Origin of the sequence: Pseudomonas sp. 22526, assembly GCF_052044735.1 — a bacterium.
Lineage (GTDB): Bacteria > Pseudomonadota > Gammaproteobacteria > Pseudomonadales > Pseudomonadaceae > Aquipseudomonas > Aquipseudomonas piscium.
The window spans coordinates 449,346-505,670 of sequence record NZ_JBQENK010000002.1 but is presented as its reverse complement, the minus strand read 5'-3'; the positions used below and the strand labels follow the sequence as shown (position 1 = coordinate 505,670).

At 59.9% G+C, this 56,325-nt stretch carries 48 protein-coding genes, 2 tRNA genes and 1 other RNA gene (2 of these 51 running past the window's edge); 33 read left to right on the top strand and 18 right to left on the bottom strand.

The features are described 5' to 3' along the window. A protein-coding gene (locus ACTJKT_RS04680) for a hypothetical protein (RefSeq protein WP_053277373.1) crosses the window boundary here: on the top strand, nucleotides 1–278 show its 3' portion. The gene continues 67 nt to the left of window position 1, outside the view; the window shows 278 of its 345 coding nt (coding positions 68–345); the start codon falls outside the window, past its left edge; its stop codon occupies nucleotides 276–278. A 333-nt stretch (nucleotides 279–611) separates the two neighbouring features. Further along, the gene (locus ACTJKT_RS04675) at nucleotides 612–929 is read left to right on the top strand and encodes a hypothetical protein (RefSeq protein ID WP_009046893.1); all 318 of its coding nucleotides are present in this window, start codon (nucleotides 612–614) and stop codon (nucleotides 927–929) included. A gap of 81 nt (nucleotides 930–1,010) precedes the next feature. On the opposite strand, the gene ACTJKT_RS04670 is transcribed toward ACTJKT_RS04675, so the two are convergent. Further along, a complete protein-coding gene (locus ACTJKT_RS04670; protein ID WP_440786335.1) occupies nucleotides 1,011–1,616 on the bottom strand; it encodes a TetR/AcrR family transcriptional regulator in 606 nt (201 codons plus the stop codon). A 130-nt stretch (nucleotides 1,617–1,746) separates the two neighbouring features. Between ACTJKT_RS04670 and ACTJKT_RS04665 the strand changes: the two genes are divergently transcribed. The 3 genes from ACTJKT_RS04665 (at nucleotide 1,747) to ACTJKT_RS04655 (ending at nucleotide 5,704) form a co-directional block, all read left to right on the top strand. Next, the gene (locus ACTJKT_RS04665) at nucleotides 1,747–2,823 is read left to right on the top strand and encodes a sugar phosphate isomerase/epimerase family protein (RefSeq protein ID WP_440786334.1); all 1,077 of its coding nucleotides are present in this window, start codon (nucleotides 1,747–1,749) and stop codon (nucleotides 2,821–2,823) included. A gap of 2 nt (nucleotides 2,824–2,825) precedes the next feature. Continuing rightward, a complete protein-coding gene (locus ACTJKT_RS04660) occupies nucleotides 2,826–3,707 on the top strand; it encodes an alpha/beta fold hydrolase (RefSeq protein ID WP_440786333.1) in 882 nt (293 codons plus the stop codon). A gap of 359 nt (nucleotides 3,708–4,066) precedes the next feature. Further along, complete coding sequence (locus ACTJKT_RS04655) at nucleotides 4,067–5,704, top strand: hypothetical protein (protein WP_440786332.1); 1,638 nt, start codon at nucleotides 4,067–4,069, stop codon at nucleotides 5,702–5,704. Nucleotides 5,705–5,745: 41 nt separating this feature from the next. Here the strand turns inward: ACTJKT_RS04655 and ACTJKT_RS04650 are convergent, their stop codons facing one another. Beyond that, a complete protein-coding gene (locus ACTJKT_RS04650) occupies nucleotides 5,746–6,846 on the bottom strand; it encodes a polyamine ABC transporter substrate-binding protein (protein WP_440786331.1) in 1,101 nt (366 codons plus the stop codon). Nucleotides 6,847–7,091: 245 nt separating this feature from the next. Then, entirely contained in the window at nucleotides 7,092–7,997 is a 906-nt protein-coding gene (locus tag ACTJKT_RS04645; protein ID WP_440786330.1) for a LysR family transcriptional regulator, read from the bottom strand. A 109-nt stretch (nucleotides 7,998–8,106) separates the two neighbouring features. On the opposite strand from ACTJKT_RS04645, the gene ACTJKT_RS04640 reads away from it, so the two are divergent. Then, the gene (locus tag ACTJKT_RS04640; protein ID WP_440786329.1) at nucleotides 8,107–9,309 is read left to right on the top strand and encodes an SGNH/GDSL hydrolase family protein; all 1,203 of its coding nucleotides are present in this window, start codon (nucleotides 8,107–8,109) and stop codon (nucleotides 9,307–9,309) included. A gap of 68 nt (nucleotides 9,310–9,377) precedes the next feature. Here ACTJKT_RS04640 and ACTJKT_RS04635 read toward each other — a convergent pair whose 3' ends face one another. The 11 genes from ACTJKT_RS04635 to ACTJKT_RS04585 form a co-directional block, all read right to left on the bottom strand. Beyond that, the gene (locus ACTJKT_RS04635; protein WP_440786328.1) at nucleotides 9,378–9,764 is read right to left on the bottom strand and encodes a DUF6124 family protein; all 387 of its coding nucleotides are present in this window, start codon (nucleotides 9,762–9,764) and stop codon (nucleotides 9,378–9,380) included. A gap of 458 nt (nucleotides 9,765–10,222) precedes the next feature. Further along, nucleotides 10,223–12,595: a restriction endonuclease subunit S gene (locus ACTJKT_RS04630; RefSeq protein WP_440786327.1), complete on the bottom strand. Its 2,373-nt coding sequence runs from the start codon at nucleotides 12,593–12,595 to the stop codon at nucleotides 10,223–10,225. Further along, nucleotides 12,592–14,061, bottom strand: a complete 1,470-nt coding sequence (locus tag ACTJKT_RS04625) for an N-6 DNA methylase (protein WP_440786326.1) — start codon at nucleotides 14,059–14,061, stop codon at nucleotides 12,592–12,594. The genes ACTJKT_RS04630 and ACTJKT_RS04625 overlap by 4 nt, the downstream gene beginning before the upstream one ends. 88 nt (nucleotides 14,062–14,149) lie before the next feature. Beyond that, entirely contained in the window at nucleotides 14,150–16,516 is a 2,367-nt protein-coding gene (gene hsdR / locus ACTJKT_RS04620; protein ID WP_440786325.1) for an EcoAI/FtnUII family type I restriction enzme subunit R, read from the bottom strand. A 417-nt stretch (nucleotides 16,517–16,933) separates the two neighbouring features. After that, nucleotides 16,934–17,325, bottom strand: a transfer-messenger RNA (tmRNA) gene (ssrA, locus tag ACTJKT_RS04615). Nucleotides 17,326–17,410: 85 nt separating this feature from the next. Then, nucleotides 17,411–17,692, bottom strand: coding sequence for a hypothetical protein (locus ACTJKT_RS04610; RefSeq protein ID WP_440786324.1), 282 nt, complete (start codon nucleotides 17,690–17,692; stop codon nucleotides 17,411–17,413). Between the two features lie 306 nt (nucleotides 17,693–17,998). Continuing rightward, on the bottom strand, nucleotides 17,999–20,809 hold the full coding sequence (locus ACTJKT_RS04605) for an FAD-binding and (Fe-S)-binding domain-containing protein (RefSeq protein WP_440786323.1): 2,811 nt from the start codon (nucleotides 20,807–20,809) through the stop codon (nucleotides 17,999–18,001). Next, entirely contained in the window at nucleotides 20,806–21,477 is a 672-nt protein-coding gene (locus ACTJKT_RS04600; protein WP_440786322.1) for a LutC/YkgG family protein, read from the bottom strand. The genes ACTJKT_RS04605 and ACTJKT_RS04600 overlap by 4 nt, the downstream gene beginning before the upstream one ends. Continuing rightward, nucleotides 21,474–22,931 (bottom strand): LutB/LldF family L-lactate oxidation iron-sulfur protein, encoded by a 1,458-nt coding sequence (locus ACTJKT_RS04595; protein WP_440786321.1) that lies wholly within the window; start codon nucleotides 22,929–22,931, stop codon nucleotides 21,474–21,476. The genes ACTJKT_RS04600 and ACTJKT_RS04595 overlap by 4 nt, the downstream gene beginning before the upstream one ends. Continuing rightward, nucleotides 22,928–23,752: a (Fe-S)-binding protein gene (locus tag ACTJKT_RS04590; RefSeq protein WP_440786320.1), complete on the bottom strand. Its 825-nt coding sequence runs from the start codon at nucleotides 23,750–23,752 to the stop codon at nucleotides 22,928–22,930. The genes ACTJKT_RS04595 and ACTJKT_RS04590 overlap by 4 nt, the downstream gene beginning before the upstream one ends. Nucleotides 23,753–23,896: 144 nt before the next feature. After that, nucleotides 23,897–25,582 (bottom strand): lactate permease LctP family transporter, encoded by a 1,686-nt coding sequence (locus tag ACTJKT_RS04585; RefSeq protein ID WP_440786319.1) that lies wholly within the window; start codon nucleotides 25,580–25,582, stop codon nucleotides 23,897–23,899. 260 nt (nucleotides 25,583–25,842) lie between these two features. Between ACTJKT_RS04585 and ACTJKT_RS04580 the strand changes: the two genes are divergently transcribed. Further along, nucleotides 25,843–26,610 (top strand): FCD domain-containing protein, encoded by a 768-nt coding sequence (locus ACTJKT_RS04580; RefSeq protein ID WP_097305659.1) that lies wholly within the window; start codon nucleotides 25,843–25,845, stop codon nucleotides 26,608–26,610. Nucleotides 26,611–26,681: 71 nt separating this feature from the next. On the opposite strand, the gene smpB is transcribed toward ACTJKT_RS04580, so the two are convergent. Then, the gene (gene smpB / locus ACTJKT_RS04575; protein WP_009046919.1) at nucleotides 26,682–27,164 is read right to left on the bottom strand and encodes an SsrA-binding protein SmpB; all 483 of its coding nucleotides are present in this window, start codon (nucleotides 27,162–27,164) and stop codon (nucleotides 26,682–26,684) included. A 117-nt stretch (nucleotides 27,165–27,281) separates the two neighbouring features. Here smpB and ACTJKT_RS04570 point away from each other — a divergent pair, with 117 nt between their 5' ends. From ACTJKT_RS04570 to ACTJKT_RS04560, 3 genes are read left to right on the top strand one after another with little or no spacing between them, the layout of a single operon-like run. Beyond that, entirely contained in the window at nucleotides 27,282–28,685 is a 1,404-nt protein-coding gene (locus ACTJKT_RS04570; protein ID WP_440786350.1) for a sodium-dependent transporter, read from the top strand. A gap of 7 nt (nucleotides 28,686–28,692) precedes the next feature. Continuing rightward, complete coding sequence (locus ACTJKT_RS04565; protein ID WP_007920838.1) at nucleotides 28,693–29,127, top strand: type II toxin-antitoxin system RatA family toxin; 435 nt, start codon at nucleotides 28,693–28,695, stop codon at nucleotides 29,125–29,127. Next, a complete protein-coding gene (locus ACTJKT_RS04560; protein ID WP_440786318.1) occupies nucleotides 29,120–29,440 on the top strand; it encodes an RnfH family protein in 321 nt (106 codons plus the stop codon). The genes ACTJKT_RS04565 and ACTJKT_RS04560 overlap by 8 nt, the downstream gene beginning before the upstream one ends. A gap of 58 nt (nucleotides 29,441–29,498) precedes the next feature. Here ACTJKT_RS04560 and ACTJKT_RS04555 read toward each other — a convergent pair whose 3' ends face one another. Continuing rightward, nucleotides 29,499–30,026 carry an outer membrane protein assembly factor BamE gene (locus ACTJKT_RS04555; RefSeq protein ID WP_440786317.1) on the bottom strand — a complete coding sequence of 176 codons (528 nt, stop codon included), beginning with the start codon at nucleotides 30,024–30,026 and terminating at the stop codon, nucleotides 29,499–29,501. Nucleotides 30,027–30,124: 98 nt separating this feature from the next. On the opposite strand from ACTJKT_RS04555, the gene fur reads away from it, so the two are divergent. Beyond that, nucleotides 30,125–30,529 (top strand): ferric iron uptake transcriptional regulator, encoded by a 405-nt coding sequence (gene fur / locus ACTJKT_RS04550; RefSeq protein WP_007920840.1) that lies wholly within the window; start codon nucleotides 30,125–30,127, stop codon nucleotides 30,527–30,529. A 90-nt stretch (nucleotides 30,530–30,619) separates the two neighbouring features. On the opposite strand, the gene recN is transcribed toward fur, so the two are convergent. Beyond that, complete coding sequence (gene recN / locus ACTJKT_RS04545) at nucleotides 30,620–32,293, bottom strand: DNA repair protein RecN (protein WP_440786316.1); 1,674 nt, start codon at nucleotides 32,291–32,293, stop codon at nucleotides 30,620–30,622. A 252-nt stretch (nucleotides 32,294–32,545) separates the two neighbouring features. On the opposite strand from recN, the gene grpE reads away from it, so the two are divergent. The 8 genes from grpE (at nucleotide 32,546) to ACTJKT_RS04505 (ending at nucleotide 43,024) form a co-directional block, all read left to right on the top strand. After that, on the top strand, nucleotides 32,546–33,112 hold the full coding sequence (gene grpE / locus ACTJKT_RS04540; RefSeq protein ID WP_025810033.1) for a nucleotide exchange factor GrpE: 567 nt from the start codon (nucleotides 32,546–32,548) through the stop codon (nucleotides 33,110–33,112). Between the two features lie 102 nt (nucleotides 33,113–33,214). Beyond that, nucleotides 33,215–35,131 (top strand): molecular chaperone DnaK, encoded by a 1,917-nt coding sequence (gene dnaK / locus ACTJKT_RS04535; protein ID WP_025810034.1) that lies wholly within the window; start codon nucleotides 33,215–33,217, stop codon nucleotides 35,129–35,131. Between the two features lie 324 nt (nucleotides 35,132–35,455). Continuing rightward, nucleotides 35,456–36,580 carry a molecular chaperone DnaJ gene (gene dnaJ / locus ACTJKT_RS04530; RefSeq protein ID WP_007920853.1) on the top strand — a complete coding sequence of 375 codons (1,125 nt, stop codon included), beginning with the start codon at nucleotides 35,456–35,458 and terminating at the stop codon, nucleotides 36,578–36,580. Between the two features lie 10 nt (nucleotides 36,581–36,590). Next, entirely contained in the window at nucleotides 36,591–37,397 is an 807-nt protein-coding gene (gene dapB / locus ACTJKT_RS04525; protein ID WP_440786315.1) for a 4-hydroxy-tetrahydrodipicolinate reductase, read from the top strand. 258 nt (nucleotides 37,398–37,655) lie between these two features. After that, nucleotides 37,656–38,792, top strand: a complete 1,137-nt coding sequence (gene carA / locus ACTJKT_RS04520; protein WP_440786314.1) for a glutamine-hydrolyzing carbamoyl-phosphate synthase small subunit — start codon at nucleotides 37,656–37,658, stop codon at nucleotides 38,790–38,792. Nucleotides 38,793–38,896: 104 nt separating this feature from the next. Beyond that, on the top strand, nucleotides 38,897–42,118 hold the full coding sequence (gene carB, locus ACTJKT_RS04515) for a carbamoyl-phosphate synthase large subunit (RefSeq protein WP_007920860.1): 3,222 nt from the start codon (nucleotides 38,897–38,899) through the stop codon (nucleotides 42,116–42,118). Further along, the gene (gene greA, locus ACTJKT_RS04510; protein ID WP_440786313.1) at nucleotides 42,115–42,591 is read left to right on the top strand and encodes a transcription elongation factor GreA; all 477 of its coding nucleotides are present in this window, start codon (nucleotides 42,115–42,117) and stop codon (nucleotides 42,589–42,591) included. The genes carB and greA overlap by 4 nt, the downstream gene beginning before the upstream one ends. 28 nt (nucleotides 42,592–42,619) lie before the next feature. Further along, a complete protein-coding gene (locus ACTJKT_RS04505; protein WP_440786312.1) occupies nucleotides 42,620–43,024 on the top strand; it encodes an MFS transporter in 405 nt (134 codons plus the stop codon). 12 nt (nucleotides 43,025–43,036) lie between these two features. Here ACTJKT_RS04505 and ACTJKT_RS04500 read toward each other — a convergent pair whose 3' ends face one another. After that, a complete protein-coding gene (locus ACTJKT_RS04500) occupies nucleotides 43,037–43,345 on the bottom strand; it encodes a YhbY family RNA-binding protein (RefSeq protein ID WP_007920867.1) in 309 nt (102 codons plus the stop codon). Between the two features lie 106 nt (nucleotides 43,346–43,451). On the opposite strand from ACTJKT_RS04500, the gene rlmE reads away from it, so the two are divergent. The 14 genes from rlmE to rpsO form a co-directional block, all read left to right on the top strand. Next, on the top strand, nucleotides 43,452–44,081 hold the full coding sequence (rlmE, locus tag ACTJKT_RS04495; protein WP_007920869.1) for a 23S rRNA (uridine(2552)-2'-O)-methyltransferase RlmE: 630 nt from the start codon (nucleotides 43,452–43,454) through the stop codon (nucleotides 44,079–44,081). A 201-nt stretch (nucleotides 44,082–44,282) separates the two neighbouring features. Next, on the top strand, nucleotides 44,283–46,187 hold the full coding sequence (gene ftsH / locus ACTJKT_RS04490) for an ATP-dependent zinc metalloprotease FtsH (RefSeq protein WP_009046930.1): 1,905 nt from the start codon (nucleotides 44,283–44,285) through the stop codon (nucleotides 46,185–46,187). 8 nt (nucleotides 46,188–46,195) lie between these two features. After that, nucleotides 46,196–47,047, top strand: coding sequence for a dihydropteroate synthase (folP, locus tag ACTJKT_RS04485; RefSeq protein ID WP_440786311.1), 852 nt, complete (start codon nucleotides 46,196–46,198; stop codon nucleotides 47,045–47,047). A 16-nt stretch (nucleotides 47,048–47,063) separates the two neighbouring features. After that, on the top strand, nucleotides 47,064–48,401 hold the full coding sequence (gene glmM, locus ACTJKT_RS04480; RefSeq protein WP_440786310.1) for a phosphoglucosamine mutase: 1,338 nt from the start codon (nucleotides 47,064–47,066) through the stop codon (nucleotides 48,399–48,401). 66 nt (nucleotides 48,402–48,467) lie between these two features. Next, on the top strand, nucleotides 48,468–49,223 hold the full coding sequence (gene tpiA / locus ACTJKT_RS04475; RefSeq protein ID WP_016701663.1) for a triose-phosphate isomerase: 756 nt from the start codon (nucleotides 48,468–48,470) through the stop codon (nucleotides 49,221–49,223). Nucleotides 49,224–49,227: 4 nt separating this feature from the next. Next, the gene (gene secG / locus ACTJKT_RS04470; protein ID WP_009042126.1) at nucleotides 49,228–49,611 is read left to right on the top strand and encodes a preprotein translocase subunit SecG; all 384 of its coding nucleotides are present in this window, start codon (nucleotides 49,228–49,230) and stop codon (nucleotides 49,609–49,611) included. A gap of 29 nt (nucleotides 49,612–49,640) precedes the next feature. Then, nucleotides 49,641–49,726: transfer RNA gene (locus ACTJKT_RS04465), tRNA-Leu, on the top strand. Nucleotides 49,727–49,822: 96 nt separating this feature from the next. Beyond that, nucleotides 49,823–49,899 (top strand) — tRNA-Met (locus ACTJKT_RS04460). A gap of 130 nt (nucleotides 49,900–50,029) precedes the next feature. Beyond that, nucleotides 50,030–50,488, top strand: coding sequence for a ribosome maturation factor RimP (gene rimP / locus ACTJKT_RS04455; protein ID WP_007920877.1), 459 nt, complete (start codon nucleotides 50,030–50,032; stop codon nucleotides 50,486–50,488). Nucleotides 50,489–50,535: 47 nt separating this feature from the next. After that, nucleotides 50,536–52,017, top strand: a complete 1,482-nt coding sequence (gene nusA / locus ACTJKT_RS04450; protein WP_009046934.1) for a transcription termination factor NusA — start codon at nucleotides 50,536–50,538, stop codon at nucleotides 52,015–52,017. 26 nt (nucleotides 52,018–52,043) lie between these two features. Then, a complete protein-coding gene (infB, locus tag ACTJKT_RS04445) occupies nucleotides 52,044–54,557 on the top strand; it encodes a translation initiation factor IF-2 (protein ID WP_009046935.1) in 2,514 nt (837 codons plus the stop codon). Between the two features lie 159 nt (nucleotides 54,558–54,716). Next, nucleotides 54,717–55,112: a 30S ribosome-binding factor RbfA gene (rbfA, locus tag ACTJKT_RS04440; protein ID WP_009046936.1), complete on the top strand. Its 396-nt coding sequence runs from the start codon at nucleotides 54,717–54,719 to the stop codon at nucleotides 55,110–55,112. A gap of 3 nt (nucleotides 55,113–55,115) precedes the next feature. Continuing rightward, nucleotides 55,116–56,033, top strand: a complete 918-nt coding sequence (gene truB, locus ACTJKT_RS04435) for a tRNA pseudouridine(55) synthase TruB (protein WP_007920884.1) — start codon at nucleotides 55,116–55,118, stop codon at nucleotides 56,031–56,033. Nucleotides 56,034–56,173: 140 nt separating this feature from the next. Further along, nucleotides 56,174–56,325: the 5' portion of a 30S ribosomal protein S15 gene (gene rpsO, locus ACTJKT_RS04430; protein ID WP_009042128.1), read on the top strand. The gene runs 118 nt beyond the window's last position; only the first 152 of its 270 coding nucleotides appear in the window; the start codon lies at nucleotides 56,174–56,176; its stop codon lies beyond the right edge, outside the window.

Genomic DNA, 56,325 nt, shown 5'->3' with positions numbered 1-56,325 from the left:
ACTTCAAGAACCTGCTGGTCTGCGCCTTGCTGTTCGCCGCCGGGACCAATGCGCTGCACAGCGAGCAACATGTGTTCATGGGCCTGTTCGGCTCCCGCCTGACCGGCTGGGGGCTGATCGCGGTGTCGGCGCTGCTGATGCTGCTCAATGTCAGCGACGGTCTGCGCCGGCTGGCCAAGCTGCCTTACCACCGGGTGCTGCAGGTCGCGCTGTTCCTGCTGTACCTGATCCTGGCGGTGCGGCTGGTGGAGATCGTCTGGAACTTCCGGGCCGAGTAGCCGAAGGCTTTCAGGCGGAGACATTGGCCCCTGTGGCGGCGAACACACAAATGCCCTACAAAAAAACACCTGTCGGCGGCCGCACAAATCCCCTATACAGATAGCGGCCCGCAACTGCCCATGGCGCCAGCGGGCGCCCGTACCACCCACCACTCAGGAGATGGACATGTTCAGGTTCCTTACGGTCACTGAATTAGAGCAAACCCCTCGGCATCGTCATGGCGGCTCCGTCAGCGGAGCCATTGCTGCCTGGGAGCTGAAAAATCTGGCTCTCAATACCAAGGGGTTTGTCATATGTCCAAAGAATTACTCGGAGTTTCTGCTGTAGGGCTGATGGTGCTGGGCGAGTTTTGCGCGATCTACAGCGAAGTGGTCGCCGCCCGCCTGGCGCATACGGGCAACACGTCATGGCCGGACCTGGCGTTGCCCGTGCTGATCATGTGTTTCGCCGGTATCTGCCTGATCGGCGCCTATTGGCTGGGGTACCTGGCGGTGGGCGATATCTGGATGATCACGGTGGTGTCGGTGACCTCGCTGTTGCTGCTCGAACCGCTGGTGATCTGGTCGGTGTTCCGTGAGTTGCCGGGACGCGGCACCTTGATCGGCTGTTGCCTGGGCGCGCTGGGCATGCTCTCGGCGGTCTTTCTGTAACTCGCGCAATGACTCGAATGCGGCCTGGCGGTGATCCCGCCGGGCCGTTTTTTTGTCTGCTGTTTGGCGGTTCGGCGAGGGCTAGGTGGCCGCTTCGCTTTGTGCATCGAAGGCCGCCATGGCCATGGGAATCATCGCCAGCAGTCGCGACTTGCCGATGCCGTCCCGGGCCTGCACCGACAGCCCATGCAGCACCGTGGCATAGCAGTCCCCGAGGGACATCACGTCGGTGCGCTTGGGCAGCTCGCCGGAGCGCACGGCCTGCTCCAGGCGCTCGATGATGGAGCGGGTTCTGTCGCGGCGGTGTTCGGCCAGCCATTCCCTGATGCCGTCGTTGTCCGCCGAGCAATTGGTGGCGGCGGACACCACCATGCAGCCCTGGGGACGGTCGGGCTGGGTATAGAGCTCGACGGCTTCCCTGAGCATGCGCTCGATGGCATTGCGGGCACTGATGTCGTCGCCCAGGGCGGCGTCGGCAAAGGCGCCGTCGCCCGACTCGTAGGCTTCGATGGCTTCGCGAAACAGCGCTTCCTTGGAACCGAAGGCCGCATAGATGCGCGCCGAGGCAATGCCCAGCGCGTCCACCAGATCGGACATGGACGTGGCCTCGAAGCCGCGCTGCCAGAACACATCGCGCGCCTTGTACAGGGCCTGCTTTCGGTCGAATTCGCGGGGTCTGCCAGCCATGTCCAGTTCTCGATGCAAAGGGAGTGCTGCCAATTATTGGTCGATCGACAAAAAAATCAAGCCGTCGTATTGACGGCGTGTCGAGGCTCGCCCTATTTTTTGTTGATCGACAAATAATAGGAGGTTGACGATGAAAACCCTCAAGGGACCGAGCCTGCACCTGGCTCAATTCAGTGATGCGGCAGCGCCATTCAACAGCCTGCCGGCGATTGCCACCTGGGCGGCGGGGCTGGGGTTCAAGGCGCTGCAGGTACCGGCCTGGGATGAGCGGCTGTTCGATGTGCGCCTGGCGGCCAGCAGCCAGGATTATTGCGATGAAGTCAGCGGCACCCTGGCCGAACATGGCCTGGTGATCAGCGAATTGACCACCCACCTGTTCGGCCAGTTGGTGGCCGTGCATCCCGCCTACGACGCCTTGTGTGACGGCTTCGCCCCACCGGCCCTGCGGGGCGACAGTGGCGCCAAGACCCAGTGGGCCCTCGAACAGCTGAAGCTGTCCGCCAAGGCGTCGCGCCGGCTGGGCCTCAGCGACATGGGGACCTTTTCCGGCTCGTTCGCCTGGCCCTATTTCTTTCCCTTTCCACAGCGCCCGGAAGGCCTGGTCGATTCGGCGTTCAATGAGCTGGCCAAGCGCTGGCTGCCGATTCTCGACGCCTGCGACGAGCAGGGGGTGAACCTGTGCTACGAGATCCACCCGGGCGAGGATTTGCATGACGGTGTGACCTTCGAGATGTTCCTGGAGCGGGTCGGCAACCATCCGCGCTGCAAGATGCTCTTCGACCCCAGCCATTTTGTCCTGCAGCAGCTCAATTACCTGGACTACCTGGATATCTACCACGAGTTCATTCGCATGTTTCATGTGAAGGACGCCGAGTTCAATCCCACCGGCCGCCAGGGCATTTACGGCGGTTATCAGCCCTGGGCCGACCGGGCCGGGCGGTTCCGTTCGCTGGGCGACGGGCAGGTGGATTTCAAGGGGATCTTTTCCAAGCTGGCGCTCTATGACTATGCCGGCTGGGCGACCCTGGAGTGGGAGTGCTGCCTGAAAGACCAGGAGCAGGGCGCGCGCGAGGGCGTGGCCTTTATCAACCAGCACATCATCCAGGTGACGGACAAAGTCTTCGACGATTTCGCCGGCGCCCCGGTGGAGCAGGCGCAGATCAACCGACTGCTGGGCATTGCCCAGCCCTCACATCAAGGACGCTGACCATGGATCTTTTCGAGCAGCAGGCGTTTGCCGGGCGTGACTACCGCCACGGCTACGTACAGGTGGACGGTGGGCGCATTCACTATGTCAGTGAGGGCCAGGGCCGGCCTGTGCTGTTGATCCCCGGGTGGCCGCAGACCTGGTTCACCTGGCGCCATGTCATGCAGGCGCTGGCCGGGCAGGGTTACCGGGCGATCGCGGTCGACCTGCCCGGCATGGGCCTGTCCGACCGCCCCGAGCAGGGCTACGACACCGGCACCACGGCGTCGCGCCTGCATGCCCTGATGCTGGAGCTGGGGTACGGCCAGTACTCGGTGGTGGGGCATGACGTCGGCATGTGGGTGGCTTACGCCCTGGCCAGCGACTACCCGCAGGCGGTAGAGAAACTGGCCCTGACGGAGGCGGTGATTCCCGGCCTGGCGGAGGCGCCGGCGATCTTCGCGCCGCCAGGGCAGAACATCTTTCTCTGGCACTTCATGTTCAACCAGTTGCAGGACCTGCCGGAGATGCTGATCGCCGGGCGGGAGGCGCAATACCTGGCCTACATGTTCGAAAAATGGTCGGTGCATCAGCAGCGGGTGGCGGTCGAGACTTATGTCAAAGCCTACTCGGTACCCGGCGGGCTGCGGGGCGGGTTTGCTTATTATCGGGCCATCCCCGAGAGCATCCGGCAGAACCGTGAGCGCGCCAGCCGTGCGTTGGAAATGCCGGTCCTGGCCATTGGCGCCGAACATGCCACCGGCGATGCGCCGCTGCTGACGATGCAGGGCAACGCGCTGAATCTTCAGGGGGCGATAGTGCCGGGGTGTGGTCACTTCATTACCGAGGAGGCGCCCGAGGCCTTTATTGCTCATCTGCTGCCGTTTCTTCGGCAGGAGGGTTGAGCACGGCAAACTGAGCGATCAGGGGGCGTGAGGCGCCAGCCTGTCTTCACGGGTGGGGGCTGATGGAAGGGCAGGTGCCTGGGCCTAGTGCCGATGAGTTAAGTGAACACAGCCCCTTGTAGGAGCGAGCTTGCTCGCGATGGATCTAAGAACGCCGCATTCGCCCAGCAAACGCTGCGTTATCGTTGACGTTCATCGCGAGCAAGCTCGCTCCTACAAAACCTCTTTAGCTGATCGGCATTGGGTGTTTGGGCCGGCATTTTTTGCAGGCTGTTCAGGGATGGTTCAGGGCTTGGCGCTGCAACATGGCAGCCGGCATGCCCAAGCCTTCGGGCAACGCACCCTCTGACGGATCAACCATGGACCACCACCGCATTCGCATCGAGATGTTGGGCGTCTTTCTGCTCGCTTTGTTCCTGTTCACTTTCGGCATCTGGGACCAGCCAGCGCAAGGCTTCGACGGGCGCTGGTGGTTGTTCCTGCAGGAGATGTTCCGCCACGGCGCAAGCCTGTTTCCCACCACCTACGGCGAGCCTTACCCGGACTATCCGGGCACCGCCACTTTGTTCAGCTATGGCTTTGCCCGGCTGTTCGGCGCACCCAACCAATTGGCCAATATCCTGCCCACGGCGCTGGCCTCGGCCGGGGTGCTGGCGCTGCTGTACCGCCTGCTGGCGCCGCTCGACCGCAGCTGGGCACTGCTGGCGGTGCTGCTCACGGCGCTGACCACCCAGTTGCTGGAGAAGTCGCGCTCGGTGTGCCTGGACCAGATGGTCTCGCTGCTGTGCCTGGGCTGTTTTTACCTGCTGCACAGCGGCGAGCAGATGGGCTCTAAATGGCGGCAGTACGCGATTTTCCCGTTGTTCGTTATTGCCTTCGCCATCCGTGGCCCCCTGGGGCTGATAGAGGTCTGTGGCGTGGCCTGCACCTACTGGGCGCTAGGGCGTTGCCGGTCCCGGGACGACGCCTGGCGGCTGGCGAGGAAGGTGATCGTCCATGGCCTGATCGGCCTGCTCCTGCTGGCCGCCTGCTGGTGGTCGCTGATGCAACTGGCGCAGTTCAGCGGCGGCGAGGCTTTCGCCCGGCAGGTCTACCAGATGCAGGTGAGCGGGCGTCTGGATGAAAGCGGCGAGCCGTTCTACTTCTACTTCCAGCTCAGCCTCTACCGTTACTTCCCCGTGGTGCCGCTGGCGCTGGCGACCCTGTTCGTCCTGCGCCGGCAATGGTCCGCGCGGCACACGGACGATCAGGTGCAGCTGCTGGTGCGCCTGGGTGCCTGCGGGCTGATGATCCTGCTTGGCCTGTCGGTGCCGCACTTCAAGCGTGCCTATTACATTCTGCCCATGGTGCCGATGTTCGCGGCGGTGGCGGCTTACGGCCTGCTCAAGCCGCAGCGTTGGCTGGTTGGGGCGCGGCGGCTTTATCTCGGCCTGGTCGCGCTGTTGCCGGGGTTGTGTGTCGTGGTGCTGCTGGTCTGTCGGCACAGCTGGCAGAAGCACGGTTATTGGCCGGCGCTGTCATTGCCGCTGACGATTGCGGTCTTTATCGGTTTGCAGGGGCTGGCGCTGTACTGCTGGCGAACTACTCGCAACGCACCGGCGCGACGCCTGGTGTTGCTCAGCCTGCTGGCCCTGGCGGCGCAGTGGTGGCTGCTGGTGAAGGTGATCGAGCCGGCCAAGGATCTGCAATTCGACACCCGGGGTTTTGTCGGGCAGGTGGAGCAACTGCGTGGGGAGGACCGTGGAACCCTGGTGTTTCTCAACCTGGGCAAAGACACCTGGGCGGTGCGCTACATGATGAACCTGGACCACGACGAGCAACCGCGGTTTATCAGCAAGGACGATCTGTCGCCGCTGGCCTCCTTGCCGCGTCCGGCCTGGGTGATCCTGGCGCGCAAGGATCGGGCGTTATTGGCGGGGACGGCGTTGGAGCAGGCGACCCCGATCTTCGAGGGGCGCTTGAATGGCAATCCCTGTCTGGTGTTCGAATTGAAGTGAAGACCAGGCAGCCCCAGGGCGGGGCTGCCTGAGGGGGCGGATCATTTATCCGACTTGATGCTGGTCCAGACCCGGGTCCGCACACGCTCCAGCTTTTGCGGCAGCGGTTGCACCACATAGAGCTTCTTCAGGGCTTCGGGGGTTGGCGTCAGGTCGGTATTGCCGGTGATCTCCTTGTTGATCAACGGAATTGAGTCCTTGTTGGCATTGGGGTAGCCGAGGAAGTCACTGATGGGCGCTATGACTTTCGGGTCCAGCAGGGTGTTGAGGAACTCATGGGCCTCGGCGACATTCTTCGCGCTCTTGGGAATGGCGAAGGTGTCGAACCAGATCGGCGCACCTTCCTTGGGCAGGCGCCAGTCCACCACCACGCCGTTGCCAGCCTCTTTGGCGCGGTTGCCGAACTGGTAGAAGCTGCCGGAGTAACCGATGGCCACGCAGATGTCGCCGTTGGCGATATCGGTCATGTACTTGGCCGAGTTGAAGTAGGTGACGTAGGGGCGGATTTTCAGCATCAGCTCCTTGGCCTTTTCATAGTCCTGCGGGTTCTGGCTGTTGGGGTCCAGCCCCAGGTAATGCAGGGCCAGCGGCAGGATTTCCGAGGGCGAGTCGAGCATGGCCACGCCGCAGGACTTGAGCTTCTCCATGTTCTCGGGCTTGAACACTAGGTCCCAGCTGTCCACCGGCGCGTTGTCGCCCAGCGCCGCCTTGACCTTGGCCGGGTTGAAGCCGATCAGCACCGTGCCGTACATGTAGGGCACGCCGTACTGGTTGCCCGGGTCGTTGCTGTCCAGCAGCTTGAGCAACTCGGGGTCCTGGTGCTTCCAGTTGGGCAGCTTGGACTTGTCGAGCTTCTGGAACACCCCGGCCTTGATCTGGGTGTCGAGGAACTGGTTCGACGGCACCACCAGGTCATAGCCCGAGTTGCCGGTCAGCAGCTTGGCTTCGAGGGATTCGTTGGTGTCGAAGGTGTCCCAGGTGACCTTGATCCCGCTGTTCTTGGCGAAGTCCTTGGGCACCGACGGCAGGATGTAGTCGGCCCAGTTGTACACCCGCAGCTCGCGCGGCTCGGCCTGCGCCGCGGCGGCCAGCAGCGACAGCCCACAAATGGTGGCACTCAGTATGGTTTTCATAGTGGCCATGAATTTTTTCCCCAGCGTGGCGATGGTTTTTATGTTCTGTACGCGGCAGGCGGTCCTTTAAAAGGGCAAAGGACAAAGAGGGTCAAGGTTCACAAGGGCGGTTCTGGTGACAGCCTGGGTCACTGAGTCAGCGGTCCGGGTTCGATTCTTGCCGACGGCCCCTGGGATTCACAGCACGGGGTTGGCCAAAAGGGGATCGTAATGGCCATTGATCGTGTCCGGGGCGGGTATCGATGTTTATCGGGTCAGGCAATGAAGCCGGGTAGCTGCGGTACCCGTTCGGCCAGGTATTCCATGAGCAAACGCACGCGCAGGGGGCGGTAGCGGCGCTCGGGGTAGATCAGGAAAGCCTCGTTCGCCGGACCGCTCCAGTCGGGCAGGACCCGCACCAGCTGCCCGCTGTCCAGCAGGTCGCTGACCAGCCAGGCCGGGGTGATGCACAGCCCGGCGCCTTGCAGCACGCCGTCGCGAATGGTCAATGAGCTGTTGCTCCGGTAGCGCCCTTGTGCGGTGACGTTGACCTTTTCGCCGCTCGGGCCGCTCAGCTCCAGCTTGTCGCCCGAACTCAACCAGGCGAAGCGCAGGAAGTTGTGTTCGCTCAGGTCGGCCGGGCTGTTCAAGGGCGCATGCTGGCGCAGGTACTCCGGTGCCGCCACCAGGTAGCGCGGCGAAGTGGCGATGCGCCGGGCGATCGCGTTGGGCGGCAAGTCACCGCCGAGGCGCAGGGCCAGGTCGACGTTTTCCTCGGTGAGGTCGACGAAGCGATCGTTGAGGACCAGCTCCACCTCGATGTCCGGGTACTGCGCCATAAACGCCAGCAGCAACGCATTCAGGTGCAACACCCCCAGGCTCACAGGCACATTGATCCGCAGCACGCCCTCGGGGCGCTCGGTCAGGCCGCGTACTTCGGCCACCGCTTCGCTATATTCCTCCAGCACGGCTTTCGCCCGCTCGTAGAAACGCTTGCCTTGTTCGGTGGGGGTCAGCCCACTGGTGCCGCGGGTGAGCAGGCGGGTACCCAACTGCTGTTCCAGGGCCGCCACCAGCTTACTGACGGTGGGTTGCGTGCTGCCCAGCTCCCGGGCGGCCGATGACAGGCTGCCCAGCTCGACAGCGCGGACGAAGCAGTGCATCGCTTTGAGGCTGTCCATGGGTATTCGATATCAGAATGGGCTGTATAAGGTTATGCCTTCTATCACGGTTATTTCGAATGGAGCAATCTGGCTCGCCTCAGCCTTACTGCCTCAAGGAGCTACCCGGATGAAAGCCCTGCACACGCGATTTTCCCTGCCGTTGATCGTCACGGCCCTGCTGGCCGGAGGTCCTGCCCTGGCTCAGGACAACTGGCTCACCACGTGGATGGCCAGCCCGCAACCGACCTGGGGCAACGAGTTGCCGCTGCCCACGCGGATTCCCGAGGCCCTGGCCGACAGCACTATTCACCAGAAGCTGCGTGTCAGTGTCGGTGGTAGCCAGGTACGGGTGGTGGTTTCCAACGAATACGGCAAGCAGCCTCTGCTGATTGGCGCGGCGCGGGTCGCTGGGCAGGTCCTGAAATTCGGCGGCGAGGAGCAGGTCAGCCTCGCGCCGGGCGAAACCCGGACCAGTGATCCTGTGGCGCTGGCGGTGCCGGACCTCGGTGAACTGGTGGTCTCGCTGTACCTGCCGCAGCGCACGCCCTTGACCACCTTCCATTGGGACGGCAAGCAGACCGCCTTTATCGCCCCGGGCAACCAGGTCGATGCGTCGCGGCTGGAGGGTAGCGAGCAGGTGGAGGCGCGGCTGTTCCTCAGTGACATCCTAGTGGACGCCCCAGTCGAAGCTCGTGCCTTGGTGGTACTCGGCGACTCCATTACCGACGGCAACGGCTCGACCCTGGACAGCAACCGACGCTGGCCCGACTTCCTCGCCCAGCGCCTGGCCAGCGAGAACGTCGCCGTGCTCAACGGCGGCATATCCGGCGCGCGCCTGCTCGAAGACGGCATGGGCGCCAGCGCGCTGGCACGTTTCGAGCGCGACGTGCTGAGCAAACCCGGAGTGAAAAGCGTAGTGCTGCTGCTGGGCATCAACGACATCAGTTGGCCCGGCACCGCCTTCGCGCCGAACGCACCCTTGCCGTCGCTGGACAAGCTGATCGCTGGCTACCGGCAACTGATCGACCAGGCACATCGCCACAACCTCCGCATCATCGGCACCACGCTGCTGCCCTTCGAAGGCGCCCTGCAGGGCAGCATCATCGAGCACTATCACAGCGCCCCGAAGGAACAACTGCGCCAGGCGCTCAACCAGTGGATACGCACCAGCCAGGCATCCGATGCGGTGATCGACTTCGACCAGATGACCCGCGATCCGCAGCATTCAACCCGGTTGTTGCCAAAGATCGATTCGGGCGATCACCTGCATCCGGGGGATGCGGGGAATAAGGCGATGGCGGAGGGGGTGAGGTTGGAGGGGCTTTTTTGAGTGTTTAGTAGATGTGTTAAGGAACAGCGCGACAGGTCATGCTGCCGCGCCGTGCTTTTGCGGGCGTTCTACTTCAGCGTTGGCGTGTGGCGATTGCCATCGAGCAAGGCATCCACCACGGCCCGCGCCATCTCCACCGAGTGCACCATGGACCAGATCAAACCGCGCTCGATGCCACTGCCGCGCTCGGTGATTTCATCGGAAACTTCTTCGGCGCTTTTCAGCAGCAGGGAGACATGGAGCAGGGCTTCTTCAGCGTTGATGCCTTCCCGAACTGAGAACAAAGAATCGCGGCTCACCGGGATACTGACGGTTTTTTTGAGCGACTGAATCAGAGACGCATCAGCAGGCTGAAGTGACAGCTTCTGCCGGATCTGCTGATTGGCCAGATCGTGTTCGAGGTTTCTGACACGGTGGGTAGCAGTGCGGGGCGGATCGGGGACGAGCTTTTTCATGGTGTAACTCCTAATCGATGGTAGGAGCCTTCACCGTCGCTGCTAAACGATAGGGTGGCGGCCGTTCGCAGGTTAGCAGTACCGGTCGATTAGGAACCCGGCGCACCCGAAGATGCCCTGCGCACGGCCGCCATAAAACGGAGCCCAAAAAACGCCACCTAGATGGCGGCGTTGTGCGCCTAATCGATTGCGAGCTGCTAAACCCGATCACTGAATTTGCAGTGACAGAGCGAGGCTAGCCAGCGGGTACATCAGGCGCAAGCGGCTAGGAGTTTCTAGGAAAGTTCGCACAATAGAAAGAGACTTAACGCTGCTCCAGGGGAACGAACGCTTGGTCTGCTATTGCGAGGATGGGGGCATGGCAATGGCGACGGTGATGTTGGAGTGCTGGGGCCAGAAACAACAAAACCCGCACAAGGCGAGCTTTGTTGGTGCTCCGTTTGGTGGGCCGGGGGTGTCTACTCAAAGCCGGGCAGGCTGAGCATGCCGCCCGTGGTGCGTTTGCCAAAGCCGCTGGGCGTGAGGATTTTGTGCTTCTTCATCTCTGCGAGTACCGCCAACCATTCGGTTTTGCCAAAGCGTAGCTTGGTGTCGTTCCAGCTATGCATGACTTCGTTCACGATGGCTTCATCGGAAACCGTGCGACCTTCGAGGATAAAGTCGTTCCAGGCGGCATAGAGCGTCACGGTCATTTCGCAACGATCCGTATCCCAGTCCCGCATTAGCTCGATCACCTGTTCAATGGTGGCGCGCTCAGTGACCGACCAGGCACTGCTATACGCCTGTCGATGTTGTCCTGCTTGGGAAAGTGGGCGGTAAGCATGACCAACAGCCTCACGCTCGATGCGTTCATACCACTTACTGTTTTGCATCTCGCCTTCGATCTGATTCATTAAGTGGCGATCGTGGGGGCCGGCGGCATCGCGCAGGTAAGCGCCCTGGATAGCGGCAAGTTTGGCTACATGCTCGGCTAGGTAAATCACTTTCTGTAGCTTGCGTTGGCCGAAGGTTCGCTGGCTATGTAGCTGATGAGTGATTTCTGCGGCGAGTAGGGTACGGGCTACTTGCCTGTCCATGGCAATAGGCGTCTGCTGGTGATCATCGGCAAGGGTACGTTCGACCAGGGTGTTGGCCAACTGTTCGTTTAATTGGCGTGCCTGGGTTAGGAGGGGCTTTAGTTGGTCGCATAACGCCATTATTTGATCGATTTTGGCCGCGATGCGGTGTTGTTCCGCGAGAGGGGGGAGGGGGAACAAGATGCGACCAATTTTTTCAGGGGATGTGTGCTTCACTTTCATTCCAGTCGAGCTATCGGCAATGCACGCCCTCAGAAATGGTCCGTTGAAGTAGTGGAAGAGATACTCAGGCGAAAGAAGCTCGCGATTAAAAACTAGTTTCCCCAACCGCTGATTATGCAAATAGCTTTTGCCATCCCTAGGGACAAAGGCGGCACTTCCCAAAAGTCCTGCAGCCTGCTCGGTCATTGCAACGATCAGATCACTTGAATCAAGAATGAATTCTTGCGAAACGGGGCCGCAATAGTATTTTGTTCGGCTGCCACGTTCTCTGAAACCACCCGTCTCTAAGAAGTTTCCTGGCGTGGTTAAAATGAACGAGCAGACTGACTCACTGAAATATGAACTCGAAAAAGCATAGCCATGTTTGATAGAAACTAAGTCATTGACCCGGCACCATTCCCACCCCTTCGATAACGCAAATGGCTTTTCCTCTTCTTCAATGTTCGCCAGTGGCTTCTGCTTCTTGATCTTCCCCTCATACACCAATCGCGCTCTTTCCTCGGCAACGTGCTTGAGTAGTTCATTTGCCGGTTCATCGCTGGGGTTTTGCGGTACCAGCTTGCCCTTCACGGCTAAGTGCAGCAGGGCTTGTTTGAGGGCATCGATGCTGGGCTCGGTGATGAACAGGGTGTGGAAGTGTTCGGCCAGACGCTGCCAGTTGGTGGCGAAGTCGATGGTGTCGCTGGCTTGGGTCAAGCTGTCGAGTAGCGCCTGCACGAGTTGGGTGTGGGCGATTTTGGAGTCGGCCTGCTGGGCTTCCAGACGGTCGCACAGGGCCATCAGCTCATCGACTTTGGCAACGATGCGTTGCTGTTCGATCTCTGGTGGGAAAGGTATTAGGAATTGAGCCAACTTCCCAATGCTGAGTCCTTCACGCGAAACCCCTACCTGTACATCCATTACGGTCTGCTGAACCAGTTGTGAGATCAGCACCACATGAAGAAACGGCTGGGATTCACCTAAGACTGGCCGAATGATAGTTACGTGCTGACTTACGTTACCCGTATCAAAGTCATTTGGAACTGCGGCACACCGGCCAATAGACGCACCAGTTATGTTGAAAAGTAAATCACCTGCTTCAATGTGCGTTCCCGACATTTTTTGGTGGGTTTCTTCAGGTATGAAAGCAACTTCATTGAGGCGAAGCCCTTCATTCCAAACGTTCTGAGATCGAAGAAATTTGACCCCATCTGCGACGTAAGCCTGTTTTCCACCTAATGGAGTACTTCCGGCCCCAATTTTCTTAAGCAGGGCGTCAAGTCGTACCCACTCCCAATTGGTGGGCATAGCAAATGGCTTTTCCTCTTTCGCTATCTCCCCAGGCGTCTTCTGCTTCTTGATCTTACCCTTCGCCACCAACCGCGCTTTTTCCTCAGCAATGCGCTTGAGCAGTTCACTGGCTGGTTCATCGTTGGGATCTTGCGGCACTAATTTGCCGCGTACTGCCAGATCTAAAATCAGCTCACGCAGCTTCTTGATGCCGTTGGGTGCCCCGGCCAGAAGCGGCAGATTGTCGGTCAGCAACGCAGTCATACCTGACGCTCCAGGGCTTCGACCAGCACCGCCTTGAGTTGGTCGCGCAGTTCGCTGATTTCTCCTTGCAGCGTGGCGTAGTTACGCAGCAGTTCATCCGGATCGTGGCTGATTTGCTCTCCGATATGCGGGTTTTTGCAGTCCAGGTTCCAGTTGCGTGCTTGCAGTTCTTCGATGCTGACCTTCCAGGCAAATTCATTCTCCATCCGTGCGGCAAAGCCATCGGCCTCGTTGCCCCACCAGGCTTCCTCGACAGCGAACTCTTCGATACGCATAGGGCGAGTCTTGGAGTAGTTCTTTACCCCTGTTGGGTACTGGTGTTCGTAGAACCACACCTGCTTGGTCTGCGTGCCTTTGGTGAAGAACAGCAGGTTGGTTTTGATGCCGGTGTAGGGATTAAACACGCCGTTGGGCAGGCGAACGATGGTGTGCAGGTTGCACTCGGTGAGCAGCTTCTCCTTGATGCGGCTTTTGATGCCTTCGCCAAACAGAAAGCCATCGGGCAGCACCACAGCAGCGCGGCCACCGTCTTTGAGCAACTGCATGATCAGTACTAAAAACAGGTCGGCGGTTTCGCGGGTGCGAAAGGCAGCAGGGAAGTTGGTTTCGATGCCATCTTCCTCCATGCCGCCAAACGGTGGATTGGCAACAATACAGTGTACGCGCTCGCTCGGGCCCCAACTGATCAACGGCTTGCTCAGGGTGTTGTCATGGCGGATCTGGCTGGGCACCTCGATGCCGTGCAGGATCATGTTGGTGGTGGCCAGCAGGTGCGGCAGCGGCTTTTTCTCCACACCGAAGATACTGGCTTGCAGGGTGCGTTCGTCTTCGGTGGTTTTTACATAGTGGCTGCGTTTGTGTTCGATGGCACAGGTGAGGAAGCCGCCAGTGCCGCAGGCCGGGTCCATGACTTTTTCGTCCAGCTTGGGGTCGACCATGCGCACCATAAATTCGGTGACCGGGCGCGGGGTGTAGAACTCGCCGGCGTTACCCGCGTTTTGCAGGTCGCGCAGCAGTTGCTCGTAGAGGTTGCCGAACTCGTGGCGCTCCTGGGCCTTGTTGAAGTCCACGCCTTCCTGAATTTTGTTGATCACCTGGCGCAGCAGCTGGCCGGATTTCATGTAGTTGTAGGCATCTTCAAACACGCTGCGCACCACGAAGGCCGATGGCGTGTTGCTGTACTCGTGCAGGTTTTGCAGCTGGGGGAACAGGTTGTTGTCGATAAAGTCCTTCAGCGCCTCACCGGTCATGCCTTCCGGATTGGCGGCCCAGGTGCGCCAGCGGCAACTGTCGGGAATGGGCGAGCGGTAGTTGTCGTCCATCAGCTCCCATTCCAGCTCGCGGTCATCGAAGATTTTCAGGAACAGCAGCCAAACCAACTGTCCGATGCGCTGGGCGTCGCCGTCTACGCCAACGTCTTTGCGCATGATGTCCTGGATGGACTTGATGGTGGAGCTAATGGACATGAAGTTCTCTCAACGCGTACCGCAAGGGGGGCGAAATTCTACCGGATAGTGTGGATGGCTGCTTTAGCATGCTGTCGGTGCTTAGCCTTTAACTTGCGTAAAGCTCGTCTTCCAACTCATGGATAGCCTTGTTGTAGCCAGCCTTGCCGCCAAAGGCCTTGACCAGCTCTATGGGCGCACCGATTTGGCTGAAGGGGTCGAGCTGAAGGATTTTGATGTCCTCGATATGCTCGATGCCGGTATCGGCGTATTTATCCAACAGCGCCTCCAGCACCTGGCGGGCTGCGCCGGAATACTTGGCAAAGTAGTTGCGCTTTTTCACCTGCTCGGCGCGCTCTCGGCGTGACAGGGCCGGTTGGTCAAAGGCGACGTGGCAGATCAAGTCAAACGGATCGAGGGGCTTGCCCTGTTTCTTTTCCACTTCTTCGGCCAGGGCTTCCCACATCACGCCCTGGACGGCCATCTCCTCGATGATCACTTTCTTTTGCTCGGAATCACTCCAGCGTCGGAGGAAGTCATCCAGCGAGGCGAACTGCTTTTGCACGCAGGCTCGGGTGTAGTCGTGGAGCGATTCGGTGATCAGTCGGCCGTCCGGGCCGTAGTACTGTACACGCTCGGCGATGACATAAAACGGGACGCTGTCGATGACGTATTTGATGCGTTTTTTGCCTTCATCCTCGCCAGTGAATTCCAGGTCATCGCTATCGGTGGCGTCGCCTGCACTGATGCCGTCTTCATCGGCAAGCGGATCGTCGGGTGGCACGGGGGAGTCGTCACCGTCGGGGGCGTAGATCACCACCGGGTCTCCATCGAAGGCCGGGTCGGCAAACAGCTCGGTGGCCTTTTTGAAGTCCATGATGGTGAACCAGTACTTGCCGTAGTCCTCATTAATGCGAGTGCCACGACCGATGATTTGCTTGAATTCAGTCATCGACTTGATGTGCTGGTCGAGCACGATCAGCTTGCAGGTCTGAGCATCGACGCCGGTGGTCATCAGCTTGCTGGTGGTGGCAATCACTGGGTAGCGCTCTTCCGGATTGATGAAGTTATCCAGCTCAGCTTTGCCTTCCTGATCATCGCCAGTGATACGCATGACGTATTTGCGATTTTCGGCGATGCGCTCAGGGTTGAGGTTGACCAGCGCCTGGCGCATACGCTCGGCGTGGTTGATGTCGTCGCAGAAGACGATGGTTTTCTGAAACGGATCGGTGGCTTTGAGAAGTTCGGTGACCTTCTGTGCCACCAGTTGGGTGCGCGCCTCGATGATCAGGGTGCGGTCCATATCCTTGAGGTTGTAGATGCGGTCTTCGATCAGCTCGCCATTCTTATCGAGCATGCCTTTGGGCGGACGCCAGCCTTGAAGGTCTTTGTCGAAGTCGATGCGCACCACTTTGTAGGGGGCGAGAAAGCCGTCTTCGATGCCTTGCTTCAGGGTGTAGCTGTAAATCGGCTCACCAAAGTAGGTGATGCTGGACACCTCTTTGGTTTCCTTCGGTGTGGCGGTAAGACCTACATGGGTGGCGCTGGAGAAATAGTCGAGGATTTCACGCCAGGCGGAATCCTCGGCGGCACTCCCGCGATGGCATTCATCGATCACGATCAGGTCGAAGAAGTCGCGGGAGAACTGCTTGTAGATGTTCATCTCTTCATCAGTGCCAGTGACGGCCTGATAGAGCGACAGGTAGATCTCGTAGGAGGTATCGATCTGGCGTTTGGCGATTTTGGTCATCGCCTGGCCGAAGGGCTTGAAGTCGTTGTTCTTGGTCTGGTCGACCAGGATGTTGCGGTCTGCCAGAAACAGGATGCGTTGCTTCTGTTTCGATTTCCACAGCCGCCAGATGATTTGGAAGGCGGTATAGGTCTTGCCGGTGCCCGTGGCCATTACCAGCAGGATACGGTCTTGGCCACGCGCTACAGCCTCGACGGTGCGGTTGATTGCATTCATTTGGTAATAGCGGGGCATGCGCCCGGAGCCGTCGTCGTAGTAGGGCGCTTCTATCTTGTGTTGGGCGGTATTATCCAGCCCCTTCCACTGGCAGTAGCGCTGCCAGAGTTCGGTGGGGCTGGGGAATTGATCCAGGGTGAGTTCGGTTTCTACTTGGCTGCCAGTGCCGCTGCGGTCATGAAACAGGAAGCCATCGCCATTGCTGGAGAACACGAACGGTACGTCCAGCGCCTCTCCATAGCCGAGAGCTTGCTGCATACCAGAGCCAACGGAGTGCTTGTTGTCCTTCGCCTCGATCACAGCGATAGGCAGGTTGGCTTGGTGGTAGAGGATGAAGTCTGCGCGGCGTGCTTCACCACGGCTGTGAAGTTTGCCCCGGACGATAATGCGGCCTTTGGTAAAGCTGACTTCCTCGCGCACCTGCTTATGCATGTCCCATCCAGCTTGCTGAACGGCTGGAGCGATGTACTTGCTACAGATGTCCCGCTCGGAAAGCGACTTTTTGTCCATAACCCCCAATTCCCTTTCAAGCCGGCCTGGTCGCTCCATTCCGGCACAGATGATCGTGCTCGATGGGCGCAAATGTACCTTGTTTGATGGTGGCACGGGGGAAGATCAGATTTTGGTGGTTGAAGCTGTAGGAAAAGTTGAGGTCATACAGCGAGAGTATTTCGTGTCGTTCCGACGGTTCTTTTATCTTGGATCGTTGCCTGGGGCGTGCTGACGCATCGACTTCCGGTGCGTTCGATCCTGCTAGTAATCAAAGCGATTGAATAAGCGAGATTTTAAGAACGTGATGGGAGCCTGGAATACCCAAACGACCAGCGCTCAAAACTCTTCGCAAGGAAGCCAATGGTGCTAAACCCTTGATTTCACTGAATCTCAGGCATAAAAAAAGACGTCCTTGGACGTCTTTTTTTGTTCTGTTGGTGGAGCCGGGGGGATTTGAACCCCCGTCCGCCAGTACTCCGCTGTCGGTACTACATGCGTAGCCGTGTCTATTGAGTTAACCCTCAGCGACCCGACGGGCAGGGTGCTTTGGGCGAGTTGTGTAAGTTTTAGCCGCTTCGTCCACAACGTACTGCACGGCGATTCTGTTCTGTATGACAATCATTTCGGGTTTACAGACATCCCCTGATGATTGCTGGACCCGAAGGTACCAGAAGGAAGGCTAGCGCCGCTTACGCAGCGAGAGCGTATTCCCCGTAGGTTTCGTCATTGGCAACTATAGGAAGTTGCAACAGTGGATTTACGAGTTCTGTTACCAACTCGGCATGCACCTAAAGTTTCGCAACCGGCGTCGAATCCTAAACGGCCCCGAACCTGCTGTGCATTACCAGCAGGTTTGTAGAGTCTACGCCAAAATGGCCCGCAAGGCCATCCCGAAGGCTGGCCTTGCGTGTATCAGTGTTCGCCCTTGGCACTGTTCTGGATGCTCTGGATCGCGCGGGTGGTCAGGGCGATGCATTCCTTGGTGCCTTCCTCGGTGTTTTTCGCTTGGGCTGCCTGGGCTTGTTGCACGGTGGCGTCGATGTTGGCCTGCAGGTCCGCGGCCTGGATGCTGGTCCGGGCGTCACGAATGGTTTGCAGGTTCATCTGGCACAGGTCTTCCTGGTTCCCGGCGAAGCTGGGGGAGGCCAGGATCGAAGCGGTGACGAACAGGCCTAAGAGTACAGAACGTTTCATATGCGTCTCCTTGAACTGAAGGGCCAGGCGCTGCTGGCCATCAGCACGGACTGCCGGGTTCCCGGGAAACTCCCGTTTTTGGAAGCTCGATCTGTGGACTGCGGTGGTGGGGCAGGGTTCTATTTTTCTGATCGGCGTCACGACCGCTGAACATCCGGGCGTAAAAAGGGGCGAAACACCTAATGCCTGTGTAGGAGCGAAGCTTGCTCGCGATGGCCATTAACGGTAACGCGTATTTACTGGGTAAATGCAGCGCTCTCAAGTCTATCGCGAGCAAGCTTCGCTCCTACAGTTGGTACATGCCGATCAAGCCGTTCTAGCCCGGGTCACCCGGTCCACCAGGTACACCAGCCCGTGGTAGTCGATCCCACCATGCTGGCTCAGGCCGATTTCACAGGTGCGGCTGGTGGAGATGCCTTCGCTGCAATGCTGCACCGCGTCCTTGAGGCTGCGCAGGGCGTGGGCGTTGAGTTGCGGCGTGGTGAAGCCCTTGTCGCCGGCGAAACCGCAACAATGGATGCCTTCCGGGATCACCACGTTATTGCTGCAACGCCGCGCCAGATCGATCAGCGCCTGGCTCTCGCCCAGGTGCTGGGTGCTGCAGGTGACGTGCACGGCGACCGGCGCTTCCTGCGGGGTGAACTCGAGCTTGTCCATCAGGTGGGTGCGGATGAAACGCACCGGGTCGTACAGGTCCAGGCGCACGTCGCCCAGGTCCTGCACCAGGCGCAGGGTGCAGGGGCTGGTGTCGCAGTAGATCGGGTCGAGGCCGCCGCGGCTGGCGTGGAGCAGGGCGCCGATCAGTTCCTGGCGCTTGTGCTCGGCCTGTTCTGCGTAGCCCTTGGAGGCGAACGGCTGCCCGCAACAGAGGTTCTCGACATTCTCAGGAATCACCACCTGGTAGCCGGCTTTTTCCAGCAGGCCGCGGGTCTTGTCGTAGAGCGAACTCTGCTCCTTGTCCCCGGCCGCCGGGCCCATGACCCGCGACACACAGGCCGCCAGATAGACCACCCGCGGCCGCTGGTCGCTGACCGCCGGGCTGAAACGAATGGCCCGTTCCGGCTGTGGCATGGCACTGGTCCATTGCGGCACCTGGCCCTTGGACAGCCTGGTCAGCGCCGCCGAAACCCTGGCCAGGCGTGGCGCCCCCAGCAGCATCCGCGCACCGTTGGCCACATGCAGGGTGAACCGCGCGCCCTGCAACGTGGTGGCGAAGTGCGAACCGAGCCAGTCAGCTGCCTTGGCGTGGCTGGCGTGCTGGCCACGCAGTTTCTTCACCAGCTCGCCGGTGTTGATGCCCACCGGGCAGCGCTGGGCGCACAGGCCGGTGGCGGCGCAGGTGTCGAGGCCCTGGTATTGATAGGTCGCTTCCAGTTCGGTGGTATCGACGCCGGCGCGTTTGCGCGCCTGGATATCGCGCCAGATCACGATGCGCTGGCGTGGGCTCAGGGTCAGCCCCTTGGATGGGCATACCGGTTCGCAGAAACCGCACTCGATGCACTTATCCACAATCTCGTCGGCCGCCGGCAGCGGCTTGAGGTGCTTGAGGTGGATCTGCGGGTCTTCGCTGAGCACCACGTCCGGGTTGAGGATGCCGTTGGGGTCGAGCAGGCGCTTGAGTTGCCACATCAACTGGTAGGCGTCGCTGCCCCATTCCAGCTCGACGAAGGGCGCCATATTGCGCCCAGTGCCGTGCTCGGCCTTGAGCGAGCCGCCGAACTCCACCGCCACCAGTTGCGCCACGTCATCCATGAAGGCCTGGTAGCGCGCCACTTCCTCGGCGCTGTTGAAGCCCTGGGTGAAGACGAAGTGCAGGTTACCCTCCAGCGCGTGGCCGAACAGGATCGCCTCGTCGTAGTGATGTTTATCGAACAGTGCGATCAGGCGATTGACGCCGATAGCCAGCTGTTCCACCGGGAAGGTCACGTCTTCGATGATCACCGTGGTGCCGGTTTTGCGTACCGCGCCAACGGCGGGGAAGGTGTCCTTGCGGATCGCCCAGAGCTTGGCGTTTTCCTTCGGGTCTTCGGTGAAGTCGACCTGCTTCTCCACCGGGAACGAGGCGAGGGACGCCATGATCTGCACCAGCTGTTCCTGCAGTAGCGCGGAAGATGCGGCGCGGGATTCGATCAGCAGCGCGCAGGCATTGGCCGACAGTTGCTGGACGAAGGCCGGCATCCCCGGCTTGTCCTGTACCGAGCGCAGGCTGCGGCGGTCCAGCAGTTCCACGGCGGACACCGGCTGGTTTTTCAGCACGCTCACCGCGTTGCAGCAGGTTTCCACATCCGGGAAGACGATCAGTGCCGAGGCCTTGTTCGGGTGGTCGACCACCGTGTCGTAGGTCACCGCGCTGATAAAACCCAGGGTGCCCTCGGAGCCCACCAGCAGATGGCTGAGGATATCCAGAGGCTCATCGAAATCCACCAGGGCATTGAGGGACAGGCCGGTGGTGTTTTTCAGGCGGTATTTGTGGCGGATCTTCGCCGCCAGTTCGCCGTTGGCGCGGGTCTCGCGGCCCAGGCTGGCCAGGCGTTCCAGCAGCGCGCCGTGGCTGGCGCGAAAGGCCGCGATGCTGGCGGCGTCTTCGGTGTCCAGGCGGGTGCCATCGGCCAGCACCAGGCGCAGGCCGGCCAGGGTGTGATAGGTGTTTTGCGCGGTGCCGCAGCACATGCCGCTGGCATTGTTGGCGACTATGCCGCCGATCTTGCAGGCATTGATCGAGGCCGGGTCCGGGCCAATCTTGCGCCCGAACGGCGCCAGCCAGGCGTTGGCCTGGGCACCGATCACCCCCGGTTGCAGGCGGATCTGCTGGCCCTGGTCGCGGATCTCGCGGGCATTCCAGTTGTCGCCGAGTACCAGCAGCACCGAATCGCTGATGGCCTGCCCCGACAGGCTGGTGCCGGCGGCGCGGAAGGTCACTGGCACGCGGTCGCGCTGGGCCAGCTTGAGCAGGGCCACCACTTCGTCTTCGGACTCGACGCGGATCACCAGTTGCGGAATCAGCCGATAAAAACTCGCGTCGGTGCCGAAGGCCAGGGTGGAGAGCGGATCGTCGAACCGCCGCTCCCGGGGAATCAGTTGCTGTGCATCACGCAGAAAAGCCGCCGGTAGACTCATTGGTCCTCCAGGATCAGCACCACCAGGTCTTTCGGGCCGTGGGCGCCGTAGGCCAGGACCTGCTCGATATCGGCGGTTTTCGATGGGCCGGATACCAGCAAGGCGTTGGTCGGCATGCCCTGGGCCCAGGCGTACTCCTGCTGGACCTGATAGAAGTTGTCACGGATTTCGCTGGCCTTGAGCAGGGCGAAATGCACTGGCGGCACCAGGCTCATCAGCCGCGGTTCTTCGCGGGTCGGCCAGAGGATCAGGCTGCCGGTGGCGGCGATGGCGCCGAGGGTGGTGGTGAGACTGGCTGGGGTGTCGTTGAACAGCTCGGCTTTCCAGTCCTCGACGGGCCGGTCGTAGGCCTTCAACGTCGGCAACCCGGGATGCTCGGCCCAGTATTGGCTGACGCGCTGGCCGTGGGGCGTGGTCGGGGCGATCAGCAGGCTCGGCAACTGGCGCTCGCCCAGCAGGCGGGCGAGCAGTGCCGGCCAGTCCTGGCCGGTGGTCTGGTGAATCTCGGTGTGCACCGCTTCCATCTGCTTGCGCAGTTGCGGGATGCGTTGTTCCGGGGTGTAGGTGTAAGGCTCGGTGACCAGCGCCTCATCGAAGTTATCCACAATCGGCGTGGTACCGGTCAGGCTGCTGCGCAGCTTGCCGAGGATGTTCTGTTTGGCGCTCATCGACGTTCTCCCTGTTTGGCCAGATGCTCGCGGGCCAGGTCGTGCAAGGACCGGGCGGCGGGTTTCGGTGCGCTGTGGTTTTGCGTCCAGGGGCCGACGTTGCTCGGGGTCAACGCGCGCAGGCGGGTGGCCGCCAGGCTGAACAGGCGATACAGGGTCGGCGAGCTGTTGAGCCGGGCCCAGGCGTTCCAGATAAAGCGCTCCTTGCGCGAGTACTTGCTGCCCTGGCCGCGCATCACCTGATGGGGGCTGTCCGGGGCCTTGACGTTCTCTTCGCGCAGGCGGCGCAGCAGGCTCGGGATCGGGATCTTCACCGGGCACACTTCGCCGCAGGCACCACACAGCGAAGACGCGCTCGGATGGTCCGGCACCTTGGCCAGGCCGACCATGTGCGGGGTGATGATCTTGCCGATCGGGCCGGGGTAGACCTCGCCGTAGGCGTGACCGCCGATGCGGGTGTAGACCGGGCAATGGTTCATGCAGGCGCCGCAGCGGATGCAGTTCAGGGTCTGGCGCAATTCGCTGTCGGCGAAGGCCTGGCTGCGGCCGTTGTCGAGCAGCACCAGGTGCACTTGCTGCGGACCGTCCAGCTCATGCTCCTGGCGCGGGCCGGAGATCATGTTGACGTAGGTGGTGATCGGCTGGCCCAGCGCCGAGCGGGTCAGCAGCGACAGCAGCGGCACCACGTCGCGCAGGTTCTCGACGACCTTCTCGATGCCGGTGACGGCGATGTGCACGGGCGGCACCGTGGTGGACATGCGGCCGTTGCCTTCGTTTTCCACCAGCAGCAGGGTGCCGGTTTCGGCCACGGCGAAGTTGACGCCGGAGACGCCGATGTCCGCTTCGAAGAATTTCTGCCGCAGGACCCTGCGACCGATCTGAATGAGTTGGTCAACGTCCTTGGTGTACTCCACGCCAAGTTTGTCGTGGAACAAGGACGCGACCTGACCGGCGTTCTTGTGGATCGCCGGCATGATTATGTGTGAAGGCTTCTCGTGATCGAGCTGGACGATGAACTCGCCCATGTCCGACTCAAGGCATTCAATGCCTTGTTCAGCGAGGACATGGTTCATCTCCATCTCTTCGCTGACCATCGATTTGCCCTTGATCACTTGCCGCGCCTCGTGAGCCCGGATGATCGAGAGGACGATGCCATTGGCCTCGTCCACCGTCTCCGCCCAGTGCACTGTCACACCGTTGCGGGTCAGGTTCTGTTCAAGCTGCTCGAGCAGGTCGGGCAGCTTGGATAACGCACGGGCCTTGATCGCATTGCCCAGGGCCCGCAGGTGTTCGCGTTCGTGGGCATCGCTGAACGACGCCGCACGTTTGGCCATGAGGGAATCCATGGCACTGCGAAAGTTGTTCCGCAGTTGTCGGTCACCCAGGGCCTGGTGGGCCCGGGTGCGAAAATCGTCCGACAGGGTAGTAGTCGGAATCAGCTCCGGGGCGCTCATGCGGCACCTCCGGTACGCTGCCAGAGGAAGCTGGCCAGGTGTTGGCCGCGCAGCGCTTCCCGTTGTTTCTCCAGCGAGCCGTTGATGTTCATCAAGCAGCCGCAGTCGGCGCTCAGCACCTGGTGGGCGCCGGACTCCTTCAGCGCGCGGGTCTTGTCCGCGACCATCGCGCCGGAGATGTCCGGCATTCGGACGCTGAAAGTCCCGCCAAAGCCACAGCATTCGCTTTCGTGGTCGTGCTCTACCCGCTCCACGTTGCCCAGTTGTGCCAGCAGCTCACGACCGTGCAGGTGGGTGTTCATCTCGCGCCGTGCCGAGCAGGAGGTGTGCAGCGCCACCTTGACCGGCTCGCCATGGTCCGTGAGCCGCACCTTGCATACATGCAGCAGGAACTCGGCCAGCTCGTAGGTACGGGCCGCCAGGGCCTGCACCTGCTTCAAGGTCTGCGGCTCATCCTTGAACAAGTCCGCGTAGTGCTCGCGAATCATCCCCGCGCAGGAACCCGACGGCACCACCACCGGATAGTCGCCGGCGAACAGCGCCAGTTGCGAGCGAGCCACGGTGCGCGCCTGCTCGGTGTAACCCGAGGTGTAGGCCGGTTGTCCGCAGCAGCTTTGCCCTTGCGGGTACTCCACGCGAATGCCTTCGCGTTCGAGCAGGTGAATCGCATCCATCCCGGCTTCGGGGTAGAACAGGTCGACCACACAGGTGCCGAACAGGTAGACCCGCGACGGTTTCTCGCTGGGGTACTGACGCGGTTCGGCCAAGGGCGGTGCGACACGGGTCGCGTTAGGCACGGCGTTGTAAAAAAGCTCGCTCATCAGGCGTGTCTCCGGGTGGTCCCGGTTATCCGTCTGCCGCGGCTGCTGAATATAGAGAGACAAGCTTTCAGCAGCCTTGCAGACCGGGTTGTGAGTTGCAGGCGCCGGATGGGTAGTCCGGCGTCGGTTCTTTCGGTGTCGCGATCAGTGCACCAGCATGCCGGTGAACCAGTAGGCCTGGGCCAGGGTGATCAGGCCGACGATGGTGGCAAAGAATAGGCTGTGCTTGAGGGTAAAGCGGAACAGGTCCGATTCCTTGCCCACCAGGCCGGTGGCGGCGCAGGCCACAGCGATCGATTGTGGCGAGATCATCTTGCCGGTCACGCCGCCGCTGGTGTTGGCCGCCACCAGCAGGGTGTCGTTGACGCCGATCTGGTGCGCGGTGGTGGCTTGCAGCGAGCTGAACAGGGCGTTGGACGAGGTGTCCGAACCGGTCAGGAACACCCCCAGCCAGCCGAGGAACGGCGAGAAGAACGGGAACGCCGCGCCCGTACCGGCCAGCACCAGGGCCATGGTCGAAGACATGCCGGAATAGTTGGTGACGAAGGCGAAGGCCAGCACCATGCCGATGGACAGGATCGGCCAGCGCAGTTCGTAGAAGGTCTCTTTCAAAGTGGTCAGACCAGTTTTGAAATTGATCTTCAGCACCAGCATCGAGATCAGCGCGGAGAAGAAAATCGCCGTGCCGGTCGCGGAAATCGGGTCGAGCTTGAACACCGCCGGAATTGCGGTCGGAGTGGCGACGATCGGCGCGCTCTTGATCACCAGTTGATCCAGGTGCGGAATCGCGAAGTTGAATACCCAGCTGTACATCGAGCCGCCGGCGGCGAACATCGCCTTGAACGGCTTGAGGGTCCAGAGGGTGACCAGCACGGTGAGGATCAGGAACGGCGACCAGGCCTTGAAGATCTCGCCGAAGCTGTAGGGCGAAGGCTGGGTGGTGCGTGGCTGGCCGAAGCCGCCAGCCTGCACGACGGCGGCACCGACGCTGGCGGTGGCTGCGGCGAACGAACGCTTGGGCTGCCAGACCTTGAGGAACAGGGTCAGGGCAATCAGGCTGGCCAGGGCCGAGGTGATATCCGGCAGCTCCGGGCCGATGAAGTTCGAGGTGAAGTACTGGGTCACGGCAAAGCTCAGGCCGGCCACCAGCGCCGCGGGCCAGGTCTCTTTGACGCCGCGCAGGCCGTCCATCATGAACACCAGCCAGAACGGCACGAACAGCGACAGCAGCGGCAGCTGGCGGCCGGTCATGGCGCCGATCTTGAACGCGTCGATGCCGGTCACCTGGCCAGCCACGATGATCGGAATACCCAGGGCGCCAAAGGCCACCGGCGCGGTGTTGGCGATCAGGCACAGGCCGGCGGCGTACAGCGGGTTGAACCCCAGGCCCACCAGCAGCGCGGCGGTAATGGCGACCGGCGCGCCGAAACCGGCGGCGCCTTCGAGGAAGGCGCCGAAGCAGAAACCGATCAGCAGCACCTGCAGGCGCTGGTCGTCGGTGATCGACAGCACGGAGCTGCGGATGACCTCGAACTGGCCGCTCTTGACCGTCAGTTTGTAGAGGAAGACAGCGGCGACGATGATCCAGGCGATGGGCCACAGACCGTAGGCAAATCCATAGCCAGCGGCGGCGAGGGCCATATCGGCAGGCATCTGGAAGGCGAAGATCGCCACCAGAATCGACAACGCCAGGGTGATGCTGCCGGCGACGTGTCCTTTGAGACGGAACACGGCCAGAGCCAGGAAGAAGAAGACGATCGGGATGACGGCGGCGAGGGCGGACAGGCCGAGGCTGCCGAGCGGGCTGTAGAGCTGTTGCCAGGTTTGCATATGGGTGGCCCCTAATTGTTTTTGGTCAGGCACTGGTCAGCGTATTTGGTTAATTGGTAAGACCAATTTACAATCGCTGTTGGCTAGGGTAAAAGCCTGGTGAGCGGCGTGTCAATTTGTCGCCCTAAAACTTTTGTCGAAAGTGCGGTGCAGATGACTTCTGATCCGCTTGCCGATGTGCGTTCTGATAGGTGCTGGCGCAGCCCCGATAGGCCAGAATAGAGAGCCCGGCGCGCGGTCGGGATCGTGGAGAGTGAGTTATGGGGTTTGATCAGATTCGTCAGCGCCGTTTGTCTGACGACATTGTCGAGCGGCTCGAGGGGATGATCCTCGAGGGCACGCTGAAGTCCGGTGAGCGCCTGCCGGCAGAGCGTGCGTTGGCGGAGCAGTTCGGTGTCTCGCGGCCTTCGTTGCGCGAGGCGATCCAGAAGCTCACGGCCAAGGGCTTGCTGGTCAGTCGCCAGGGGGGCGGCAACTATGTGGTGGAGTCGCTGGGCTCGACCTTCAGCGATCCGCTGCTGCAGTTGTTGGAAAGCAACCCGGAAGCCCAGCGTGACTTGCTGGAGTTTCGCCACACTCTGGAAGCTTCATGCGCCTATTACGCGGCGTTGCGTGCCACCGATGTGGATCGCGAACGGCTCACGGCGGCCTTCGAGGAATTGCAGGACTGCTATTCCCGGGCGGGCGATGCGAGTCGGGCGGAGGAGGGGGCGGCGGATGCGCAATTTCACCTGGCGATTGCCGAGGCCAGCCACAACGCCGTATTGCTGCACACCATTCGGGGGTTGTTCGATCTGCTCAAGCGCAACGTGGTGACCAACATTGGCGGCATGTACAAGCAGCGCAGCGAAACCCGCGACATGCTGATCAGCCAGCATCGCGATCTGTACCAGGCGATCATCGAAGGGCGTGCCGAACAGGCGCGCGAAGTCTCCAGCCGGCACATTCTGTATGTGCAGGAAGTGTTGGAGGAGGTGCGTCAGGAAGTGCAGCGCGTGGCCCGGGCGGAGCGGCGCAAGGGGATTTAGTCGTCGAGTTCAAGCTCGCCCCCCTGTAGGAGCGAGCTTGCTCGCGATCATGGCATCAAGGCAGAAGGGCGTTACTCTTCCTTGCCCTTGTTGCGCACCGCGCGATGCAACTCGCGATCGGAGTCGCGCTCGCGTTCGGTATGACGCTTGTCGTATTCCTTCTTGCCCTTGCCGAGTGCGATCTCGCACTTGACCATGTGCTTGCTCCAGTAGAGCGACAGGCACACGCAGGCATAACCCTTCTGCTGCACGGAGGCGAACAGCTTTTCCAGCTCGCGCTTGTTGAGCAGCAGTTTGCGCGAGCGCACGGGGTCGGCGATCACATGGGTGCTGGCAGTGGTCAGCGGCGTGAAGTGGCTGCCCAGCAGCCAGGCTTCGCCGTCCTTGAGCAGCACGTAACTGTCGACCAGCTGTGCCTTGCCTGCACGCAGACTCTTTACTTCCCAGCCGGCCAGGACCATGCCAGCCTCGAACCGATGTTCGATGAAGTAATCGTGACGCGCCTTTTTATTTTGCGCGATGGTCCCTGTTGGGTGTTTCTTCTGTTTAGCCATAGGGGCGGCATTATAGGCAGTTGCACGCGTGTCGGCTACGGTGAAGCTGCGTGCTTGAGCAGGTTGAGTGAATCCCGGACAATGCGCGCTCTTTTTTCTCGGTTGGGCGCGTTTTTGATGTCGACGGACAAGGTTTCTGTCCACGGCGGCTGGGCCAGTCGCTGGGTTTTCATACTCGCTGCGACTGGTTCTGCCGTGGGCCTGGGCAGTATCTGGAAATTCCCCTACATGGTCGGCGTCTACGGTGGTGGCGCCTTTGTCCTGGTATTTTTGGCCTGCATCGCGCTGATCGGCGTGCCGGTGATGCTGGCGGAAACCCTGATCGGACGTCGCGCTCGGCAAAGCCCGGCCAATGCCTTGAAGGCGCTGGCCCTGGAAGCCGGGCATTCGGCCAAGTGGTCCTGGGGCGCGTTCGCCGGGATGATCACCGCCTTATTGATTCTTTCCTTTTACAGCGTGGTTGGTGGTTGGTCGCTGGACTACATCATCGATATGGGCCGTGGCGATTTCCAGGGCGTGACGGCGGATCAGGTCGGCGCCTATTTCGGCAATGTGATCGCCGACCCCTGGCGGCTGACGCTGTGGCACACGCTGTTCATGCTGTTGTCGGCGGCCGTCATCGCCAAGGGCGTGGTGGCCGGGCTTGAGCGCAGCCTGCGGATCATGATGCCGCTGCTGTTCGTGATGCTGGTGATCCTGCTGGGTTACAGCATGACCACCGGGCATTTCATGGAAGGCGTGCATTTCATGTTCGACTTCAGCACCGACAAGCTGCTCGACGGATTGTTGCCGGCCATGGGGCATGCCTTCTTTTCCCTGAGCGTCGGTGTCGGTTCCATCATGATCTACGGCGCTTACATGCCGAAGCATTCGTCCATTTCCGGCACTATTGTCGGCGTGGCGCTGCTGGATACCTTCGTTTCGCTGCTGGCGGGGCTGGCGCTGTTCCCGATCGTGTTTGCCGCCGGGCTGAACCCGAGTGAAGGTCCGGGGCTGATGTTTGTCAGTTTGCCTTTTGCCTTTGGTAATGTGGCGTTCGGCCAGTTGATGGGCGTGGTGTTTTTTGTCCTGGTGGCCATTGCCGCCTGGAGCTCGGCGATTTCGCTGTTGGAGCCGATGGTGGCTTACCTGGTGGAGCAGACTCGAATCCGCCGCGGCTGGGTCACGTTCTGGCTGGCGTTTACCTGCTGGTTTGTCGGATTGGGAACGGTGTTCTCCTTCAATATCTGGCAGCAGGCCAAGTTTTTCGTGAACGAAGGCGGGGCTTTCCACCTCTACCAATGGGGGGCGGCAGGTGGTCTGGATTTCTTTGGGGTGATCGATTTCTTCACCTCGCGGATCATGTTGCCCTTGGGTGGCCTCTGCTTTGTGGTGTTTGCGGGTTGGGTAATGGGGCGCGAGGCGGTTCGTAATGAGCTGTCGATTCGCAGCCCGCTGCTGTTTGCCCTGACCCTGTTTTTGATGCGCTATGTGGCGCCCATCGGCATTCTTATAGTGTTTGCCGCCCAGTTGTGGAAATGACGCTGACATGACGACACATATTCAACGCTCGGCCCTGCTGCCTTATCCGGCGCAGTTTTTGTACGACCTGGTCAATGACGTGGCGCGCTACCCGGAGTTTTTGCCCTGGTGCTCGTCGGCAGAGGTGCTGGAGAGCAGCGAGGTGCAGATGCGCGCCAGCCTGGCGGTTGCCAAGGGCGGGCTCAGCCAGCATTTCGTCACGCGCAATACCCTGGTGCCGGGCCAGTCGATCGAGATGAACCTGGAAGAAGGGCCGTTCAACCAGTTGCACGGCGTGTGGATTTTCAAGCCGCTGGGTGAGAAGGCCTGCAAGATCAGCCTGGATTTGTCGTTCGACTACGCCGGTCCACTGGTTCGCGCGACCCTGGGGCCGCTGTTCAATCAGGCGGCCAATACCCTGGTCGATGCGTTTTGTCAGCGGGCCAAGCAGCTGCATGCTTGAGCCAATGATCGAAGTCGAGGTGGTGTATGCCGCGGTCGACCGACAGCTATTGCTCAGTGTTGCTGTGCCGCCGGGGACTACTGTCCGTGCGGCAGTGAAAAGCTCTGGGATAGGTGCGCAATTCCCAGAGCTGGACCTGGACAGTTGTCCGCTGGGGATCTTTGGCAAAGCGGTTGCGAACCCTGGGACTCAGGTGGTTCGGGCGGATGATCGTATCGAAATCTACCGTCCATTGCTGGCCGATCCCAAAGAGGTTCGACGTCTGCGCGCAGCAAAGGCGGCGCAGGCCCGGGCTCGACCTTCAGAGTCCTGAATAAATCGACAGACAACAAAAAGCCCGGACTCGCCGGGCTTTTTTATTCCGCCACAAATTATTGCGGCGAGGTGTCCAGAGGTTCTGGTGTTGGCACCGGAACGGTCTCGACGTTGTCGACGTCCTTCTGGATCTGATCGAGCAGAGAACCTGGCTTGGCCGGTTTTTCCGGTTTTGGCTGCTCGGCGGTTGCGGCAGGGGTGGTCACGGTAGTGCCGCTGTCCTTGCCCAGGATGGCTTCGTCGCGGCTTACGCCAGGCATGAAGTCACCGGAAAGGCTGACCAGTTGGTCGTTACCGTTGAAGATAACGCTGACGCGTTCCTGCTGGCGTTCACCGCCACCTGGTTGCAGGCTGTACAGATAATCCCAACGATCGGCGTGGAACGTGTCGGTCAACAGAGGGTTGCCCATGATAAACCGTACTTGCCGGCGGGTCATTCCCGGGCGTAACTGGTCTATCATGTCCTGCGTGACGACATTGCCCTGCTGGATGTCGATTTTGTAAACCCCGGGGAATGAACAACCGGCGAGTGCGAGCAGTCCCACGAAGGTGAAACTGGTTAGCAAGAGCTTGGTGTTTTGCATCGGTGGGCGACTTCCACTATCTTGGCTGGGACAACGTAAACCCCGATCATACCCGCATTAAGAGAAGCTGCGAAGCAGCATCCGCGAGAAAGCTGACCATGGTTGAAAATAGCGAACTACGTAAAGCCGGCCTTAAAGTGACTCTGCCACGGGTCAAAATTCTACAAATGCTCGATTCCGCCGAGCAGCGACACATGAGTGCCGAGGATGTTTACAAGGCGCTGATGGAAGCTGGCGAGGATGTCGGTCTGGCCACGGTTTACCGTGTTCTGACCCAGTTTGAAGCAGCAGGCCTTGTGGTACGCCACAACTTTGATGGCGGTCATGCTGTATTCGAACTGGCTGACGGCGGTCACCACGACCACATGGTCAACGTGGACTCCGGCGAAGTGATCGAATTCTTCGACGAAGAAATCGAGAAGCTTCAGAAGGCGATTGTCGAGAAGCACGGCTTCGAGTTGGTGGATCACAACTTGGTGCTGTACGTACGCACGAAGAAATAAGCATGTCGCGCGGATGTTGTCCGCGAAACGATCGAAGGCGACCCAAGGGTCGCCTTCGTGCTTTCTGCTCTTTATTAAAGGGGCGGGGACTCAAGCCTTGGCGGTAACCACCATCTTTTTCGCGTGGGCCAGCGACTCCTTGGTCAGGTCGATGCCGCCCAGCATGCGTGCCACCTCTTCGATCCGCTCGGTCTTGCCCAGTTTGGAAACCGCGGTGTGAGTCGCATCGCTGCCGCGCACCTTGTGCACAAAAAGATGTTGATGGCCCTGGGCTGCCACCTGCGGCAAGTGGGTGACCGTCAAGACCTGGCCGCGCTCGCCGAGGCGACGTAACAGCTGGCCGACGATTTCCGCGGTCGGGCCGCCGATGCCGACGTCCACTTCGTCGAACACCAGGGTCGGGACGCGAGAGGTTTGCGCGGTAATCACCTGGATCGCCAGGCTGATCCGCGACAGCTCGCCTCCGGATGCCACTTTGGCCAGGGCCTTGAGTGGCTGGCCGGGGTTGGCGCTGACCAGTAGCTCGACCTGCTCGAGGCCGTTGGGCTGCAATTCGTCGCTGCTGTTGGCGCGCAGTTCGATGGTGAAACGGCCGCCGGGCATGCCCAGGCGCTGGATTTCCTGTTCGACGGCGCTGGCCAGGCTGGTTGCGGCCTGCTGGCGCAGCTCGCTCAGCTCCCGGGCCTTTTCGTGATAGTGCCGGGCAAAGGACTTCAGCTCGTCGCCCAGGCGCTCAATGGACTCGTCGTTGGCATCCAGGGTTTCGATTTCCTCCAGCAGTTTCTGCTGCATGGCCGCCACTTCGGTGGGTTGGATCCGGTGCTTGCGAGCCAGGGTATAGATGGCGTCCAGCCGCTCTTCCAGTTGTTGCAGGCGTGCCGGGTCTGCATCGAAGTGGTCGACGAAGCGATTCAGTTCGCCGACAGCCTCCTCGACCTGGATCTGCGCACTGGCCAGCAGATTGGTGGCTTCCGCCAGGGCACCGGAGCTCTTGCCGATGCTCGACAGGCGATTGAGGCTCACTGTCAGGGCGCTGAGGACATTGCCCGAATCACTTTCGCTGCAATGCTCGACGACCTGCCGGCAGATACCCAGCAGGCTTTCGGCATTGGTCAGGTTCTTGTGTTCGAGCTCCAGTTGCTCGAGCTCGTTTTCACCCAGGGCGAGGTTCTCCAGTTCCTCCAGCTGATAGCTGAGGAGCTGGTGGCGAGCCCGCTGCTCGTCCCCGGAATTGGACAGGCGCTCCAGTTCCTGGCGAGTCTGGCGCCAGCGCTGGGCCGCCAGCGATACCTGGCGGGCCAGGTCGGTAGCGCCGGCGTACTCGTCGAGCAGGCGGCGGTGGGTGTCGGTTTTCAGCAGCGACTGGTGCTCATGCTGGCTGTGGATATCGATCAGCAGTTCGCCGAGAGCCTTGAGGTCGCCTAGCGGGCAGGGGGAGCCGTTGATGTAGCCGCGGGAACGACCTTCGGCGGTGATGACCCGGCGCAGGATGCAGGGGCTGTCGTTGTCCAGGTCGCGTTCGGCGAGCCAGGTGCGGGCCTCGGGAATGTCTTCCAGGTCGAAGGTGGCGAGAATGTCGGCCTTGTCGGCGCCTGGGCGTACCACGCCGCTGTCGGCGCGATCACCCAGGGTCAGCCCCAGGGCGTCGAGCATGATCGACTTGCCGGCGCCGGTTTCACCCGTGATGACGCTCATCCCGCGATCCAGTTCCAGATCGAGATGTTCAACGATGGCGTAGTTGTGTACGGACAGGTGCACCAGCATAAAGGCCGCTCCCAAGCTTTAGGTCTGGTTATTTATACAGTGTTTTGTTTTGGACTGACAATGCCCGGCCTTAGCTCGATTCGCTTGCTTGGCAGATTTTTTTATCGCGTGTGGGAATGGCTGGTGGCCGGTGTTTTGTTTCACCCAATGATTTTTGCCGAGGGCGCGGCCCTTGAACCTGAAAAATGCGACCCCATATACCGGGGCAGAAGCGTGAGTTGAGCTCACGGACGATATTGAAAGGAGAATTTTATGGCTGACGAACAGACGCTGGATACGCAAAACCCCGACGCCAATCAGGCCTCTGAGGCTTCGGGCGAAGATCTGGCGGCTCGTGTGCAAGTGCTCGAAGAGCAGCTGGCTGGCGCTCAGGATCAGGCATTGCGTGTTGCGGCCGATCTGCAGAACGTCCGCCGCCGTGCCGAGCAGGATGTAGAAAAAGCTCACAAATTCGCCCTCGAGCGTTTTGCTGGCGACCTGTTGCCGGTGATCGACAGCCTTGAGCGCGGTCTTGAGTTGTCCAGCCCGGACGACGAAAGCATTCGCCCGATGCGTGAAGGTATCGAGCTGACCCTGAAGATGTTCCAGGACACCCTGAAGCGTTATCAGCTGGAAGCGATCGATCCGCATGGCGAGCCGTTCAACGCTGAACAGCACCAGGCGATGGCCATGCAGGAAAGTGCCGACGTCGAACCGAACAGCGTTCTCAAGGTGTTCCAGAAGGGCTATCAGCTCAACGGCCGCCTGCTGCGCCCGGCCATGGTCGTGGTCAGCAAGGCGCCTGCACCGGTTTCGCCTTCGATTGACGAGAAGGCTTGAAATCGCGCGCGGGGCCCCCATTTATAGGCCAAGCGTTTAAGTGCTACCGCAGTCAGCCACCACTACTGCGGCAACAAAATCCAAAGTTTCGGGAGAGTTAACATGGGCAAAATTATCGGTATCGACCTGGGGACTACCAACTCCTGCGTCTCCATTCTTGAAAACGGCAACGTAAAAGTTATCGAAAACGCTGAAGGCGCGCGCACCACGCCGTCCATCATCGCTTACGCCAACGATGGCGAAATCTTGGTTGGCCAGTCGGCCAAGCGTCAGGCAGTGACCAATCCGCATAACACCCTGTACGCGGTGAAGCGTCTGATCGGTCGTCGTTTCGACGAAGAAGTCGTGCAGAAAGACATCCAGATGGTCCCTTACAAGATCGTCAAGGCTGACAACAACGACGCCTGGGTTGAAGTGAACGGCCAGAAAATGGCTCCGCCACAGATCTCGGCTGAAATCCTCAAGAAAATGAAGAAGACCGCCGAAGACTACCTCGGCGAGGCTGTGACTGAAGCGGTGATCACCGTTCCGGCCTACTTCAACGACAGCCAGCGCCAGGCGACCAAAGACGCCGGCCGCATCGCGGGCCTGGACGTAAAACGTATCATCAACGAACCAACCGCGGCCGCTCTGGCTTACGGCATGGACAAGGCCAAGGGCGATCACACCGTGATCGTTTATGACCTGGGTGGCGGTACTTTCGACGTTTCCGTGATCGAAATCGCTGAAGTCGATGGCGAGCACCAGTTCGAAGTACTGGCAACCAACGGTGACACCTTCCTCGGTGGTGAAGACTTCGACATCCGTTTGATCGACTACCTCGTGGACGAGTTCAAGAAAGAAAGCGGCATGAACCTCAAGGGTGACCCGCTGGCCATGCAGCGCCTGAAAGAAGCCGCTGAAAAAGCCAAGATCGAGCTGTCCTCGAGCCAGCAGACCGACGTCAACCTGCCGTACATCACTGCAGACGCCACAGGTCCTAAGCACCTGAACGTGAAGATCTCCCGCGCCAAGCTGGAATCGCTGGTTGAAGACCTGGTTCAGCGCACCATCGAGCCTTGCCGCATCGCCATGAAAGACGCTGGTATCGACGTCAGCAAGATCGACGACGTGATCCTGGTCGGCGGTCAGACCCGTATGCCGCTGGTGCAGAAGCTGGTGACCGATTTCTTCGGTAAAGAAGCACGCAAGGACGTGAACCCGGACGAAGCTGTTGCCATGGGTGCTGCCATCCAGGGCGCGGTACTGGCCGGTGACGTGAAAGACGTACTGCTGCTGGACGTCAGTCCGCTGACCCTGGGTATCGAAACCATGGGCGGCGTGATGACCGCGCTGATCGAGAAAAACACCACGATTCCTACCAAGAAATCGCAAGTGTTCTCGACCGCCGACGACAACCAGGGCGCAGTGACCATTCACGTGCTGCAAGGCGAGCGTAAGCAAGCCGCGCAGAACAAGTCCCTGGGCAAGTTCGACCTGGCCGAGATTCCGCCAGCTCCACGTGGCGTGCCGCAAATCGAAGTGACCTTCGACATCGACGCCAACGGCATCCTGCACGTAGGCGCGAAAGACAAGGCGACCGGCAAGACCCAGTCGATCGTGATCAAGGCCAACTCCGGTCTGTCCGAGGAAGAAATTCAGCAGATGGTTCGTGATGCTGAAGTCAACGCCGAAGAAGACCGCAAGTTCGAAGAGCTGGCCAGCGCGCGTAACCAAGGCGATGCCCTGGTTCACTCGACTCGCAAGATGATCGCTGACGCGGGCGACAAAGTGACCGCAGAAGAGAAGACTGCGATCGAAGCCGCCGTGGTTGCCCTTGAAGCCGCTATCAAAGGCGACGACAAGGCTGCCATCGACGCCAAGGTCGAAGAACTGTCGAAAGTGTCGGCTCCGGTTGCTCAGAAGATGTACGCCGAGCAGGCTCAGCCGGCAGAAGGCGCAGCTTCGCAGGCCGAGTCGGCCGAGAAAGCCGATGACGTCGTCGACGCCGAGTTCGAAGAAGTAAAAGACCACAAGTAAGACTGCTTGTTGGTCGGCCGGTTGACTGCCTTTGTGCGGTGACTGGTAGGATGTCGCCGCGCGGGAGCTTGCTCCCGCGTTGGCGTGTCTGGAGCAAGCGAATTTTTTACGGCGTGCGGCTCTTTTCGCGCGCTGGCGGTACGGTCGGAAATGCTCCTGCTTTCCGTTCGGGATTACCGCAATTGTCGGCCAGTCTGTTGGTCGTCTATCCAAGACCAGGATCGTTGAATTGACGTGAGTTGGGTCCGGGCCTGTATTGGGGCTCAACGAGTTTGACGAGGCTCAGGAGAGCGTTGTCGAACGTCCTTAAGAGTGCGAAGACTTATGGCAAAGCGTGACTATTACGAAGTATTGGGTGTAGAGCGAGGCTCGAGCGAAGCCGACCTGAAAAAGGCTTACCGCCGCCTGGCGATGAAGCACCACCCGGACCGTAATCCCGGCGACAAAGCGTCGGAAGATATGTTCAAGGAGGCCAACGAGGCCTACGAAGTATTGTCTGACTCGAGCAAGCGCGCGGCTTATGACCAGTACGGTCATGCCGGTGTCGATCCGAGCATGGGTGGTGGTGGCGCTGGTTTCGGTGGCCAGAACTTCTCCGACATCTTTGGCGATGTCTTCAGTGATTTCTTTGGTGGCGGTCGTGGCGGCTCCCGTGGCGGCGCTCAGCGTGGCAGCGACTTGCGCTACACCCTGGAGCTGAACCTGGAAGAGGCGGTGCGCGGTACCACCGTGAATATTCGCGTTCCGACACTGGTCAACTGCAAGCCTTGCGATGGCTCGGGTGCCAAGAAGGGCTCCTCGCCTGTGACCTGCCCGACCTGTGGCGGTATCGGCCAGGTGCGCATGCAGCAGGGCTTCTTCTCGGTGCAGCAGACCTGCCCGCGTTGCCATGGCCAGGGCAAGATCATTTCCGACCCGTGCGATTCCTGCCACGGCGAAGGTCGTGTCGAAGAGTACAAGACGCTGTCGGTGAAGGTGCCGGCGGGTGTCGATACCGGCGACCGCATTCGTCTGTCCGGCGAAGGGGAGGCGGGTACCCAGGGTGGCCCTACGGGCGACCTGTATGTGGTGATCAATGTGCGTGAGCATTCGATCTTCCAGCGCGACGGCAAGCACCTGTTCTGTGAAGTGCCTATCAGCTTCGTTGATGCGGCGCTGGGTGGCGAGCTGGAAATCCCGACGCTGGATGGCCGGGTCAAGCTGAAGATCCCTGAGGGGACCCAGACCGGCAAGCAGTTCCGCGTGCGTGGCAAGGGCGTGGCTCCGGTTCGTGGCGGTGGTGCTGGCGACTTGATGTGCCGCGTTGCAGTAGAAACTCCGGTGAACCTGAGTCGTCGTCAGCGTGAACTGCTCGAAGAACTGCGTGGTTCCCTGGCGGATGACAATACCCACTCGCCGAAAACCACTGGCTGGTTCGAAGGCGTGAAGCGCTTCTTCGGCGACCTGTAAGGAGCGCGGCATGCGACGTATAGCTGTAATGGGCGCCGCTGGGCGCATGGGTAAGAACCTGGTGGAGGCTGTGCAGCAACGCTCGCCGCTCTCCGGGCTTACCGCGGCCATCGTGCGGTCTGGCAGTTCTTTGGTCGGTGCCGATGCTGGCGAGCTGGCCTCGCTGGGGCGCATCGGTGTGTCGATGTCCGACAGCCTGGAAAAGGTCGCCGATGAATTCGATGTGTTGATCGATTTCACGCTTCCGGAAGTGATGCTGAAGAACCTGGCGTTCTGCCGCAAGGCAGGCAAGGCCATGGTGATCGGTACCACGGGCTTGGGCACCAAGGAAAAGCAGGTGCTGGCCGAGGCGGGCAAGGATATTCCGATCGTGTTCGCCGCCAACTTCAGTGTTGGCGTCAACCTGTCGCTGAAGCTGCTCGACATGGCGGCCCGTGTACTGGGCGATGATGCGGACATCGAAATCATCGAAGCGCATCACCGGCACAAGATCGACGCACCTTCGGGTACCGCGTTGCGCATGGGCGAGGTGATTGCCGATGCGCTGGGGCGCGACCTGCAGAAGGTCGCGGTATATGGCCGTGAAGGTCATACCGGTGCCCGCGAGCGGGAAACCATTGGTTTCGCTACTGTTCGTGGTGGTGATGTGGTTGGTGATCACACCGTATTGTTCGCCGCTGAGGGCGAGCGCCTGGAGATCACCCACAAGGCCTCCAGCCGCATGACTTTCGCCAAGGGCGCGGTACGTGCTGCGTTGTGGCTGGACGGTCGTCCGGCGGGTCTTTATGACATGCAGGATGTGCTGGATCTGCGTTGAGATGCATCCAAAACAGGGCTCGGCTTCGCGCTGGAGCCCTGTTTTACCCCGCTAAGCGATGTTCTGTCGCATTCCTCTGCCTTTAAGGCTCTTTAGCGGTGGACCCAAAAAGCCTTTTTCTGTAAGCTACAGCTTTAGTGTGTCCACTAAAAGCGCGCAGAATAATTCAGTGAAGAAGCGGGGTGACGTGTCCATACGTCACTCCGCTTTTTTACAACCTGCGATCGCCCTTTCAGGCTTTATTTACGGGAGGTCTTCTTGACTAAGCCAGCCATACTCGCCCTTGCTGATGGCAGCATTTTTCGCGGCGAAGCCATTGGAGCCGACGGTCAGACCGTTGGTGAGGTGGTGTTTAACACCGCAATGACCGGCTATCAGGAAATCCTTACCGATCCTTCCTACGCCCAACAGATCGTTACCCTGACTTACCCGCACATCGGCAACACCGGCACCACGCCGGAAGACGCCGAGTCCGATCGTGTCTGGTCGGCCGGTCTGGTGATTCGCGACCTGCCGCTGGTCGCGAGCAACTGGCGTAACACCCTGTCCCTGTCCGACTACCTGAAAGCCAACAACGTTGTGGCGATCGCCGGTATCGACACCCGTCGCCTGACGCGCATCTTGCGCGAAAAAGGCGCGCAGAACGGCTGCATCATGGCCGGCGACAATATCTCCGACGAAGCGGCGATTGCCGCTGCGCGCGGCTTCCCTGGCCTGAAAGGCATGGACCTGGCGAAGGTCGTCAGCACCAAGGAAAGTTACGAGTGGCGCTCCAGCGTCTGGAGCCTGAAGACCGACAGTCATCCGACCATCGAGGCTTCCGAGCTGCCGTACCACGTGGTTGCCTACGACTACGGCGTCAAGCTGAACATCCTGCGCATGCTGGTCGAGCGCGGTTGCCGCGTGACCGTAGTGCCTGCGCAAACCCCGGCCAGCGACGCTCTGGCGCTCAAGCCTGACGGTGTGTTCCTGTCCAACGGTCCTGGCGACCCCGAGCCTTGCGATTACGCCATCCAGGCGATCAAGGACGTGCTGGAAACCGAGATCCCGGTCTTCGGTATCTGCCTGGGCCACCAACTGCTGGCACTGGCCTCCGGCGCCAAGACGGTGAAGATGGGCCACGGCCACCACGGTGCCAACCACCCGGTCCAGGACCTGGACAGCGGTGTAGTGATGATCACCAGCCAGAACCACGGTTTTGCGGTGGACGAAACCACCCTGCCGGGCAACGTGCGGGCGATCCACAAGTCGCTGTTCGACGGCACCCTGCAAGGCATCGAGCGTACCGACAAGAGCGCATTCAGCTTCCAGGGCCACCCTGAAGCGAGCCCGGGCCCGAACGATGTGGCACCGCTGTTCGATCGTTTCATCAACGAGATGGCCAAGCGACGCTGAGTGCCCGCCACTGAGGGTGGCCCCGGCATCGGCGGCCCCTTCAGCGCTTCAGAGATTTGATCAAGACGGCTTGCCGACTGACCTGCGGATTTGAGTGACAACCCATGCCAAAACGTACAGACATTAAAAGCATCCTGATTCTCGGCGCCGGCCCGATCGTGATCGGCCAGGCCTGCGAATTCGACTACTCCGGCGCCCAGGCTTGCAAGGCCCTGCGCGAAGAGGGTTACCGGGTCATCCTGGTGAACTCGAACCCGGCGACCATCATGACCGACCCGGCCATGGCCGACGCCACCTACATCGAGCCGATCAAGTGGCAGACCGTTGCCAAGATCATCGAGAAAGAGCGTCCGGACGCTCTGCTGCCGACCATGGGTGGCCAGACTGCGCTGAACTGCGCCCTGGACCTGGAGCGCGAAGGCGTTCTGGAGAAGTTCGGCGTGGAAATGATCGGCGCCAATGCCGACACCATCGACAAGGCCGAAGACCGTTCGCGCTTCGATACCGCGATGAAGGCGATCGGCCTGGAGTGCCCGCGCTCCGGTATCGCCCACAGCATGGACGAGGCCAATGCGGTCCTCGAGAAGCTGGGCTTCCCGTGCATCATCCGTCCGTCCTTCACCATGGGTGGCACCGGTGGCGGTATCGCCTACAACCGTGAAGAGTTCGAAGAGATCTGCGCCCGCGGTTTGGACCTGTCGCCGACCAAGGAACTGCTGATCGACGAGTCGCTGATCGGCTGGAAAGAGTACGAGATGGAGGTGGTCCGCGATAAGAAGGACAACTGCATCATCGTTTGCTCGATCGAAAACTTCGACCCGATGGGCGTGCACACCGGTGACTCGATCACCGTGGCGCCAGCACAGACCCTGACCGACAAGGAATACCAGATCCTGCGTAACGCCTCCCTGGCGGTACTGCGCGAGATCGGCGTGGAAACCGGTGGCTCCAACGTCCAGTTCGGCATCTGCCCGAACACTGGCCGCATGGTGGTGATCGAGATGAACCCGCGGGTATCCCGTTCTTCGGCCCTGGCTTCGAAAGCCACCGGCTTCCCGATCGCCAAGGTCGCGGCCAAGCTGGCCGTGGGTTACACCCTGGACGAACTGTCGAACGATATCACTGGCGGCAAGACCCCGGCGTCCTTCGAACCGTCCATCGACTACGTCGTGACCAAGCTGCCGCGCTTTGCCTTCGAGAAGTTCGCCAAGGCTGACGCTCGCCTGACCACCCAGATGAAGTCGGTGGGTGAAGTGATGGCCATCGGCCGGACCTTCCAGGAATCCCTGCAGAAAGCGCTGCGCGGCCTGGAAGTGGGTGTCTGCGGTCTGGATCCGAAGCTCGACCTGAGCAACCCGGAAAGCATGAACGTGCTCAAGCGCGAGCTGACCGTGCCGGGCGCCGAGCGTATCTGGTACGTGGCTGACGCCTTCCGTGCCGGCATGACCGTCGAGCAGATCTTCGGCATGAACATGATCGACCCTTGGTTCCTGGTGCAGATCGAAGATCTGATCAAGGAAGAGGAGAAGGTCAAGACTCTGGGGTTGTCGGCCATCGACCGCGACCTGATGTTCCGCCTCAAGCGCAAGGGCTTCTCCGACCAGCGTCTGGCCAAGCTGCTGGGCGTGACCGAGAAGAACCTGCGTACCCACCGCCACAAGCTGGAAGTGTTCCCGGTCTACAAGCGCGTCGACACCTGCGCGGCCGAGTTCGCCACCGATACCGCCTACCTGTACTCGACCTACGAGGAAGAGTGCGAGGCGGCGCCTTCGGGTCGCGACAAGATCATGATCCTGGGTGGCGGTCCGAACCGTATCGGCCAGGGCATCGAGTTCGACTACTGCTGCGTGCACGCGGCACTGGCGCTGCGTGACGATGGTTATGAAACCATCATGGTCAACTGCAACCCGGAAACCGTTTCCACCGACTACGACACCTCCGATCGCCTGTACTTCGAGCCAGTGACCCTGGAAGACGTGCTGGAAATCGTCCGCGTCGAGAAGCCAAAAGGCGTGATCGTCCAGTACGGCGGCCAGACTCCGCTGAAACTGGCGCGTGCCCTGGAGGCGGCCGGCGTGCCGATCATCGGTACCAGCCCTGACGCCATCGACCGTGCCGAAGACCGTGAGCGCTTCCAGCAGATGGTCGAGCGCCTGAACCTGCGTCAGCCGCCAAACGCCACCGTGCGCAGCGAAGACGAAGCGATTCGCGCCGCGGCCAAGATCGGCTACCCGCTGGTGGTGCGTCCGTCCTATGTGCTGGGTGGCCGGGCGATGGAAATCGTTTACGAAGAAGAAGAACTCAAGCGCTACCTGCGTGAAGCGGTGCAAGTGTCCAACGACAGCCCGGTGCTGCTGGACCACTTCCTCAACTGCGCCATCGAGATGGACGTGGACGCGGTCTGCGACGGCAAGGATGTGGTGATCGGCGCGATCATGCAGCACATCGAACAGGCTGGCGTGCACTCCGGTGACTCCGCTTGCTCGCTGCCACCCTACTCGCTGCCTGCGCACATCCAGGACGAGATGCGCGAACAGGTCAAGAAGATGGCCCTGGAGCTGGGCGTGGTCGGCCTGATGAACGTACAGCTGGCCCTGCAGGGTGAGCAGATCTACGTCATCGAAGTGAACCCGCGTGCTTCCCGTACCGTGCCGTTCGTTTCCAAGTGCATCGGGGTTTCCCTGGCGATGATCGCCGCGCGCGTCATGGCGGGTAAGACCCTGAAAGAGCTGGGCTTCACCAAGGAAATCATTCCTAACTTCTACAGCGTCAAGGAAGCGGTGTTCCCGTTCGCCAAGTTCCCGGGCGTCGACCCGATCCTCGGCCCAGAGATGAAGTCGACCGGTGAAGTGATGGGCGTCGGTGACACCTTCGGCGAAGCCTTCGCCAAGGCCCAGATGGGCGCCAGCGAAGTGCTGCCGACCGGCGGTACCGCGTTCATCAGCGTGCGCGACGACGACAAGCCACTGGTTGCGGGCGTGGCTCGTGATCTGATCAACTTGGGCTTCGAAGTGGTTGCCACTGCCGGTACTGCCAAGCTGATCGAAGCGGCAGGCCTGAAGGTGCGCCGTGTGAACAAGGTGACTGAAGGTCGTCCGCACGTGGTCGACATGATCAAGAATGACGAGGTCACGCTGATCATCAACACTACCGAAGGTCGTCAGTCGATCGCCGACTCTTACTCCATCCGTCGTAACGCCTTGCAGCACAAGATCTACTGCACCACTACCATTGCTGCGGGCGAGGCCATCTGCGAAGCGCTCAAGTTCGGTCCGGAAAAGACCGTGCGCCGCTTGCAGGATCTACATGCAGGATTGAAGGCATGAATAAATACCCAATGACCGTCCAGGGCTCCAAGGCCCTGGAAGAAGAGTTGACGTTCCTCAGCAAGGTCGAGCGGCCGCGCTTGAGCCAGGCCATCGGTGAGGCTCGTGAACTCGGTGACCTCAAGGAAAACGCTGAATACCATGCCGCCCGCGAGGAGCAGGGAATGGTTGAGGCGCGCATCCGTGACATTGAAGGCCGCCTGCAAAACTCGGTTGTCATCGATGTGACGAGCATTCCTCATTCGGGCAAGGTGATTTTCGGCACCACCGTCGAAATCGCCAACGTCGAAACCGATGAAAGCGTCACTTACCAGATCGTTGGTGAGGATGAGGCTGACATCAAGCTCGGCAAGATCTCTGTAGGTTCGCCCATTGCCCGTGCCTTGATCGCCAAGGAAGAGGGTGATGTGGTTGCCGTTAAAACGCCTAGCGGCGTGATCGAGTACGAGATTGTCGAAGTCCGCCACATCTGAGCGAGGGCGTCTGCTGAATGCAGGCGCCATGCTCTGGCAGCTGACCCAGATGTTGTGGGTTGGCGGTGTGTGGTTGTTGCATGTCGGCTTATTGCCGGTGCTGGGCCGGATTGGCCTGGCGCCGCTGCTGATCGAAGAGATCGGCAATGTGCTGAGTGCGCTGCTGGTTGGTTTTTCAGCGGTGTGCGTCGTTCTTCAGATGCTGGTATTGGTGCGTGCTGAAGGGCTGGCGAGCCTGTGGCGGGATATGCGAGGGCAGTTGCTGTTGATGGCGTTATGTGCGTGCGCGATGTATTTCGTGGTGCGCTTAGGGCTGTCGGATGTCGAGCGCTGGCAGTTGTTCAGCTATCTTGTCTTGGGTTTTTCCGGCCTGGTGCTGGTATTGCAGCCTGTACCTGGATGGAGTGGCAGGGCGCGCGAAGCGCACCCTTGACCCCTGTCGACGTCAGTGGAAGCGATGGACGTTGGACAGTTGCTTGTTTACCTTGGCGTTCTTGCGATAAATCAACGCCATTTTGCCGATGACCTGCACCAGATCCGCTTTGCCGGCCTTGCACAGTTCGGCAATGGCTTCCAGGCGGGACTCGCGTTCGAGGATGTTGAGCTTGATCTTGATCAGCTCATGATCGCTCAAGGCGCGTTCAAGTTCGGCCAACACACCTTCGGTCAAACCGTTGTCAGCCACAGTCAATACTGGTTTCAGATGGTGGCCAATGGATTTGTACTGTTTCTTCTGCTCTTGAGTGAGCGGCATAATCTGACCCCTGCGTCTGATCTTGTAAAAAGCGGCGGCCAGTTTACCCGAGCGCGTCCGGGACCGCCCAGTTAATCACGACCCGTTTTATTTTTTGAGGTGGCCCGTGGCCCGTTCCAAGACAAGCCATAACTGGCTGAAAGAGCACTTCAACGACCCATTCGTCAAAATGGCGCAAAAAGATGGGTACCGTTCTCGTGCCAGCTACAAATTGCTGGAAATCCAGGAAAAGGATCGTTTGATCCGGCCGGGCATGAGCGTAATCGACCTGGGTGCGGCGCCAGGAGGCTGGTCGCAGGTGACCAGTCGTCTGATTGGCGGGCAGGGCCGGCTGATCGCTTCCGACATCCTGGAAATGGACAGCATCCCTGATGTCACCTTTATTCAGGGCGACTTCACCGAAGACGCAGTGTTGGCTCAAATCCTCGAGGCAGTCGGAAATTCCCAGGTTGACCTTGTGATTTCCGATATGGCCCCCAATATGAGTGGTACGCCTGCCGTAGATATGCCGCGGGCGATGTTTCTGTGCGAGTTGGCACTTGATTTGGCGGGGCGGGTTCTTCGTCCCGGTGGTGACTTCCTGATTAAGATTTTCCAGGGAGAAGGTTTCGACGAATACCACAAGAACGTTCGCAAGATGTTCGACAAGGTAGTGATGCGCAAACCGAGTTCTTCCCGTGACCGTTCTCGCGAGCAATATCTGCTGGGACGTGGCTTTCGCGGGCGTATCGAGTAAAGGTTGTTTTTGACCGGGTTGATAGTTTTTTCGTATTTCGCCCCGGGGGCTTAAGCGAATATTGTGTAATCTGGGTTTCACAAAGGGTTACAGACAGCGCCTGCCAGAGCTGTAGGTAATGTAGTAAGTTAGGTCGGTGAATATCATGCGAAGCGCGCGCCAGCAGCGGAGCTTGCTTCAGAGGGTAGTTAATTGAACGATATGGCAAAGAATCTGATCCTGTGGTTGATCATCGCGGCTGTCCTGGTGACGGTGATGAACAACTTCTCCAGCCCTAACGAGCCGCAGACCCTCAACTATTCCGACTTTATCCAGCAAGTTAAGGATGGCAAGGTCGAGCGCGTAGCCGTTGATGGTTATGTGATTACCGGCAAGCGCAACGATGGCGATAGCTTCAAGACCATTCGTCCTGCGATTCAGGACAATGGCCTGATCGGTGACCTGGTGGATAACCACGTGGTTGTCGAAGGCAAGCAGCCTGAGCAGCAAAGCATCTGGACCCAACTGCTGGTCGCCAGCTTCCCGATCCTGGTGATCATCGCCGTCTTCATGTTCTTCATGCGGCAGATGCAGGGTGGTGCCGGTGGCAAGGGCGGGCCGATGAGTTTTGGCAAGAGCAAGGCGCGCCTGCTGTCCGAAGATCAGGTGAAAACCACCCTGGCGGATGTCGCAGGTTGCGACGAGGCCAAGGAAGAAGTGGGCGAGCTGGTTGAGTTCCTCCGCGATCCGGGCAAGTTCCAGCGTCTGGGCGGCCGCATTCCTCGTGGCGTGCTGATGGTTGGCCCGCCGGGTACCGGTAAGACCCTGTTGGCCAAGGCTATCGCTGGTGAAGCCAAGGTTCCGTTCTTCACCATTTCCGGTTCCGACTTCGTCGAGATGTTCGTTGGTGTAGGTGCCAGCCGCGTTCGCGATATGTTCGAGCAGGCCAAGAAGCATGCTCCGTGCATCATCTTCATCGACGAAATCGATGCCGTCGGTCGCCATCGTGGTGCCGGCATGGGTGGTGGTCATGATGAGCGTGAACAGACTCTCAACCAGTTGCTGGTCGAGATGGATGGCTTTGAAATGAACGACGGCATCATTGTCATTGCCGCCACCAACCGTCCTGATGTGCTGGACCCGGCGCTGCTGCGTCCTGGTCGTTTCGACCGTCAGGTCGTGGTCGGTCTGCCGGATATCCGTGGTCGTGAGCAGATCCTGAAAGTTCACATGCGTAAAGTGCCAATGGGTGAGGATGTTGCTCCAGCGGTAATCGCTCGTGGTACACCCGGCTTCTCTGGTGCTGACCTGGCCAACCTGGTGAACGAAGCGTCGCTCTTCGCTGCCCGTAGCGGCAAACGCATCGTTGAGATGAAAGAATTCGAACTGGCAAAAGACAAGATCATGATGGGCGCGGAGCGCAAATCCATGGTCATGTCCGAGAAGGAAAAGCAGAACACGGCTTATCACGAAGCTGGCCATGCCATCGTCGGTCGCGTAGTGCCTGAGCACGATCCGGTCTACAAGGTTTCGATCATCCCGCGCGGTCGGGCTCTGGGTGTAACCATGTTCCTGCCGGAAGAAGATCGCTACAGCCTGTCCAAGCGTGCGCTGATCAGCCAGATCTGCTCGCTGTACGGCGGCCGTATCGCTGAAGAAATGACATTGGGCTTTGACGGTGTAACTACCGGTGCTTCCAACGACATCATGCGCGCCAGTCAGATTGCGCGGAACATGGTGACCAAGTGGGGGCTGTCCGAAAAGCTGGGACCGTTGATGTACGCCGAAGAAGAGGGCGAGGTTTTCCTGGGACGCAGTGCTGGCAGCCAGCATGCTAGCCTGTCTGCGGAAACCGCCAAGCTGATCGACTCCGAAGTGCGTAGCATCATCGACCAGTGCTATGGCACCGCCAAGCAGATCCTCACGGATAACCGCGACAAGCTGGATGCGATGGCCGATGCCTTGATGAAGTATGAAACCATCGATGCCGAGCAGATCGACGACATCATGGCTGGTCGTACCCCTCGCGAGCCTCGTGATTGGGAGGGCGGTTCGGGTACCACGCCTCCGGTGGTGCAGAATGAGCGTCCAGAGACACCGATCGGCGGCCCGGCTGCTGACCACTAAGGTTTGAAATGACTTCTATGTCGTCCTCGACCCGGTTGCCTTGCGGCAACCGGGTTCTTGATTTGGCCCATACGCATGTCATGGGCATTCTTAATGTCACTCCCGATTCCTTCTCCGATGGTGGTCGTTTCAGTCAGCTGGATGCTGCCTTGCGCCATGCCGAGGGCATGGTGCAGGCGGGCGCGACGCTCATCGATGTGGGGGGCGAGTCCACTCGTCCTGGTGCACGAGCGGTATCGCCGCTTGAAGAGCTTGAGCGGGTAGCGCCTATCGTCGAGCGCATCCATCGTGAACTGGATGTCATTATTTCGGTCGATACCTCCACGCCTGCGGTCATGCGCGAAACTGCGCGCCTGGGCGCGGGTTTGATCAACGATGTTCGATCGTTGCGACGGGATGGCGCGCTGGATGCGGCGGCGGCTACAGGTTTGCCAGTCTGCCTTATGCATATGCTCGGTGAGCCTGGCGATATGCAGGACAATCCGCAGTATCGGGATGTGACCAAGGAAGTGGGTGAATTCCTTGCAGAGCGTATGGCTCAGTGTGCGGCAGTGGGTATTGGGGCGGAGCGGATCATTCTGGATCCAGGTTTTGGCTTCGCGAAGACCCTGCAGCACAACTTGAGCTTGTTCAAGCATATGGATGCCCTGCATGCCCTTGGTCAGCCTTTGCTGGTTGGCGTTTCGCGAAAGAGCATGATAGGTCAGGCATTGAGTCGCCCTGTCGGAGAGCGTCTGTATGGCGGGCTGGCTCTTGCTGCTTTGGCAATGTCCAAAGGGGCAAAGATCCTGCGGGTCCATGATGTGGTCGAGACGGTGGATGTCGTGCGGATGATTACAGCTGTGGAATCAGCCGAATAAGAATGATGGAGCACTTATGAGCAAAAAATACTTTGGCACCGACGGCATTCGCGGTCGTGTGGGTGTGTACCCTATTACTCCCGATTTCATGCTCAAGCTGGGCTGGGCCGCAGGTATGGCTTTCCGCAGCATGGGCGCCTGTCGCGTGTTGGTGGGTAAAGATACGCGGATTTCCGGTTACATGTTCGAATCCGCGCTTGAAGCGGGCCTGTCCGCTGCCGGTGCGGATGTGATGCTGCTGGGCCCGATGCCCACTCCTGCCATCGCCTACCTGACCCGCACTTTCCATGCCGAGGCAGGGATTGTGATCAGTGCGTCGCATAATCCTCACGATGACAACGGCATCAAGTTCTTCTCGGGTGAAGGCACCAAGCTCCCCGATGAAGTTGAGCTGATGATCGAGGAGTTGCTGGACGCGCCGATGACCGTGGTGGAGTCGAGCAAGCTGGGCAAGGTCTCGCGCATCAATGATGCCTCGGGCCGTTACATCGAATTCTGTAAGAGCAGCGTTCCTTCCAGTACCAGCTTTGCGGGTCTGAAGATTGTTGTCGATTGTGCCCATGGCGCAACCTACAAGGTGGCGCCAAGCGTTTTCCGTGAGTTGGGTGCTGAGGTGGTGGTGCTCTCCGCACAACCTAATGGCCTGAACATCAACGACAATTGCGGTTCGACCCATATGGGGCAGTTGCAGGCTGCGGTATTGGCCGAGCACGCCGACCTGGGTATCGCCTTTGATGGTGATGGCGACCGGGTACTGATGGTCGACCATACAGGCGCCATCGTCGACGGCGACGAACTGTTGTTCATCATCGCCCGGGACCTGCATGCGCGTAACAAGCTGCAGGGCGGCGTGGTCGGTACCTTGATGAGCAATCTGGGCCTTGAGTTGGCCTTGGCTGACCTGGGTATTCCATTCGTACGCGCCAATGTTGGCGACCGTTATGTCATTGCCGAGCTGCTTGAGCGCCAATGGCTGGTAGGTGGTGAAAACTCCGGCCATATCGTGTGCTTCCAGCACACCACCACCGGTGATGCGATCATTGCTGCCCTGCAGGTGCTGATGGCGCTGAAGCGACGTGATGAAGGGCTGGCGCAGTCGCGTCAGGCGCTGCGCAAATGTCCGCAGGTTCTGGTCAATGTGCGCTTTGGTGGCGGAGCCAATCCCGTCGAGCATCCTGCTGTGAAAGAGGCCTGCGCGCGCGTTACTACCGCGATGGCCGGGCGTGGGCGAGTGTTGCTGCGCAAGTCGGGTACCGAGCCTTTGGTTCGCGTCATGGTCGAAGGTGACGATGAAGCCCAGGTCCGTGGCTATGCTGACGAACTGGCAAAACTGGTTGCGGAAGTTTCTGCCTGATTTCGGCTTGCCAGTGTTGATGCGGTTGGGTAACATCTGCGCCCACTTTGACCGACGAGGTACAGCATGCGTCGCCCTATGGTAGCTGGTAACTGGAAAATGCACGGTACCCGCGCCAGCGTCGCTGAGCTGATCAATGGCCTGCGTCATCTGGCCTTGCCTAGCGGTGTTGATGTCGCGGTATTCCCGCCTTGCTTGTATATCAATCAAGTGATTGATGGCTTGAAAGGCAAGTCGATTTCGGTCGGCGCGCAGAACTCTGCGGTGGAACCCATGCAAGGTGCGCTGACAGGAGAAATCGCTCCGAGTCAGCTGGTGGATGCAGGTTGTTCCCTGGTGCTGGTTGGGCATTCCGAGCGTCGCCTGATGATGGGTGAGCGTGACGGTACGCTGAATCGCAAATTCGCAGCAGCACAGGCTTGTGGTTTGACGCCGGTCTTGTGTGTAGGGGAAACCCTTGAGCAGCGCGAGGCCGGGAAGACTCTTGAGGTTGTCGGGCGTCAGCTGGGCAGCATCATCGAAGAGTTGGGTGTTGGTGCGTTTGCCAATGCCGTTATCGCTTACGAGCCGGTCTGGGCCATTGGTACCGGGCTGACTGCTTCGCCGCAACAGGCCCAGGATGTGCACGCAGCCATCCGGGCGCAGTTGGCGGCAGAGAATTCTGAAGTGGCACGAGGTGTGCGGCTTCTATACGGCGGCAGCGTGAAGGCGGCCAATGCGGTCGAACTGTTCGGCATGCCGGATATCGATGGGGGGCTCATTGGTGGAGCTTCCCTGAATGCAGATGAGTTCGGTGCGATCTGTCGCGCCGCGGGAAACTGAAAAAATGCTGGAAACAGTCGTAGTCGTTTTTCATCTGCTGGGTGCGCTGGGCGTAGTAGCTCTGGTATTGCTGCAGCAGGGTAAAGGTGCGGACGCTGGCGCGTCTTTCGGAGCAGGTGCTTCAAATACTGTGTTCGGAAGCCAAGGTTCCTCTACCTTTCTTAGTAAGTTTACTGCTATACTTGCCGCAGGTTTTTTCATAACCAGCTTAGGGTTAGGTTACTTTGCTAAAGAGAAAGCTCACGAGCTGACTCAAGTAGGTTTGCCAGATCCAGCGGTGCTTGAAGCGCCAAAGCAAAAACCGGCTTCTGATGATGTCCCGGTGCTCCAGGAGCAAAAGTCGGCAACCAATGCGACTGACGTACCTCCAGCTCAAGAGCAGAAGTAAGAAGAGTTTCACGCAGTAACGTAGTCTATGCCGAGGTGGTGGAATTGGTAGACACGCAACCTTGAGGTGGTTGTGCCCATAGGGTGTAGGGGTTCGAGTCCCCTTCTCGGTACCAATTATCAGGAGAGCCCGCTGTTGCGGGCTTTCTTGTAGGTGGAAGGTTACATTGACCCAAAAAGGGATCGGTCGTATACTTCCGCCCCAGCTTTGTCGCGGGGTGGAGCAGTCTGGTAGCTCGTCGGGCTCATAACCCGAAGGTCGTCGGTTCAAATCCGGCCCCCGCAACCAGTTTTAGCGGAGCCCCTTTTCAGGGGCTTTTTGTTAGCTGGACACTTTACAACGCCGCTATTCAACGGCGTTTCCGGGATGGGCGCTTCGCCCATTTTTTATTTGCACAAGCATGCACGAGGGGGTTCAGGTGTCGAGCAAGCTAGAACAGTTGCAGGCCTTGTTGGCCCCGGTGGTCGTGGCCCTTGGCTATGAATGCTGGGGTATCGAGTTTTCGGCTCAAGGTCGCCACTCACTGTTGCGCGTTTATATCGATAAAGAAGGCGGTGTGCTGGTGGACGACTGTGCCATCGTCAGCCGTCAGATCAGCGGCGTTCTGGATGTCGAAGATCCGATCTCCGTTGAATACACCCTTGAAGTTTCCTCTCCTGGCATGGAACGCCCGCTGTTCACCCTTGAACAGTTTGCCAAGTATGTCGGTGAACAAGTGAAGATCAAGCTGCGCTCGCCTTTTGAAGGTCGGCGTAATTTTCAGGGCCTTCTCCGCGGGGTGGAGGAGCAGGACGTCGTGGTGCAGGTGGAAGACCATGAGTTTCTGTTGCCGATCGACATGATCGACAAGGCCCACATAATTCCCAGTTTTGACTGAGACGCGGATCCCGCGGATCCAATGGCTTGCGAAAGGCGAGGCGTACGATGAGCAAAGAAGTACTGCTGGTTGTTGAGTCGGTATCCAATGAAAAGGGTGTACCGGCAAGCGTAATTTTTGAAGCGCTGGAGCTGGCTCTGGCCACTGCTACCAAAAAGCGTTTTGAGGACGAAGTCGATCTGCGTGTGGAAATCAATCGCCACACCGGTGCTTACGAGACTTTCCGTCGCTGGACGGTAGTCGAGGAAGCTGATCTGGACGATCCGGCTGTGGAAACCTGGCCGAGCAAGGTCCAGGAAACCCATCCGGGCGCCAAAGTCGGTGATGTCGTCGAAGAAAAGATCGAGTCGATCGAGTTCGGCCGCATTGCTGCGCAGACCGCCAAACAGGTCATCGTGCAGAAAGTCCGCGAAGCCGAGCGTGCTCAAGTCGTTGACGCCTACCGCGAGCGCCTGGGTGAAATCATCTCCGGCACCGTGAAAAAAGTGACTCGCGACAACGTGATCGTCGACCTGGGTAACAACGCCGAAGCGCTGTTGGCCCGTGAAGACATCATTTCCCGCGAGACTTTCCGTGTCGGCGTGCGTCTTCGCGCGCTGCTCAAGGAAATCCGCACCGAGAACCGCGGCCCGCAGCTGATCCTGTCGCGTACCGCGCCGGAAATGCTGATCGAGCTGTTCCGTATCGAAGTGCCGGAAATCGCCGAAGGCCTGATCGAAGTCATGGCCGCTTCCCGTGATCCGGGTTCGCGCGCCAAGATCGCGGTCCGTTCCAAAGACAAGCGCATTGACCCTCAGGGTGCGTGCATTGGCATGCGCGGTTCGCGCGTCCAGGCCGTTTCCGGTGAGTTGGGCGGTGAGCGTGTGGATATCGTCCTGTGGGACGACAACCCGGCGCAGTTCGTGATCAACGCCATGTCGCCGGCCGAAGTCGCGGCAATTATCGTCGACGAAGATGCCCATGCCATGGACATCGCCGTTGGCGCAGACAATCTGGCTCAGGCCATCGGTCGCGGTGGTCAGAACGTGCGTCTGGCTAGCCAGTTGACTGGCTGGACCCTGAACGTGATGACCGAATCGGACATCCAGGCTAAGCAGCAAGCTGAAACCGGCGACATCCTGCGCAACTTCATCGAAGAGCTGGAAGTCGATGAAGAACTGGCACAGGTGCTGGTTGATGAAGGTTTCACCAGCCTGGAAGAGATTGCCTACGTACCGTTGGAAGAAATGCTCAACATCGACGGCTTTGACGAAGACATCGTCAACGAGCTTCGCGCTCGTGCCAAGGATCGCTTGTTGACTAAAGCCATCGCTACTGAGGAAAAGCTGGCAGACGCCCATCCGGCCGAAGACCTGCTCTCGCTTGAGGGTATGGACAAGGATTTGGCGATGGAACTGGCGGTGCGCGGCGTAATTACCCGCGAAGACCTGGCCGAGCAGTCTATTGACGACCTGCTCGACATCGACGGCATTGACGATGATCGTGCCGGCAAGTTGATCATGGCCGCCCGAGCCCATTGGTTCGAGTAATAGGCGCGGCCTGAGGAGAGAAGTGCATGACGCAAGTCACGGTGAAACAACTGGCCGATGAGGTCAAAACACCGGTAGAGCGCCTGTTGCAGCAGATGCGTGAGGCAGGTCTGCCGCACACCGCCGCCGAGGAACATGTGACCGACAGTGAGAAGCAATCCTTGCTGACTCACTTGAAGAGCAGCCACAAGGCGAAAGTGGAAGAACCGCGCAAGATCACTTTGCAGCGTAAAACCACCAGCACCCTGCGTGTTGCCGGCAGCAAAAGCATCAGCGTTGAAGTACGCAAGAAGAAAGTCTTCGTACAACGCAGCCCGGAAGAAATCGAAGCCGAGCGCCAGCGTGAACTGGAAGAACGTCGCGCAGTAGAAAATGCTGCACGTCAGAAGGCTGAAGAAGAAGCCAAGCGTCGCGCCGAAGAAGAAGCGCGTCGCCAGCCTGCTGCTGCGCAACCTGCTGCCGTTGAAGCGGTCGCCGCCCCTGCGGTGGTTGCCGAACCGATTGTTGAAGACGTCCCTGTTGTCGCTCCAGCGCCGGTCGCTGAAGTGCGCAAGAAGGACGAGCAGCGTCGCCCGGACAAGAGCCGTAACGACGACAACCGTCGTGGTGGCGATGGCGAGCGTAAAAACGCTCCGCATCGTGCTTCCGTCAAGGAAAAGGCTCCGGCTCCACGCGTTGCCCCACGTACTACCGACGAAGAAAGCGATGGCTTCCGTCGTGGTGGTCGCGGCAAGGCCAAGCTGAAGAAGCGTAACGCTCACGGCTTCCAGAGCCCGACCGGCCCTGTCATTCGTGAAGTGAAGATCGGCGAAACCATCACTGTTGGCGATCTCGCCCAGCAGATGTCGGTCAAGGCTGCCGAAATCATCAAGTTCATGTTCAAGCTGGGCACCCCGGCCACCATCAACCAGGTACTGGACCAGGAAACTGCCCAGTTGGTTGCTGAAGAGCTGGGCCACAAAGTGACCCTGATCAGCGACACCGCCCTGGAAGATTCCCTGGCCGAGTCCCTGAAGTTCGAAGGTGAAGCAGTTCCTCGTGCGCCGGTAGTGACCGTAATGGGTCACGTTGACCACGGTAAGACTTCGCTGCTCGACTACATCCGTCGTGCCAAGGTAGCGGCTGGCGAAGCCGGCGGCATCACCCAGCACATCGGTGCGTACCACGTTGAAACCGAACGCGGCATGGTCACCTTCCTCGACACCCCGGGTCACGCCGCGTTTACCGCCATGCGTGCTCGTGGTGCCAAGGCGACCGACATCGTGATCCTGGTGGTTGCAGCGGACGACGGCGTGATGCCGCAGACCGTTGAAGCTGTTCAGCACGCCCAGGCGGCTGGCGTACCTCTGGTGGTCGCGGTGAACAAGATCGACAAGCCGGGTGCCGACCTCGATCGCATCCGTAGCGAACTGTCGGTTCACGGCGTGACGTCCGAAGACTGGGGTGGCGACACTCCATTCGTTCCGGTTTCGGCGAAGATGGGTACCGGTGTCGACGAATTGCTCGAAGCCGTACTGCTGCAGGCCGAAGTTCTCGAACTGACCGCCACGCCTTCGGCTCCTGGCCGTGGCGTCGTGGTTGAGTCGCGTCTCGACAAGGGCCGTGGCCCGGTGGCGACCGTACTGGTTCAGGACGGTACCCTGCGTCAAGGCGACATGGTGCTGGTCGGCTCGAACTATGGCCGCGTGCGCGCCATGCTCGACGAGAACGGCAAGCCGATCAAGGAAGCAGGTCCGGCCATTCCGGTCGAGATCCTCGGCCTGGACGGTACCCCGGACGCTGGCGACGAGATGAGCGTGGTTGCCGACGAGAAGAAAGCCCGTGAAGTGGCTCTGTTCCGTCAAGGCAAGTTCCGTGAAGTCAAACTGGCTCGCGCTCACGCCGGCAAGCTGGAAAACATCTTCGAAAGCATGGGCCAGGAAGAGAAGAAGACGCTCAACATCGTCCTCAAATCCGACGTCCGTGGTTCGCTGGAAGCTCTGCAAGGCGCTCTGAACGGCCTGGGCAACGACGAAGTGCAAGTGCGCGTAGTTGGCGGCGGCGTCGGTGGTATCACCGAAAGCGACGCCAACCTGGCCCTGGCTTCCAACGCTGTACTGTTCGGCTTCAACGTGCGTGCCGATGCCGGCGCTCGCAAGATCGTCGAGCAGGAAGGTCTGGATATGCGTTACTACAACGTGATCTACGACATCATCGAAGACGTCAAGAAAGCCCTGACCGGTATGCTGGGCAGCGACGTTCGGGAGAACATCCTGGGTGTTGCCGAGGTTCGTGACGTGTTCCGTTCGCCGAAGTTTGGCGCGATCGCCGGTTGCATGGTGATCGAAGGTGTCGTTCACCGTAACCGTCCAATCCGTGTACTGCGTGAAGACATCGTTATCTTCGAAGGCGAGCTGGAATCCCTGCGCCGCTTCAAGGATGACGCTTCCGAAGTGCGTGCCGGCATGGAATGCGGTATCGGCGTGAAGAGCTACAACGACGTCAAAGTCGGCGACAAGATCGAAGTCTTCGAGAAGGTTCAGGTTGCTCGCAGCCTCTAACTCGCGCACTTCAAGAGCCATGATGGGCAGCCGCATGCAAATGCACGGCGCATCGTCCGGACTCTAAACGCAACGCCCGGTCTGGCTTCTGTCAGGCCGGGCGTTTGCCGCTTTCAGACCTTGCGGGTTTCACCGCGAGGCAGCAACAGGTAACAAGACATGGCAAAAGAATACAGCCGTACCCAACGCATCGGCGACCAGATGCAGCGTGAGCTCGCTCAGCTGATCCGTCGTGAAGTCAAAGATCCGCGCGTCGGCCTGGTCACCATCACCGCCGTTGAAGTCAGTCGTGACGTTGGTCACGCCAAGATTTTCATCACCGTGATGGGCCAGGACAACGCTGACGATATCGCCCAGAGCATCAAGGTACTCAACTCGGCCGCCGGCTTCCTGCGTATGCAACTGGCTCGCGAGATGAAGTTGCGCAGCGTTCCACAGCTGCACTTCCACTACGACGAAAGTGTCGTGCGGGGCGCGCATCTGTCGGCCCTGATCGAGCGCGCCGTGGCCGAAGACAGCCAGCACGCCGCTGAACCCGAAGACGCCAAGGAGTAAGCGGTGGCTCAGGTCAAGCGTATCCGTCGTAACGTCAGCGGTATCATCCTGCTCGACAAGCCGCTGGGGTTCACCTCCAACGCGGCGCTGCAGAAAGTCCGCTGGTTGCTCAACGCCGAAAAGGCCGGGCATACCGGCAGCCTCGATCCCCTGGCCACCGGCGTGTTGCCGTTGTGCTTTGGCGAGGCGACCAAGTTCTCGCAATACCTGCTCGATTCCGACAAGGGGTACGAAACCCTGATGCAGTTGGGCAAGACCACCACCACGGCCGATGCCGAGGGTGAAGTCCTGCAGACTCGCGAAGTGACCGTTGGTCGCGCCGATATTGAAGCGGTGTTGCCGGAATTTCGCGGGCAAATCAGCCAGATACCGCCGATGTACTCGGCCCTCAAGCGTGATGGCCAGCCACTTTACAAGCTGGCCCGTGCAGGCGAAGTGGTGGAGCGCGAAGCGCGTTCTGTTACTATTGCGCGCTTGGAATTACTGGCCTTTGAAGGCGATACTGCGCGGCTAGCGGTGGACTGCAGTAAAGGCACCTATATCCGGACCCTGGTGGAGGATATCGGTGAGAAGCTGGGTTGTGGTGCTTACGTCGCGGAACTGCGTCGCACCCAGGCCGGTCCTTTCAGTCTGGCCCAGACCGTCACGCTGGAAGAGCTTGAGGCGGTACATGCCGAAGGCGGCAATGAAGCGGTGGATCGCTTCCTGATGCCATCGGACAGCGGCCTGCTGGATTGGCCACTGCTGCAGTTCTCGGAGCACAGCGCGTTCTACTGGCTCAACGGCCAGCCGGTACGGGCTCCCGATGCACCGAAGTTCGGCATGGTGCGGGTACAGGATCACAACGGTCGCTTTATCGGTATCGGTGAAGTGAGCGAAGACGGGCGCATCGCGCCGCGTCGACTGATTCGGTCGGAATGACCGGAACCAGCCTGTGTAACAGCAGGCTGGAGAGGGTGGCTGTTAACAGGCACGGTCACAGCTCATTTATAGATACAGGGATTTGTCCCTGGCCTGTTGGTGGCGTTTCTCGGAACGTTGCCTTTTGAGAGGAAAGCCAAATGGCACTCAGCGTTGAAGAAAAAGCTCAAATCGTAACCGACTACCAGCAAGCTGTTGGTGACACTGGTTCGCCAGAAGTGCAAGTTGCACTGCTGACCGCCAACATCAACAAACTGCAAGGTCACTTCAAGGCCAACGGTAAAGACCACCA

What these genes read in the sequence shown, in the direction of transcription:
- ACTJKT_RS04580 (WP_097305659.1), top strand. Translation starts at nt 25,843, where the DNA reads ATGGGGTTTGATCAGATTCGTCAGCGCCGTTTGTCTGACGACATTGTC.
- dnaJ (WP_007920853.1), top strand. Translation starts at nt 35,456, where the DNA reads ATGGCAAAGCGTGACTATTACGAAGTATTGGGTGTAGAGCGAGGCTCG.
- fur (WP_007920840.1), top strand. Translation starts at nt 30,125, where the DNA reads ATGGTTGAAAATAGCGAACTACGTAAAGCCGGCCTTAAAGTGACTCTG.
- ftsH (WP_009046930.1), top strand. Translation starts at nt 44,283, where the DNA reads ATGGCAAAGAATCTGATCCTGTGGTTGATCATCGCGGCTGTCCTGGTG.
- ACTJKT_RS04570 (WP_440786350.1), top strand. Translation starts at nt 27,282, where the DNA reads ATGTCGACGGACAAGGTTTCTGTCCACGGCGGCTGGGCCAGTCGCTGG.
- ACTJKT_RS04595 (WP_440786321.1), bottom strand. Translation starts at nt 22,931, where the DNA reads ATGAGCGCCCCGGAGCTGATTCCGACTACTACCCTGTCGGACGATTTT.
- hsdR (WP_440786325.1), bottom strand. Translation starts at nt 16,516, where the DNA reads ATGGACAAAAAGTCGCTTTCCGAGCGGGACATCTGTAGCAAGTACATC.
- ACTJKT_RS04625 (WP_440786326.1), bottom strand. Translation starts at nt 14,061, where the DNA reads ATGTCCATTAGCTCCACCATCAAGTCCATCCAGGACATCATGCGCAAA.
- ACTJKT_RS04645 (WP_440786330.1), bottom strand. Translation starts at nt 7,997, where the DNA reads ATGGACAGCCTCAAAGCGATGCACTGCTTCGTCCGCGCTGTCGAGCTG.
- tpiA (WP_016701663.1), top strand. Translation starts at nt 48,468, where the DNA reads ATGCGTCGCCCTATGGTAGCTGGTAACTGGAAAATGCACGGTACCCGC.
- ACTJKT_RS04655 (WP_440786332.1), top strand. Translation starts at nt 4,067, where the DNA reads ATGGACCACCACCGCATTCGCATCGAGATGTTGGGCGTCTTTCTGCTC.
- ACTJKT_RS04675 (WP_009046893.1), top strand. Translation starts at nt 612, where the DNA reads ATGGTGCTGGGCGAGTTTTGCGCGATCTACAGCGAAGTGGTCGCCGCC.
- dnaK (WP_025810034.1), top strand. Translation starts at nt 33,215, where the DNA reads ATGGGCAAAATTATCGGTATCGACCTGGGGACTACCAACTCCTGCGTC.
- ACTJKT_RS04610 (WP_440786324.1), bottom strand. Translation starts at nt 17,692, where the DNA reads ATGAAACGTTCTGTACTCTTAGGCCTGTTCGTCACCGCTTCGATCCTG.
- secG (WP_009042126.1), top strand. Translation starts at nt 49,228, where the DNA reads ATGCTGGAAACAGTCGTAGTCGTTTTTCATCTGCTGGGTGCGCTGGGC.
- ACTJKT_RS04500 (WP_007920867.1), bottom strand. Translation starts at nt 43,345, where the DNA reads ATGCCGCTCACTCAAGAGCAGAAGAAACAGTACAAATCCATTGGCCAC.
- ACTJKT_RS04605 (WP_440786323.1), bottom strand. Translation starts at nt 20,809, where the DNA reads ATGAGTCTACCGGCGGCTTTTCTGCGTGATGCACAGCAACTGATTCCC.
- ACTJKT_RS04585 (WP_440786319.1), bottom strand. Translation starts at nt 25,582, where the DNA reads ATGCAAACCTGGCAACAGCTCTACAGCCCGCTCGGCAGCCTCGGCCTG.
- ACTJKT_RS04630 (WP_440786327.1), bottom strand. Translation starts at nt 12,595, where the DNA reads ATGACTGCGTTGCTGACCGACAATCTGCCGCTTCTGGCCGGGGCACCC.
- recN (WP_440786316.1), bottom strand. Translation starts at nt 32,293, where the DNA reads ATGCTGGTGCACCTGTCCGTACACAACTACGCCATCGTTGAACATCTC.
- nusA (WP_009046934.1), top strand. Translation starts at nt 50,536, where the DNA reads ATGAGCAAAGAAGTACTGCTGGTTGTTGAGTCGGTATCCAATGAAAAG.
- dapB (WP_440786315.1), top strand. Translation starts at nt 36,591, where the DNA reads ATGCGACGTATAGCTGTAATGGGCGCCGCTGGGCGCATGGGTAAGAAC.
- ACTJKT_RS04555 (WP_440786317.1), bottom strand. Translation starts at nt 30,026, where the DNA reads ATGCAAAACACCAAGCTCTTGCTAACCAGTTTCACCTTCGTGGGACTG.
- rbfA (WP_009046936.1), top strand. Translation starts at nt 54,717, where the DNA reads ATGGCAAAAGAATACAGCCGTACCCAACGCATCGGCGACCAGATGCAG.
- ACTJKT_RS04635 (WP_440786328.1), bottom strand. Translation starts at nt 9,764, where the DNA reads ATGAAAAAGCTCGTCCCCGATCCGCCCCGCACTGCTACCCACCGTGTC.
- carB (WP_007920860.1), top strand. Translation starts at nt 38,897, where the DNA reads ATGCCAAAACGTACAGACATTAAAAGCATCCTGATTCTCGGCGCCGGC.
- ACTJKT_RS04560 (WP_440786318.1), top strand. Translation starts at nt 29,120, where the DNA reads ATGCTTGAGCCAATGATCGAAGTCGAGGTGGTGTATGCCGCGGTCGAC.
- ACTJKT_RS04670 (WP_440786335.1), bottom strand. Translation starts at nt 1,616, where the DNA reads ATGGCTGGCAGACCCCGCGAATTCGACCGAAAGCAGGCCCTGTACAAG.
- glmM (WP_440786310.1), top strand. Translation starts at nt 47,064, where the DNA reads ATGAGCAAAAAATACTTTGGCACCGACGGCATTCGCGGTCGTGTGGGT.
- greA (WP_440786313.1), top strand. Translation starts at nt 42,115, where the DNA reads ATGAATAAATACCCAATGACCGTCCAGGGCTCCAAGGCCCTGGAAGAA.
- folP (WP_440786311.1), top strand. Translation starts at nt 46,196, where the DNA reads ATGACTTCTATGTCGTCCTCGACCCGGTTGCCTTGCGGCAACCGGGTT.
- ACTJKT_RS04565 (WP_007920838.1), top strand. Translation starts at nt 28,693, where the DNA reads ATGACGACACATATTCAACGCTCGGCCCTGCTGCCTTATCCGGCGCAG.
- ACTJKT_RS04600 (WP_440786322.1), bottom strand. Translation starts at nt 21,477, where the DNA reads ATGAGCGCCAAACAGAACATCCTCGGCAAGCTGCGCAGCAGCCTGACC.
- infB (WP_009046935.1), top strand. Translation starts at nt 52,044, where the DNA reads ATGACGCAAGTCACGGTGAAACAACTGGCCGATGAGGTCAAAACACCG.
- ACTJKT_RS04505 (WP_440786312.1), top strand. Translation starts at nt 42,620, where the DNA reads ATGCTCTGGCAGCTGACCCAGATGTTGTGGGTTGGCGGTGTGTGGTTG.
- ACTJKT_RS04640 (WP_440786329.1), top strand. Translation starts at nt 8,107, where the DNA reads ATGAAAGCCCTGCACACGCGATTTTCCCTGCCGTTGATCGTCACGGCC.
- ACTJKT_RS04665 (WP_440786334.1), top strand. Translation starts at nt 1,747, where the DNA reads ATGAAAACCCTCAAGGGACCGAGCCTGCACCTGGCTCAATTCAGTGAT.
- grpE (WP_025810033.1), top strand. Translation starts at nt 32,546, where the DNA reads ATGGCTGACGAACAGACGCTGGATACGCAAAACCCCGACGCCAATCAG.
- smpB (WP_009046919.1), bottom strand. Translation starts at nt 27,164, where the DNA reads ATGGCTAAACAGAAGAAACACCCAACAGGGACCATCGCGCAAAATAAA.
- ACTJKT_RS04660 (WP_440786333.1), top strand. Translation starts at nt 2,826, where the DNA reads ATGGATCTTTTCGAGCAGCAGGCGTTTGCCGGGCGTGACTACCGCCAC.
- ACTJKT_RS04590 (WP_440786320.1), bottom strand. Translation starts at nt 23,752, where the DNA reads ATGAGCGAGCTTTTTTACAACGCCGTGCCTAACGCGACCCGTGTCGCA.
- ACTJKT_RS04650 (WP_440786331.1), bottom strand. Translation starts at nt 6,846, where the DNA reads ATGGCCACTATGAAAACCATACTGAGTGCCACCATTTGTGGGCTGTCG.